The sequence below is a fragment of the Luteitalea sp. TBR-22 genome (assembly GCF_016865485.1).
Lineage (GTDB): Bacteria > Acidobacteriota > Vicinamibacteria > Vicinamibacterales > Vicinamibacteraceae > Luteitalea.
The window spans coordinates 461374-519044 of the sequence record NZ_AP024452.1 but is presented as its reverse complement, the minus strand read 5'-3'; the positions used below and the strand labels follow the sequence as shown (position 1 = coordinate 519044).

The window sequence follows — 57671 nt, the reverse complement described above, 5'->3', positions numbered from 1 at the left end:
GGCGAACGTACCGATACCGACCTGCAGCAGGCTGACCTGTCGCATCGAGTCCTCCGTGATGGATGTGGCAGAGGAGACGAGGCGCGAGCGCGAGCGTTCGGGTTATTACGCGATCAGGAAGGGCGCAGGGACGGCGCGGCGCACGCGCGTGACGAGCGAGAGGCGAGGTGACCGCCGCGAGGGGCGCGACGGCCGAGTCTCGGGGAAGCCCTTCGACTCCCGACTCCCGATTCCCGACTCCCGATTCCCGGCTCAGAAGATCCGATACACCAGGCCAGCGCCGATCGTCACGGCGTTGGCGTTCTCGGTGATGCGGCGCCCCGAGGCGCCAGACCTGAAGGTGATCTCGGGCTGGCACCAGGCGTAGGCGACGTTGCCGCGGATGGCGAACTTCTCGTTGAAGTCGTGCCACAGGCTCCCCTGCAGGCGCCAGGCGAACGAGATGTTGGCGTCGCCGGTGATGGCGCCGGAACCGAGGGCGAGGTCGGGCTTGATCTCGTCGGCGACCTTGAAGCTGTTGAAGGACGGGCCAGCGGCCAGCGCGACGTCGTAGCTGAGCGGGTGCTGGACCCACGTACGCCGCACGCCCACCAGGACGGGCCGTACCGTCAGCCGGCCCATCGGGGTCGTCGGTCGGGCGAGGGCCACGGCGTCGACGTCGGCCCGGAACCAGCCGAACAGCGGGGAGATCGCCCAGCCGCTCTTGGAGGGGGCGCGGAACAGGAAGCGGTACGGGAACGGGTTGGACACGTGGCCGGCGGTGGTGAAGACCTTCTCCCACCCGGCGCCGACCGCCAGCCCGGTCCAGAACCGCTGTCGCTCGACACGCGTGATCTTGTTCGCCTCCGGCGGTGGCGGGGGGGCCGGCGCGGGGTCCTGGGCCCGGGCCGGCACCGACCACAGGCTCGCAGCCATGCACGCGGCCGCGAGCAGGCGACGACTCACGAGGCCGGCTCCGCCTGTCGCGCCGGCACGACCACGCTCACCAGCAGCCCGACGACGACCACGCCGACGGCGCCGATGACGTTGTGCCACAGGAAGGAGATCTCCGGGCGCGTGAAGGCCACCGTCGCGACCAGCGACATGCCGCCGATGAGCCCCACGAAGGCGCCGGTGCCCGACGCGCGGCGCGTCAGCATGGCGAGCATGAAGACGCCGAGGATTGACCCGTAGAAGAACGAGCCGAAGCGGTTCACCACCTCGATGAGCGACCCCAGGTTGGTTGCAAACAGCGCCACGACGCAGGCGAAGATCCCCCAGAAACCGGTGGCGATGCGCGAGACGTGCAGGTAGTGCGCGTCGGGCGCCTCCGGCCTCACGAGCCGGCGATAGAAGTCGATGACGGTGGTCGTGGCGAGCGCGTTGAGCTCGGAGGCGATGCTCGACATCGCGGCGGCCATGATGGCGGCGAGGATGATGCCGATCAGGCCGATCGGCAGGTGCGTGGTGACGAAGGTCGGGAAGACGTAGTTCACGTCGCGATAGGCCTTGTCTCCGGTCACCTCCTGCACCAGCGCCGTGGCTTCCTTGCGGACGGCCTTGAGGTCGGCATCGGCGGCGAGAAAGGTCGATTCCGCGGCGGCGCGCGCGACCGGCTCCTCGACTCTGGCCAGGATGGTCGCCGCCTCGCGGCGCGCCGCGAAGGCCGTGTCGAACCGCTGCTCGGCGGCGGCGTACGCGCCAGCCTGTGGGCTGGCCTTCACCTTTGCCTCGTGCACCGGGTTGAACAGCATCGGCGGCTGGTTGAACAGGTAGAACACGAACACCAGCACGCCGATCATCAGCACGAGCACCTGAAGCGGAATCTTCCAGTAGGCACTCATGTAGAGCGAGGAGGTCGCCTCCTGCTCCGACTTCGCGGTGAGGTAGCGCTGCACCTGGCTCTGGTCACACCCGAAGTACGACAGCATCAGGAACAGGCCACCGATGAGGCCCGACCAGAACGTGTAGGTCTCGTTGAGCGTGAACCGGAAATCGAACGCCTGCATCCGGCCGGTGGCGCCGGCCACGGTGAGCGCGTCGCCGAGGCTCACGTCCGCAGGCAGGCCGACGACCAGCGCAATCGCGACGGCGACGAGGCCGAACACGATGATGTACATCTGCTTGACGTCGGTCCACGTCACCGCCTGCACACCGCCGAGCATGGTGTAGATCGCCGTCGGGATGCCGATCAGCAGCACCGTGAGCGTCAGGTTCCAGCCCATGATGATCGACAGGATCACCGCGGGCGCCGAGATGATCGTGCCGCACGAGAGGCCGCGCGAGACCAGGAACAGCGCGCTCGTCAGCGTCCGCGTCTTGATGTCGAACCGGCGCTCCAGGTACTCGTAGGCCGTGTACACCTTCGCCCGATGGAAGAAGGGCACGGCCGTGACCGAGAGGATCACCATCGCCAGCGGCAGGCCGAAGTAGAACTGCACGAAGCGCAGCCCGTCGGCGTAGCCCTGCCCGGTGGTGCCGACCATCGTGATGGCGCTGAGCTGCGTCGCCATCACCGAGAGGCCGACCGCCCACCAGGGGTTGCTGCGGTTGCCGAGGAAGTAGCCCTCGATCTCCTTGCTGCCTCGCGTGTGCTCGACGCCGGTCCAGATGATCCACGCCAGGTAGGCGCCGATGATGATCCAGTCGATGGGGTGCATGGCTAGCGGGTGAAGGCCTGCTGCAACGCGAACAGCGCGAGCAGGGTCACGATCTCGACGACGATCACCGAGATCGCCGACGTCGCCGTCTTCTGGTGTCGGGACTCGCTCGAGGTCACAGGGCCTCCACGGCCTCGCGCAACCCGCGCGACGCCTCCAGCAGCGCATTCCGCGTGCGTGTCGTCCAGGCGCGATCGGCGGACAGGCTCGCGGCCTCGGCCGCCAGGGCCTCGGTCGTCCGCTCCGGCGACGGCCCGCCGAGGGTGCGACGCACCTCGACGAAGTGCCGCGCGCTCAACACGTGCTGCAGCTCCTCCTCGGTGTACGGCAGGGTCCTGCCGAGCACGGCGGTGGTCGCGGCGTCGAGCACCGCCACGAGCGGCGCCTCGGGCTGCTGCCGGCGACCGGCGACGAAGTGCGCCGCCACCTCGTGGCTCACCCGGAACGGCAGCGCGTGCGTGCGCGCCAGCGTGTCGGCCAGCTCGGTCACCGTCGTGCCGCCCTCGGCAGCGCGCGAGGCCATCTTCGCCACGTCGAAGGTGGCCTGCGACATCGCGCCGGCCACCAGCCGGATCGCCCGGATCCCGTCACGGAAGGCCGTCGCCACGAGCGGCTGCAGGTCGTCCTCGGTGTCGACGATGTCGCCGAAGGGCGTGTTGTGCACGGTCACCGCGACCGCTTGCGCCTGGGCGAACGCCTTGCTGCCGAGCGCCCGCGCGTGCTCGAGCGCCACCGGGTTGCGCTTCTGCGGCATGATGCTGCTGCACTGCACGTAGCCGTCCGAGAGCCGCAGGTAGCCGAATTCGGCGGTGCACCAGAGCATCAGGTCCTGCACGAACCGGCCGGTGCCCACCAGCAGCACCGACAGCGCGCTCGTCGCCTCGAGCAGGTAGTCCACCGTCGCGATGCTGCCGTAGGTGTTGCCGGTCGGGCCGGAGAAGCCGAGCAGCGCCGAGGTCCGTTCGCGGTCGATCGGGAAGCCCGTGCCGGTGATCGCGCAGGCGCCGAGCGGGTTGCGGTTGACGCTCGCGTACGCCGCGCGCAGGCGCTGGTGGTCGCGCCCGAGCTGCTCGACCACCGCGAGCAGGTAGTGGGCGACGGTGCTCGGCTGCGCCGGCTGCGTGTGGGTGTGCGCGGCATACACGGTGTGCACGTGCCGCCCGGCCAGCTCGATCAGCGACGCCCGCAGCTCCTCCACCGCCACCGCGGCCTCGAGCACCGCCTGTCGGAGCCGCATCCGGTACATCGTCATGTCGATGTCGTTGCGGCTGCGGGCGGTGTGCAGGCGCCCCGCGATCTCGTGTCCGCATGCGTCGACGAGGATCTGCTCGAGGTAGAAGAACAGGTCCTCGTAGGTGCCGTCGAAGGTGACGGTCCGGACGTGGTCCTCGTCGATGCGATCGAGGCCGGCGCGTATCAGGCGCGCGGCGTCGCGGGCGACGATGCCCTGCTCGGTGAGCATCACGAGGTGGGCGTAGTCGATGGCCCGGAGCTGGACGAGGAAGAGGCGCTTGGCGTCCTCGAAGATGTCATTCAGGACGAGGTCGACGTACTCGGGAGCGAACGAGGGCATTTTGCGAAAAGTATTTCACGCCTCCCCGGAGGGGGCGAGCTCGGTGTGTGTCAGGGCGCGCCGCGCCACCGCGGCGACGCGGAGCGCCACCAGGAGCGCCGCGACCAGCCCCGTCGCGAGCAGGACGTACTGGCCTGGCGTGCGGGGCGGGCGGGCGCCCGCGGCGACGGCGGCCACGTCGCCGATGACGTGGCCGTAGTACACGTACAGGAACGTCCCCGGCAGCGTGCCCGGCGAGGCCAGTACCATGTCGCGCCAGCGAATCCGGGTCAGTCCCAGGAGGTAGTTCAGCACGGTGAACGGGATGAGCGGCGTCAGTCGGAGCAAGAACACCATCCGCGTGCCCTCTGCGGCGACGGCGCGATCCACGGCCGCAAACCGGGGATGGCTCGAGGCCCACGCCTCGACCCACGGACGTGCGACTTGGCGGGCCACCAGGAAGGCCAGCGTCGATCCCGCGGTCGAGGCGCAGAACACCACCGGCACGCCGGGCCAGAGGCCGAACAGCGCCCCGGCGGTCAGCGTGAGCAGCGAACCCGGCACGGCGAACGGCACGGCCAGCGCGTAGATCAGGCCATACGCGACCGGGGCGAGCCAGCCGAGGCTGCGCACCCACTCCAGCAGCGACACCACGTGATGCAGCTGGCTGCGCACGAGCAGCACGACGACGGCGAGCGTGGCCAGCCCCAGGGCGGCGCGTGCGGCGAGCCGGGTCGTCACCGTCGCCACGCGAGCCAGCGGTCGAAGAGGCCGCGTACGGTGGGCGTGAGGCGGCCGCGGTTGTGGAGATCGCCAATCTTCCGGAAGGCCTCGGCGCGCGTCGGGTAGGGGTGGACGATGGCGGCCAGCTGCGACAGCGTGGTGCGCGTCGCCACCAGCACGGCGACCTCGCCGATCAGGTCGCCGGCGCCCCGCCCGACGACAGTGCCGCCGACCACGCGGCCGTCGCGCGCGTGGAGTCGGACGCCGCCCTGCCGCTCGTCGTCGGTGCGGGCGCGATCGACGTCGGTCCAGGCCACCTCATGCGTGACGAGGCCCGGCCCGGACGTCTCGCCGACGTGCGCGACCTCGGGGTCCGTGTACGTGCAGCGGGGGATGGCGCTCGTGTCGATGCCCTTGCGCCCGAGGAACAGCGCGTTCTGGATGACGGCCCGCGCACTCGCGTCGGCGGCGTGGGTGAACGCCTGCGGGAGGCACACGTCGCCGGCGGCATAGATGGCCGGGTTGGACGTGCGCAGGTGCGCGTCGACGGTGATGCCGCGGTCGGTCCAGGCGACGCCCGCCGCCTCGAGGCCGAGGCCCTCGACGTTGGGCTGCCGGCCCGCGGCCACCAGCACCGCATCGACGTCGACCACCGCCGCGCCGGCATCGCCGTGCACGTGGACCCGATGCGCCCCGTCGGGGGCGGCACCGGCGTCGATGCGGAGGATGCGACTGCGCGTGTACACGGCGACGCCGTCGGCCAGCAGCGCCGCATGCACCGTCGCGGCCGCGTCGGCCGACTCGCGCGCCAGCAGCGTGGGGTTGGACTGCACCAGCGTCACCTGCGTGCCCAGGCGCTGGAAGGCCTGCCCCAACTCGCAGCCGATCGGCCCGCCGCCGATCACGAGCAATCGCCTCGGCTGCGCCTCGATCTCGAAGATCGTCTCGTTGGTGTGGGGCCGCGCGTCGGCCAGTCCCGGGACGTCGGGCATCTTCGGTCGCGCGCCCGTCGCGATGACGCCGCGCGCCAGGCGGAGCGCTGCCCCACCGACCTCCACGGTGTCGCGTCCCGTGAATCGCGCGTCGCCGAGGAACACGTCGACACCCAGCCCGGCAAAGCGCGCCACCGAGTCGTGCGGGCTGATCGACTGCCGCACCGCGCGCACCCGGGCCATCACCGCCGCGAAATCGACGCGATCGATCGTCGCGTGGACGCCGAAGCGGGCCGCCTCGCGCACCGCGTGGGCGGCGTGCGCGGCGCGGATGAACGCCTTGGAGGGCACGCAGCCGACGTTCAGGCAGTCGCCGCCGAGCGCCCGGCGCTCGACCAGCGCCACCTTCGCCCCGAGCCCGGCCGCGCCCGCGGCGCACACCAGTCCCGCCGTGCCGCCGCCGATGACGACGAGGTTGTACCTCGCCGCCGGCACCGGGTTGCGGTGCGTCGGCGGGAAGACCTGCGCGGCAAGCTGTGGGTCGGGGCTGAACATGGGAGGGATCTGCAATTTCAGAGTTTCAGAATTTCAGAATTGGAGCGCCTCCAAGGCGGGATCACCGCCTCGGTGTTGCGACGTGTGGCGAGACCTGGGCAATTCCTGAAATTCCTGAAATTCTGAAACTGCTCCGCCTACCCGTGCAGATACAGCAGCCCCACCGCCAGCACCCCGAGCGCCCAGTGTCCTGCCGCAAGATCGCGGGCGCGGCCGGCGACGACGAATGCCACCACGTGCGCGACGAGCCCCCACAGCAGCCCCTGCGTGATCGACAGCGTCAGGGGAATCAGCACCAGCGTCAGGAATGCCGGCACCATCTCCTCGAGGACCCCGAACGGCAGCGTGCGGCAGGTGCGGAACATCAGGACGCCCACCACGATCAGCACCGGCGCGGTCGCGTACGACGGCACGGCGGCCGCCAGGGGCGCGAGCAACAGCGCTGGCAGGAAACACAGCCCTGCCACGACGGCTGTGAGGCCGGTCCGTCCACCGGCGTTGATGCCTGCCGCACTTTCGACGTAGGCCGTGCCGGAGGAGGTCCCCAGCAGGCCGGCGCCGAGCGTCGCCCAGGCGTCGACGATCAGGCCCTGCCGCAGCCGGATGGGTCGGCCCTCATCGTCGGTGAACCCCGTCGCCTCGGCCACGCCGATGAACGTGCTCAGCGAGTCGAACAGGTCGGTGAACAGCACCGCCACGATCGACGGCCACAACGCCGGCGCGAGCGCGCCCCACAGGTCGAGTTGCAGCGTGACCGACGTAAGGTCAGGCTGACTGAACCATGAGGCGGGCGGCGTCACCAGGCCGAAGCCCCATGCCAGGGCGGTCACCGTGACCATGCAGGCCAGGAAGGCCACCGCATAGCCCCGCACCATCAGCGCCACCGCGATCATCAGGCCGACCACCGCGAGCAGCACCTGCGGCGTCATCGGGCCCGGCCGCACGATCGTCGCCGCGTCGGCGACGATGATCCCGGCGCCCTTGAGCCCGACCAGCGTGATCAGCAGGCCGATGCCGCAGGCCATCGCCGTGCGGAGCGAGGGCGGGATCGTCGTCGCCAGGCGTTCCCGCAGCGGCGTCAGCGAGATCGCCAGGAACAGCACGCCGGCCCAGAACACCATGCCGAGGGCGGTCGGCCAGGGCACCTTCTGGCCGACCACCAGCGTGTAGGCGAAGAACGCGTTGAGGCCCATGCCCGGCGCCACCGCGAAGGGCAGCCGCGCGTACACGCCCATCAGGATCGTGAGCGCGGCGCAGAGCAGCACCGTCGCCGTCAACACGCCGTCGAAGGGCATCCCCGTGCCATCACTCAGGATGGCCGGATTGACGACGATGATGTAGGCGGTGGCGAGGAAGGTGGTGAGCCCCGCGACGATCTCGGTGCGGACCGCCGCGGGGGCCGGCTCCGTCACTTGTCGGCCACCTGCGCGAGGAACGGCTCCAGCGTCGCCATCACGCGCGGCCAGCGGTACCACGTCTCGACGTACGCGCGTCCCTGCGCGCCGAGGCGCACGGCGAGGTCCTCGTCGGTGGCCAGCAGCGACAGCCCCTCGACGAACTCGTTGGCGTGGTGGTAGTAGAGGCCGCCGTTGGCGCGCAGCGTCTGGCCCTTCAGGACCTTGCAGCCGCCGTTCACGAGCGCCGGGACGCCGTGGTTCCACGCCTCGAGCAGCACGAGGCTCAGGCTCTCGTACGGCGACGGCATGATGAGCGTGCGGGCGCTGCCGAGCAGCGTCTCGCGCAGGTGCTCGGGCACGAAGCCGAGCGGACGAATCTGCGGATGGCTCGGCACCTCCATGAACTCGGGCCCGGCGAGGACCAGCGGCAGCGAGGGCCTCCCCTGCTCGACGTAATGGAGGTAGTGCCGGAACAGCGTGTCGCAGCCCTTGTTCTTCTCGAGGCGACCGAGGTAGAGCGCGTACGGGAAGCTCACGCCCATGTTCTCGAGCTCACCGCGCAACTCGGGGTGCGGCAGTTCCGCAGGGGCGAGCCCCGACCCGACCACGCACGAGGGCGGCAACGGCCCCCGGGCGCGACTGGCGACGAGATCCCGCTCCTCCTCGGTGAGGAACACGATGCCGGCCGGCTGCGTGAAGTAGTCGGCGAGCACGTCGAGCCAGATCGTCGGGTCCTCCTCGGCCGTCGGCACGAGGATGGCCCGGTCCCGCACGAGCGGCAGCCCGAAGTAGCTCGGATAGTAGCGGTACGACCAGAAGAGCACGAGGTCGTACGTCGTGCCCTCGACGCGCAGGTGCTCGAGGAGCCCCGGGACGGTGGGCCCGTTCTCCTCGAACCAGGCGTGCTGCTGCTCGGTGGTCGATCGGCGCCCGAACACCTCGTGACTGAGGTCGGCGAACCGGTGCAGGTGCCGCTGGTGCGAGACGGGGAACCTGCGGATGGCGACGCGCCCCAGCCGGCTGTCGCCGGGCGGGTACGCGTTGCGCCACGTGAGGTAATCCTTCGCGCAGCTGGTGAGGACGGTGACCTCGTGGTGCTCGGCAAGGCGCTCGGCGACGGCGCGGCAGTGCGCCTCGGCGCCGCCCGTGACGTCGGCACCGTAGCGCTGGACCACGCAGGCGAGCTTCACGAGCGCCCCTCCGCGTCGGTCGGGGCGACGCGCTGGCGCTCGAGGGCCTCGACACGCGCGGCCAGCCGCGCATGCTCGATCGCCAGTTGCTGCAGGCACGCCATGAGCACGAAGTTGAGGCGCTCCTGGCGCGCGAAGTTCTCGCGGCTGTAGTCGTACAGCCAGCGCGTGACGGGGAGCACCAGCTTCTGCTTGAGCCACACGATCGCGCCGCCGGCGACCGGCCGGTGGCTCGACAGCCGCAGCGACGGATTCACCCGCCAGTCGTCCTCGTCGTCGAGCAGTTCCGGCAACAGCAGGAGGGGGCGGTCGCACTGCTGCAGTGCGCGCTCCAGCAGCTGCTCGGCGGCGAGGAAGACCGCTTCGTCCTCGAACTCGCGCACGCCGCTGCGGACCAGGCGCGCCCGGACCTCGGCGCGCACACGCGCCCGCACCTCGGCCATCAGGTCCTCTGTGGCGATCCAGGTCCGGTCCGAGGTGTCGGGGGTGGCTGGCGGGTGCGGCGGCGTGGTCACGGCAAATCCCTGTTGCGCGACAGTTTAGCCCGTTTCAGGGGCGGTGGCCCGGCAGCCGCGTTCGGCGTTCGGCGCGGCCGTCCCGTATCCTTGACGTTCGGCCGTCCCGTCCGGGGCCGCCTACCTGTCCCGCATGGAACTGCTCGCCGATCTCCTCAACTGGGTCCGCACGCTGCACAGCGACGAGGGCGTGCGCGCCCTGATCGCGTGGGGCGGGCTCGGCGTCCTGGTCGCCATCGTCTTTGCGGAGACCGGCCTGCTCGCCGGGTTCTTCCTGCCCGGCGACTCCCTGCTCGTGACCGCGGGCGTCGTCTGCTCGGGTGCGTTTCCCGGGCTGCCGCCGCTGAACATCTGGGTCACCAACCTGCTGCTCGTCGCGGCGGCGGTGATCGGCGACCAGGTCGGGTACGGCCTCGGGCTGAAGGCCGGTCGGGCCATCTACAACCGGCCCGATACCCGGTTCTTCAAGAAGAAGTACCTGTACGAGGCGCAGGAGTTGTACGCGACCAAGGGTGGCTCGTCGCTCATCGTCGCGCGCTTCGTGCCGGTGATGCGGACGTTCGTGCCGTTCATCGCGGGCGTCGCGCAGATGCCGTACCGCAGCTTCGTCGCTTACAACGTGGTGGGCGGCGTCCTGTGGGTGACCAGCCTGCTGTGGATCGGCTACTTCCTCGGCCTCAGCCCGCTCGCCAAGCAGGCGCACCACGTGATCCTGCTGGTCATCATCGTGTCGGTGCTCCCGCTCGGATGGGAGATCCTGAAGCGGTGGCGGCACGCCACGGGACGGGCGTGAGATCCCGGCTCAGGGCGGTGCGACGCCGTGATTCCAGCCCGGACGGCTCAATCCGCGGCTCGGGATGCTCTCTGGGCCCTGGGCGCTGAGCCTCGAGCCTGCTACCGCGCCCTGAGCCCCCAATGAACCAGCCGCCCACCGGTTCCACGGCCGCCCGGAAGCTCGCGCCGCTGGCGATCGTCTCGCTGCTGCTCCCCCCGCTTGGCGCGGTCCTGCTCATCGGGTACCTGTCGCGGCTCGGACCGTGGTTGCAGGAGCAGGGTCTCGAGGGCATCGCCATCTACGTCGCGGGCTTCGCGCTGCTCGGGGGCTTCGCGCTGCTGCCCACCTACGCACCCGCGCTGCTCGGGGGGTGGGCGTTCGGCGACCGCATCGGGATCCCGGCGGCCCTGGCCGGCTTCGTTCTCGCCTCGGCCATCAACTACGCCTGGGCGCACCGGTGGTCGGTGGTGCACGCAGCGCAACTCCTGCAGGAGCGCCCCCGCTGGCTGGCCGTCCGGAACGCGCTGGTGGGCCGTTCCTGGTGGAAGACCCTGCTGGTCGTGGCGCTCGTGCGCGTGCCGCCCAACTCGCCGTTCGCCCTCAGCAACGCCGCCATGGCCGCCGCGCGCGTGCCGATCGGCGCCTACCTGCTCGGCACGCTCCTCGGCCTGGCGCCACGCACGGCCGTCGCGGTGAAAGCCGGCTCCCACCTCTCCACCCTCGACTTCAGCCAGCGCGATGCGTTCGGGTCGGCGGCCATCGCCATCGGCCTGGCGATGGTCGTCCTCGGCATCCTGGGCTGGCTGGCACGCCGGGCCCTCGACACCGCGATCGGCAGCGAGCAAGGCGGCTCAGGGCTCTAGGCTCGGGGCTCAGAAACCATGGTGCCGGTTCGCTGGTATCCGCCGGAGCCGGGTGACACGGTGATGCTCTCGGCGCCTCGAGCCCGTCGCCTCGAGCCGTTCGGCGTTCGGTGTTCGGCGCTCTGGATTCCCGTGTACGATCGACGCGTTCCTCCGCGAAACCGACACCCGAGCCGACCGTGCCCTTCGACTGCCGCCATCAGTACGCTTACGGGCACGACGCCTGCGTGGCCGATTGCCCGACGCGGCACCCGACGAGCGGGTTCATCTACCAGCGGGTCAACACCCATGACGATGCCCCCATGGCCGAGGAGGGCACGGTGGAGGTCGCCATCCTCGACATGAACCACGGCTGGCCCAACCTCGGGCACGCTGCCGTGGTGCGCTCGCTGCGCCAGGTGGTGTGCGACCTGCGCGAGGCGCTCTCGGAGGCCGGCCTGCGTGTCCGCGTCTCGTCCTACGACGTCCGCAGGCACGGCGGCACGCCCGACGTGCACGACCGCGACGGCCTGCTCTGCATCGGGACGGGCGGCCCCGGTCACCTCGACCCGCGCCGCAACGACGGCTGCAGCGCCGGCAGCCAGGGCATCGTCGAGGATCCCGCCTGGGAGCCGCAGGTGTTCGGCCTGTTCGACCAGCTCCGCACCCATCCCGAGGGCGTGCTGCTCGGCATCTGCCACACCTTCGGCATCATGTGCCGCTGGCTCGGCGTCGCCGACGCGCACCTGCGCGGCCCGGAGAAGGGCGGCAAGAGCGCCGGCATCATGGAGAACGCGCTGACGCCGGCCGCACGCGAGCACCCGTGGTTCCGGTACCTGAGCACGCAGGCGGGCCCGTCGCAGCGCATCGCCGTGCTCGACAGCCGGCTGTACGACCTGCTGCCGGCAGGTCCACTACCTGCGCACATGCAGGCGATCGGTTACGAGACGATCGGCGTCGGCGGGCCGGTCGGGCCGGCGCTGACCATGCTGGAAGTCGCCCGCGACGTGGCCGACGGCATGCCGCGCATCCTCGGCGTCAACCACCATCCCGAGATCGTCAACCGCCCGCGGCAGCTGTCGCTGCTGCGCCGGCGGCACGCCGCGGGCAAGATCGACGACACCTGGTACGAGGAGCGGCGCCGGACGCTGATGGAGACGCTCGACGACCGCGCGGGCGAGCAACAGCTGGCACTCACCTCGAGCTTCTCCCTGCACGGCCCCCTTCGCTACCATCTGGGCCGACGCCTGCGGCGTGCCGCCGAGCGCCTCGGGCGGCCGTGGCCGCTGCACGAACGCACCACGCCGCTGGCGATGCTCGCCACCGGCGAAGTGCTGTCCCTCGACGAACTCGGAGCCGCGCTGTGATTCCGCAGCCGCCATTTGCCGCCACGCTGACACCGGAAGAGGAACTGCGCCGCTTCGAGGAACTGAAGCCGCGCCTGAACCAGGTCTGGGACGTGCTGATGCGCACGGCCGACCAGCCCGGCACCTCCGTCGTGGTGCCGTCGCTGACGCTCGATCAGGACGAACTGCGCAAGCTCGATGGCGCCACGTTCTACGAGGAACGCCTGCTGTTCCTCCTGATCCGCCTGCGCAACCCGCGCGCCCACGTCGTGTACGTGACGTCGCAGCCGGTGCACCCGCTGATCCTCGACTACTACCTGCACCTGCTCGCCGGCGTGCCGGCCAGCCATGCGCGGGCCCGCCTGACGATGCTGTGCACGTACGATGCGTCGCCGCGCGCGCTCACGCAGAAGATCCTCGAGCGGCCGCGCCTCATCGAGCGCATCAGGCAGGCGATCCCCGACCCGTCGCGGGCGTACCTCACGGTGTTCAACTCGACGCCGCTCGAGCGGAAGCTGTCGGTGCTGCTCGGCATCCCGCTCAACGGCCTCGACCCGACGCTCAACTACCTCGGCACCAAGTCGGGGAGCCGCAAGGTGTTCCGGGAGGCCGGTGTCGAACTGCCGGAGGGCTTCGAGGACCTGACCGGCGAGGCCGACGTCGAGGATGCGCTCGTCGAACTCGCCCACCGTCGGCCCGGCCTGCGCAAGGCCGTCGTGAAGTTGAACGAGAGCTTCTCGGGCGAGGGCAACGCGATCTTCCGGTTCCCGGAGCAGGCCGACGACCGCCTGGCGATCCGCAAGGCCTTGCGCAACCTCGAGTTCGCCGTGCCCTGGGAGACGCACCACAACTACTTCCAGAAGTTCACGCGGATGGGCGGCATCGTCGAGGAGTTCATCGACGCGGCCATCAAGGTGTCGCCGTCGGCGCAGCTGCGCACCAGCCCGACCGGCGAGGTGCTGCCCACCTCGACGCACGATCAGATCCTCGGCGGGCCGTCGGGCCAGGTGTACCAGGGGTGCAGCTTCCCGGCGCACGAGGACTACCGGATGGCGATCCAGTACCGGAGCGTCCTGGTCGGCCAGGCGCTGGCGCGGCAGGGCGTGGTGAGCCGGTTCGGCGTGGATTTCCTGGCGTATCGCGAGTCGGTGGACGAACCGTGGAAGCTGACGGCGCTGGAGATCAACCTGCGCGTGCTCGGCACGACCCACCCGTTCCTGGCGCTGCAGTTCCTCACGGGCGGCCAGCTGGATCCGGACACGGGCGAGTTCGTCTCGCTGAGCGGCCGCCCGAAGTTCTACATGGCCACCGACAACCTGCGTGCCGCCACCTACCGCGGCGTGCTCCCCGAGGACCTGATCGACATCGTCACCGACAACGGACTGCACTATTCGCACCGGACGGAGTCGGGCGTGCTGTTCCACCTGATCGGCGCGTTGTCGGAGTACGGCAAGCTCGGACTGACGGTGATCGCGAGCAGCCCGGAGGAAGTGCAGGATCTGTACGCGCGCACGCTGGACGTGCTGGCGCGCGAGACAGGAATAGGGCACGCGTAGTGAGCGGAAGGGAAGAAGAGTAGAAGGGTAGAAGGTAAGAAGGCAGGGCGGGAAGGAAGAAGGAAGGGCAAGGGAAGAAGGGGAAGAAGGGGAGAAGGGGTCAAGGGAGATCCCTGAGGCGCTTGATCGAGGCCGAGAGGATCGCGACGAGTTCGTGGGCTTCGTTCAGGAGCCAGCAGATGTCGCTGTCCCTGGCGCAGAGGCGGGATTGGTCGATCAGGCCGAGCCAGTAGGCTGCCTCTCGCGCCTCGCGCAGGGCGCCAGCCCTGAGCGCAATGAGATGGCGGCGGGTCATTGCAGAATCTGCTTCCGCGTTGTGCGCGCCGATCGCAGTTCCTGCACGCAGCGCCTGCTGCAACAACGAGTGCGGGATCACGCCGCGCTTGCGTTCGTCGGCCGTGAACATCAGCAAACGGCCCGAAAACACGGACGACCGCTGAACCAGATCCCTCCGACGCGTGTGCATGGCGTTCTGTCTTCACAGCACGCGCCGTGCCACTTCCCCCTGTGCAACCGGGGACATGGGTAACGAACCAGACCCTTTCACGGGTGCGTGGCCGCGACATGGCGCCCCTGCCAGGCCGGCGAAAGCGGAAAGCGGACGGGCCAGTCCCCGTCGGGCGTGTCAGCCAATCCCACGAGTTCGCCCCGGCGGGCTTCACGCCCGATGGCCAGGCCGCCGTGTGGTGACGGGCGCCTGCAGTTCTCCGCGCCGGTCACCTCGGGCAGCGAGCCACCTGATCTGGCCCGAGCGTTTGACGCAGCGGACCTGGTGCTGCGCGTTCGTACCAAGGGTCCTCGATGCGCGGGGGTAGGGGCAGGGCGAGGAGTGATAGCGCGTCGCGGGTGGCTGCATTTCGAGCGCCTCGTGCGGACACTCGTCGTTGAAGAGCCGCCGATGCGCATCGGAACGCCGCTGCCGTGCGCGTGGTGTGGGCGCAGGCGGTGTGCAGGTGTCCTGCTGCAAGGTCAGATGAATGCGCTCGTGGCGGCCGTTCTAGTGGGGCGCCCCGGGTGTGATCCGGTAAGGGGCGATGCCGAGCTTGCAGCGCGTGCCGTCCTGCGTGCGAGACCAGCCTTTGACGTCGATGCACCACACGTCGTTGGGCGTGGTGGCGTCCGCCAAGGGCTGCGTGAGCGGCACCGGGTAGCGCGTCCGGCGCTGCGGCGCGCTGAGACCGCGTCGCCGCAGCAGATCGCCGATGGTGCTCGCCGCGGGCCACGCCGTCGCCGGATCCCGCCGATGCAGCACGGCACGCAGCCTCTTGGGCCCTCAGGTCGGCTGCTGCTGGCGCAGCGCCTCGTCGCCGACTCGGGCTCCTACCGGCAGACCCACTTGTAGGCCGTCTTGCGACTGATGCCGTACCGGGCGGCCAACTCGGTCATCGTCCAGCCCTCGCGCAGCCAATCCGCGATGAACGCCACACGCTGATCCATGGGACAGGTCTCTTTCCAGGGCATCGCAGGACCGACCTCCTGCCTCCCTCGTACCTGTCACCCATGCATCCGGTCCACTCTGTTACCTATGTAACCGATTCAGCGCCCCGCCTTTCCCCTTCCCCCCTTGCTCCTTGCTCTTCCTTCTTCCTTCCCGCCCTGCCTTCTTACCTTCTACCCTTCTACTCTTCTTACCTTGCCCACACGTATTCCAGCGCCGTGGGCAGCGTCTGCGCCTTCACTGCCCTGTCGCAGTGCCCGGCGTTGCGCACGAACAGGAACTGGTACGGGTATCCCTTCGCGGCGAGCGCCTGCGCCATGCGCTCGTTGGCCTCGACCCAGTCGTGCATGTCGTCGCGCATGACGTTGGGGTTGTAGAGGTCGCGGTCGCCGACGTGCATCCAGATGCGCAGCGGCTTGCGCGGCGTGTTCGGGATCAGCGTCGTGTGGTAGCCCCACGCCCCCTGCGGCGTCTCCGGGTTCCACGGCCACTGCTGGTTGACGAAGGTGCCCGAGTAGCTCAGGACGCGGTGGTACAGGTCGGTGCGGTACCACGCCATCGAGAGCGCCGCGGCCGCGCCTGAACTGCAGCCCATCGTGGCGCGCTGATCGGGGTCCTTCGTGAGGCGCACGTCGAAGCGCTTCTCCACCTGCGGCAGCACGTCGTTCTCGATGAACTCCGCGTAGCGGCCGGAGAGCGTGTCGTACTCGCGTCCGCGCTGGCTGCCCTGCGCGTCGCCGCCGCCGTTGGCCACGGCGATGCCGATCATCACGGGGATGCGCTTCTGCGCGATCAGGTTCTCGAGCGTCGTGAAGAGCATCGGGTCGGGCCCGTCGGCCCCGACGATGAAGGGCGCCACCGTGCCGCGCACGTACTGCGCCGGCACGAAGACGGTGACCTTGCGCGTCCACGGCGCCGGGCGACTGGTGGGCACGTCGAGCTTCGCGGGGTTCGACGGGTCGGGTGTCCCGAACGTGCCGGGATCGCGGGCGATGCCGTCGGGGTAGACGGTGCTCTCGCCCGAGGTCAACGTGAACTCGTGCACCGTGCCCTTCGGCACGTCCTCGCGTGCCATCGTCTCCGGCGCAGGCGCGTGCGTCGGACCGACGATGAAGTTGCCGTCCTGGGTGGGCCGCGGCAACGTGCCGTCGGGCAGTTCGGTCGCCTGCACCAGGCGCAGCGCGGGTCGGGTGGGCGGCGTCGGGCGCGGCCGCGGCGCCTCGGTCGGCTGCGTCGCCGGCGGCACCTGGCCCTGCGCCCCGAGCAGCTTCCACCCGCTCATCAGCATCGCCACGACCGCGGCCGTGACAGCCATCGCCTGTCGCCTGTTCCCCACGTGCGTCCTCCCGCTTGCGCAAACCCTTCGCGTGGCGCAGAGTGTGCGCGGCCACCTCGGTCGGATGCAAGCCCTCGTCGGAGCCGGCATGACGCGACTCGCTCGGGCACTCCTCATCGTCCTCCTGTCGTTGCCGCTCGCCTCGTCGGCGCTCGCGCATCCCGCCGTGAGCGTCGTGATCGACAAGGGGGGCACGGTGTACTACAGCGACACCGAGCGCGTCTGGGCCATCGCCCCGGACGGCACCCGCCGTGTCGTCGTGCCTGACGTGCACACCCACGAGCTATGGCTCGACTCCGACGGCACGCTCTACGGCGAACACCTCTGGTACAACGGCGACGCCACCAATACCTGGGGGCATCGCGTGTGGAAGCGCACCCCAGCCGGGGTCATCAGCATCGTCATCCCCAACCGCGCCGGGTTCCTGCAGGACCACCGCGACTTCACGTTCGCGCGTGATGGGCGGCGGCACCTCTACTGGATTGAGGGATCACGACCGGCGCGCGTGATGACGCGCGCCGCCACCGACGCACGCCCGGAGGTACTGGCGTCCATGGCGTTCACCAACCAGTCGTGGCTCACGGTAGTGGCCGACGGCACCTGCTACGTGAGCGAAGGCGGAGTGGTGTGGCGTATCCGCCGCGGTGCGAGCGCCGAGCGGCTGCCGGCGGCGCTGAGCCGAAGTCGGGAGCGCCTCGCCGTGATGGGCATGGCCGTAGGGCCGGATGGCTCGCTGTACGTCGCGGCGTTCGAGGACGGCGCGGTGCGACGATTGTCGCTCGCCGGACAGGTGACGACCGTCGCCACCACCCCGCGCGACTGGAAGCCGACCGGAGTGGCGGTGGCACCGGACGGCGCCCTGTGGGTGCTGGAGGCCTCGTCGACCAACGCCCAACGCGTCAGGCGAGTGGCTGCCGACGGCTCGTCGCGCGTCTTCTGATCGACGGCTTCCGGATAGAATCGGGACCCATGTCGGTCGTCCCCGTCGTCCTGATCACTGGCGCCAGCCGTGGGCTCGGGCGCGGCATCGCCCTCGAGGCAGCGGCGCAGGGCTGCTCGGTGGCCATCAACTACGCGAGCAACGCAGCGGCCGCGCACGAGACCGCGGCGATGTGCGCCGCGGCGGCGGCGAGCCCGGAGCAGCGGTTCGTGCCCATCAAGGGCGACATCGGCAATCGCGACGACCGCGCCGGGCTGCTCGCGCACACGCTCGACACGTTCGGCCGGATCGATGCCCTCGTGAACAACGCCGGCATGGCGCCGCGGGTGCGCGCCGACCTCACCGAGACGAGCGAGGCATCGTTCGAGGAGCTGATCCGCGTCAACCTGCAGGGGCCGTTCTTCCTGACGCAGGCGGTGGCCAAGCACTGGCTCGCCAGGCCGTACGCGCCAGCCCTCGAGGGCGGCTTCAAGATCCTCTTCATCACGTCGATCTCGGCCGACACGGCCTCGATCAACCGCGGTGAGTACTGCGTCTCGAAGGCCGGCCTGGCGATGACGTCGCAGCTGTGGGCGGTGCGCCTCGCTGCCGAGGGCGTGCAGGTGCTCGAGTTGCGTCCCGGGATCATGGCCACCGACATGACCGCGGGCGTGAAGGACAAGTACGACGCGCTGCTAGCCGACGGGCTGGTCCCGCAGCGCCGCTGGGGCACCGCCGAGGACGTCGGCAGGGCCGTGCGAGCGGTGCTGGCCGGCGCCTTCCCGTTCACGACCGGCGACGTGATTCACCTCGACGGCGGCTTCCACGTGCGACGCCTGTAGGCGAAGCAGTCGGCCGGCTCGGAGAGCCGGCCGTACCCGCCGATTCCCGACTCCCGCCTCCCGACATGATCAGAATCGACAAACGCCTCACGCCCAAGTCCCTGCTCCCTGCCGTCGACCGGATGTTCGACCTGTCGGGCCGCAAGGTCGCGCTGATCGAGAAGTCGTGGAACCCTGCGCACGGCACGCCCGTGTTCACGGTGCGCGGCAGGTACACGTCGCGCGGCTGGACCGAGTGGACGCAGGGCTTCCAGTTCGGCTCGGCGATCCTCCAGTACGACGCGACGGGCGATCCGGCGATGCTGGAGATCGGCCGCAAGGCGACGGTCGACCTGATGGCCAGCCACGTGAGCCACGTGGGCGTGCACGACCACGGCTTCAACAACGTGTCGACGTACGGCAACCTCCTGCGCCTGGCGCGCGAGGGCCGCATCGAGGCGAGCGACTGGGAAGTGCGTTTCTACGAGCTTGCGCTCAAGGTGTCGGGCGCCGTGCAGGCGGCGCGCTGGACGGAGCTGCCGGAGGGCCTCGGCTACATCCACTCGTTCAACGGTCCGCACTCGCTCTTTGCCGACACGATGCGGTCGCTGCGCTCGCTGGCGGTCGGCCACCGGCTCGGGCACGTGCTGATGGGAGAGCGTGATCGGAAGATCTCGCTGCTCGGTCGCCTGATCCAGCACGCCGACACGAACGCGCGCTTCATCGTGTACTTCGGCAAGGGCCGCGACGCCTACGACGTCCGCGGCCGCGTGGTGCACGAGGCCATCTTCAACCTGAAGGACGGCTCGTATCGCTGCCCGTCCACGCAGCAGGGCTACTCGCCGTTCAGCACCTGGACGCGCGGCCTCGCGTGGGTGATCACCGGCTACGCCGAGGAGCTCGAGTTCCTCGAGACGCTTGCCCCGCAGGAGTTCGAGGCGCACGGCGGCAAGAAGGCCGTGCTGCGGCGCTACCTCGACGCGGCGCGCGCCACCGCCGACTTCTACCTCGCGCACACGCCGACCTGCGGCGTGCCGTACTGGGACACCGGCGCGCCAGGCCTCGCGCACCTCGACGACTACCTCGATCGTCCCGCCGATCCGTTCAACGACCACGAGCCGGTGGACAGTTCCGCCGCGGCCATCACCGCGCAGGGCCTGATCAGGCTCGGGCTGTATCTGGGTGCGGAGGACCGTCGGCCAGGGCCGACGGCCACGGCCTCGGAAGGCGAGCGATACCTGAAGGCTGGCCTGACGGTGGCGCGCACGCTGCTGGACGAGCCGTACCTTTCGACGTCACGGACGCACCAGGGCCTGCTGCTGCACGCCGTGTACCACCGACCGAACGGCTGGGACCACATCCCCAGGGGGCGCGCCATCCCGTGCGGCGAGTCGTGCATGTGGGGTGACTACCACCTCCGCGAACTCGGTCTGCTGATCCGCAGGATGGCCCTGAAGCAGCCGTATTACACGTTCTTCGCCTGACGGCCGACCTGAAGGTCGGCCGCTACGAGACCGACGTGGTGCGTCGCGTGGCGGTTGGCGCGCATGTCCGTAGGCGTCGACCTTCAGGTCGACGCGCGGTTCAGAGATAACTGAGCCACCAGTCGCGGCGGCGCGCCTTGACGCCGGCCACCCACGCGCAGAGCGGGTAGAGCGCCAGCACCACCAGCACCCAGATCAGGTACGTGCCCGGCAAGCCGACCCCGTATCCCTTGGGGAAGAACGCGAAGAAGGTGAGGAAGGCGCCGGGCACGAAACCCTGCGCCACGCCGAGGCCCATGGCCACGAGGTGGATCAGGTAGAGGTGCGCCATGTAGAACGCGAAGGGCGCGCGGCCGAAGGTCGCGAGCGGTCGCGCCAGCGCTGCGGGCAGGCGGCCGGCGACGGCGCAGAACATCGCCGCCGGCCCGAGCGTCATCAGCACGAACAACAGGCTCGGCGGGTACTTCGTCACGTTGAGGAAGTCGATGACGGTGCTCGCCACGCCCTGCACCCGCCACGGGTCCGGATCGCCGTACACGCCGGTCGCCCTGATCACCAGGAACGCCAGCGTCGCCGCCGCGCCCCAGGCCAGCAGGCGGCGGTCGCGCCGCGCCGCCACGTCGTCGAACACGCCCGACGAGCCGAAGCCGAGGAGCATCACGCCGAGCCACGGCAGCAGCGGGTAGACGTTGACGACGAGGAAGGGGCCGATCACGCGCGAGAGCTGGGCGTGCAGCCCGACCCACCACGGCGGCGTCAGGTCGAACATGCCGGTGGTCGCCGGCCACACCCCGTCGAGCAGGTTGTGGCCCAGCACGATGCCCAGCGCGAGCACCAGACATGTGCGACGCCCGAGCCACTGCAACGCGGCGAGGGCGACCATGCTGGCGCCGATCGCCCAGATCACGCCGAGGGCCACGAGCACCGCGCCGCCGAACTCCGCCACGCCGGTCGGTGCGAACGTCCACGCCAGCGACACGACGGTCGCCTCCATCACCACCAGCCAGAGCCCGCGCGCCAGCAGGAAGCGGCCGAGCGCGGCATGGGTGCGGCGCGTCGACATCAGGCCCGCACTGGCGCCGGCGAGGAAGACGAAGACGGGCGCACAGAAGTGCGTGACCCAGCGGGTGAGGAACAGGGGCAGGTCCGTCGAGGCGCTGGCGGCGGGGTCCTGGATGCCGCCGATCATCACGTAGTCGCGCACGTGATCCAGAGCCATGATGACGATGACCAGTCCCCTGAGGATGTCGATCGTCGGTATCCGGTAGTCGCGCGCGTCCGTGGACATGAACGAGCATGGTACGCCCGTCCCCGGCGCGTGGAGGGCGATACTCGGCCACCGCCGGCGTGCCAGGCCGCGTCAGGAACGTCGCGGTTGCCTGCACTGCCGGGCGTGGCCTCATGATGAGGCATGCAGTTGTCCGTTCCCGCCCTGCTGCGTCGGGCGGCCTCGCTCTTCCCCCACAAGCCGATCGTGTCCCGCGAGGCCGATGGCAGCATCGCGCAGACGACGTACGGCGCGTGCCTCGCGCAGTCGCGTCGCCTCGCGGCGGCCCTGCGCGCCCTGGGCGTGGGCCCGGGAGACCGCGTGGCGACGTTCTGCTGGAGCCACCAGCGTCACCTGCAGGCGTTCTACGCCGTCCCGGCGCTCGGCGCCATCCTGCACACGCTGAACGTCCGCCTGGCGGCAGACGAACTGGCATTTGCCATCACCGACGCCGACGACGCCGTGGTGATCGTCGATGCGGACCTCTGGCCGGCGTTCGAGCCGGTGCGGCCACGCATCGGCGACCGGCGCGTCGTGGTCATCGCCGACGGCGGCGACGTGCCTGCCGGCACGCTCGACCACGGAACACTGATCGCCGCCCATGCGCCGCACGACGATGACCCCGACATCGACGAGCAGGCGGGCGCCCTCCTGTGCCACACGTCGGGAACCACCGGCCGGCCCAAGGGCGTGCTGTCATCGCACCGTGCGCTGGTGCTGCACGCGATGGCGCAGGCGTTGCCGGACATGTTCGACCTGTCGGAGCGGTCGATCGTGCTCCCCGCGGCGCACATGTTCCACGCCAACGCATGGGGGCTGCCCTTCAGCTGCGCGCTCGTGGGCGCGTCGCAGGTATGGCCCGGGAGACGGCTGGACGCGGCCGGCCTGGTGGAGCTCTTCGCGTCCGAGCGGGTCACGCACACGGCCGGCGTGCCGACGATCGCCCACGACCTGCTGCACCACCTCGACGCGCATCCGGACCGGGACGTCTCCGCGCTGCGGGTGATGCTCGTGGGAGGCGCGGCGCTGCCAGAGGCGACGATCCGCGCCTTCGCCGAGCGTCACGGGGTGCGGCTGCTACATTCGTGGGGCATGACCGAGACGGGCCCGCTGGGGACGCTGTCGCGCCTGCCGAGCGAGCTGGCCGGCGCGCCGCCGGACGCGCAGTACGCGTGGCTGGCGACGCAGGGCCGACCGGCGCCGCTGGTGGAGATCCGCGCCCGGGCCGGCGACGGCGCCATGGTGCCGTGGGACGGGGCGACGCCGGGAGAGCTCGAAGTGCGCGGGCCCTGGATCGCGTCGGCGTACGTCGGAGCCGCGGCGGTGCACAGCCCGTCGTCCGCGGATGTCGCCTGGACGTCCGACGGCTGGCTGCGGACCGGCGACGTGGTGACGATCGGCCCCACGGGGCAGGTGTCGGTCACCGACCGCATGAAGGACCTCGTCAAGTCCGGCGGCGAGTGGATCAGCTCTGTGGCACTCGAGGCGTTGCTGCTCGAACACCCGGGCGTCGCCGAAGTCGCGGTGATCGCCACCCCGCACGAACGCTGGGGCGAGCGCCCGCTTGCCGTGGTCGTCCCGGTCCGGGACCGACCGGCGCCGACGCTGGCCGAGATTCGGGCCCATCTGGCCGGGCGCGTGCCCGCCTGGTGGGCGCCCGACGCCCTCGTCCTGATGGAACGCCTGCCCCGCACCGCGTCGCACAAGGTGCGCAAGGACCTGCTGCGTCAAGGGACGAGGGACACGCGACCAGTCACCAGGGAGTCAGGCGACGAGGGACAAGAGAAAGGCCAAGGGACAGGGGACCAGGCCGCTGAGTGAGCCTCCCGCGTGACTGGCGTCCTCGTCCCTTGTCCCTTGCGCGATAATGGCCTGTTCTCGCTGTGACCACCCTCGTCCGCCCCGAACAGCCCGAAGACGAACTGCAGTCGCTGCACGCGCGCGTGAAGGACCTCGAGGCCGCCGTCGACGCGCGGACCGCCGACCTCGACGCCTTCAAGCTCGAACTGGAGGCCTTCCGGATCCGCTACCGGAAGGAGGTCGGGCTGCTCCACGATCAGCTCGACGAACTGGAGATCGCCATCGCCGAGCTCGAACTCGGCGAGCTGTCGCGGAAGGTGGCAGAGGCCAGGGCCGCCGAGGACGCCGGCGAGGCGCCACCGGCCGACACCGGCCCGTCTCCCGTGATCGACGTGCCGCCGCGCTTCACGTCCGACGCGGTGCGCAAGCTGTTCCGCGAGGTCGCCAAGATCATCCATCCCGACCTCGCCCATGACGGGCACGCCCGCGACCACCGACACGCGCTGATGGTGCAGGCCAACCGCGCCTATCGCCTCGGCGACGAGGAGCAACTCCGGTGGATCCTGCAGATGTGGGAGCGGAGCCCAGAGGCCGTGCGCGGCAGTGATCCCGACGCGATGCGCCTGCGCATGCTGCGCCGCATGTCGCAGCTCGAGGAACACCTCGACCGGCTCGAGACGGAGCGTTCCGAGCTGCTCGCCTCGCCGATCGGGAGGCTGAAGGTGATGGTCGACGAGTCGGCGGCGAAGGGCAAGGACCTGATCGCGCAGATGGTGAAGCAGCTGCAGCGCGACATCATGGTGGCGACCAATCGTCTCGACGCGATGCGCCACTGAACAGGACGAGGAACGAGTACTCGAGTTACAAGGGAGCCAAGGGACAAGGGGCAGGAAAGGCAAGGGACGAGGGACAGGGGCGCAGCGGCCTCGTGCCTTGTCACTGAGCCTGCTCTCCCTTGTGCCTCGACTCCCTGGTCCCTTGCGTACGGGTCCCTTGTGACTCGTTCGCCTCGTCATCGTCCGTTCACCGGGCGATGCGATAGAGTCAGGGCGCATGTCACGCATCGTGGCGGGCGCGACCGCCGTGCAGGCCAGATGCCGCGCGTGGGCCTGGGTGCTGCCGGCCCTCGCGCTGGTGAGCGGCTGTGCCGTGAAGTCGTCGCCGGCACTGCCCGCGCCAGCCGACTCCCTGCATCAGCGCACGGGCGTCGCGATGCGTACGGCCGACGACACCGCGCCCGGGGTGCCCGTCGGCGTTGACCTGGCAGACGGGCTGACGGCAGACGAAGCGGTGGCACTGGCGCTCTGGAACAACGCGGCTTTCCAGGTCAGCGTCAGCGAACTCGGCTTCGCGCGGGCCGATCTGGTCGAAGCCGGCCTGCTCTCGAACCCTGTCCTCTCACTGCTCTTCCCCGCGGGCGTCAAGCAGTTCGAGGCGACGCTCCGCTGGCCCGTCGAGGTGCTGTGGGAGCGCCCTCGTCGTGTGGCGATGGCGCAACTGGCGCTCGACGTCGCTGGCCAGCGCCTCGTGCAGACCGGCCTCGACCTGACGGCGTCCGTGCGGATCGCCTACGCCGACGTGAGCCTGGCCACCGACCGCGCGGCGCTCGCACGAGAGGCCGCCGACTTGCTGACCCGGATCGACACCTTGACCCAATCGCGGCTGAAGGCCGGCGACATCAGCGAACTCGAGGCCAGGGCCGCGCGGGTGGATGCCACGCGCGGCCTGCAGGACGTCGAACGCGCCGACTGGGACGTCGTGCTCGCCTGGAACCGGCTGCGACTCCTCCTCGGCGTGCCCGACAGCACGGCCCCACTCGTCCTGGGGGCGCCTGCGGCCCGCGCGACGTGCAGCCCGACGAGCGACCTCCTGCGTGAGGCTCTGGTGGCGCGGCCAGACGTCCGGGCCGCGGAACTGGCGGTCGAGACGGCTGGCGCACGAATCGGCTGGGAGAAGTCACGGATCCTGGCGCTGACGGCCGTCCTCGACGCCAACGGCCAGGGCATCGACGGCTTCGAGATGGGCCCCGGCATCGATGCCAGCCTGCCGATCTTCAATCGCAACCAGGGTGGCCGGGCGCGGGCCGAGGCGGACCTGCAGCGGTCCTCGGCGGCCTACGTCGCGATCCAGCAGCAGGTGGGCTTCGAACTGCGGGAAGCCACCACCCAGTTCGACCAGGCGCATCAGTCTGCTGCGGCCTGGCAGGAGCGTATCGTCGCGCCCCTGCGGGACAACCTGGCTGACGCCGAGCGCTCGTTTGCCCAGGGCGAGATGTCGTACCTGTTCGTCCTGGAGAACAGTCGCCGCCTGACCGACGCGCGTGTCCGGGCGCGGGAGCTCGAGGCCGACCAAGCGCGTGCGCATGCACGCATCGAACGTGCGGTGGGCCGGTCGTGCGGCCGCCCGCCCGTGAAGGCGCCGCGTGGCCAGTGAACAGCGAAGGTGGGTGCCAGCCCTGGTTGGCCTGGTGGTGTCGGCAGCAGGCTGTGGCGGTCCCGACCCGGCGCCCTCGGCCAGGTCCGTACCGCCCGCCAAGGTCGCCAGCGGCGTCTCGGAGGCCTCGTTGACGACGGTCACGCTCACGCCGGAGGCGGCGTCGAGACTCGGCATCGAGACCGCGCGGGTCGAGGAGCGCGACATCACGCGCAGTCGCACACTCGGGGGCGACGTGATGCCCGCAGGCGGCGCCCAGACGACGATGACGGCGCCGATGGCGGGGACGCTGGAGGTGGTGGGGCCCCCCGCGGCGGTCGGCACGCTCGTCCGCCGGGGGACCACCGTCATGCGGATCGTGCCGCTGGCGCCCGCTGAGCGCGACGTGCGCGTCGAAGCGGAGCGCGCCGTCAGCGAGGCCGCGGGCCGCCAGACGATGGCTGCCCAGCGCAGTCAGCGCGCCACGCAATTGGCCGCGGATGGGTCGGGTAGCCGTCGTGCAGCCGAAGAGGCGCAGGCCGATCTCGTGGTGGCGAATGCGGCGCTGAAGGCGTCCCAGGATCGGCTCGCCCTCGCGGCTCGTGGTGTCAGTGCCACCGGAGGCCTGGCACTGGTCGCCCCGCACGACGGCGTGTTGCGGGCCGTGTACGCGCAGCCAGGCCAGGCCGTCGCGGCCACGGCACCGCTCTTCGACCTCGTGCGACTCGACACGGTGTGGGTTCGTGTTCCGCTCTACGCCGGCGACGTGGACACCGTGGATCGTCGCGCCGCCGCACTGATCGTGCCGCTCGGCGCTGACGCGTCCGCGCCCGGCGTCGCGGCACGGCCGGTGGCCGCCCCTCCTTCTGCCGATGCCACATCTGCCGCGATAGACATCTACTACACCGCCCCCAACCCCGATGGCGCGTTCCGTCCCGGCCAGCGGGTGGGTGTCCGCGTGCCACTCGGCCGCGCCGGCCGCGGCCGCGTCGTACCTCGGGCCGCCGTGCTGCACGATGCGCAGGGCGGGAGCTGGGTCTACGAGGCACGCGATGCGCACATGTACGTGCGACGCCGCGTCTCGGTCATCGACATGGTGGGCGCGTTCGCCGTCATCGACCAGGGGCCTGCGGTCGGGACGCGCGTGGTGACCGCGGGGGCTGCCGAGCTCTTCGGCACCGAGTTCGGGGTCGGCAAGTGAGCCTGGGCGCACGGTCGTGATGCGTGCCCTCGTGACCGCGGCGCTGCGGCTCCGGCTTCCGGTGCTCGCGCTGTCGGTCGTGCTGATCCTCGTCGGCCTCCGCACCACGCGGGACGCCCCCTTCGACGTGTTCCCGGAGTTCGCGCCGCCCCTGGTCGAGATCCAGACGGAGGCCCCCGGACTGTCGAGTGCAGACGTGGAGGCCCTCATCAGCGTCCCCCTCGAGGCGGCAATGAGCGGCGTGCCAGGGCTCCAGACGCTGCGGTCCAAGTCCGTCCTCGGCCTGTCGTCGGTCGTGCTCATCTTCGGCAATGGCGCCGACCGCCTGTCGGCGCGTCAACTCGTGCAGGAGCGCCTGACCCGCGTCATCCCGGCGCTGCCCGCGGCCGCCAGGCCCCCGGTGATCATGTCGCCGCTGTCGTCGCTGAGCCGTGTGATGAAGATCGGGGTCTCCTCGAAGACGCTGTCGCAGGTGGAGCTGACGACACTCGCGCGATGGACGATCCGGCCCAGGCTGATGGCCATCCCGGGGGTGGCCAACGTGGCGATCTGGGGCCAGCGCGACCGGCAGCTCCAGGTGCTGGTCGACCCCGATCGGCTCCGCGCCAGCGGGACCTCACTACAGGAAGTGATGACCGCCACGCGCGATGCGATGTCCGTGTCGGCGGGCGGTTTCCTCGAGACACCGAACCAGCGGCTCGCGGTCGCGCACGAGTCCCCGGTGCGCGACGCGGCCGACCTTGCCCGCATGGCGCTGTCGCCGCGCGCCTCGACGACGGGATCGCCCGGCACGTCGTTGCCGGTCCCAGCGGTTCGGCGGCTCGGTGACGTCGCCGACGTGGTCGAAGGCTTCCCACCGCCCATCGGGGATGGCGTCATCAACGACGGACCCGGCCTGCTGCTGATCGTGGAGAAGCAGCCGGATGGCAACACCTTGCAGGTCACCAGGGACGTGGATGCGGCCCTCGCGGCGCTGGCACCGGGACTGGCGGGCGTCGATGTGGATGCCAGCATCTTCCGGCCCGCCACGTTCATCGAGATGTCGATCGCCAATCTCAATCGCGCCCTGATGATCGGCTGCGTGCTGGTGGTCATCGTGCTCGTGGCGTTCCTCTGGGACTGGCGCACGGCCGTCATCAGCCTGACGGCCATTCCGCTGTCGCTGCTGGCCGCGGCGCTCGTCCTCCGCTACTGGGGCGGCACGCTCGACACGATGGTCATCGCCGGGCTGATCATCGCGCTCGGCGAGGTCGTGGACGACGCGATCATCGACGTCGAGAACATCGTCAGGCGCCTGCGCCTGAACCGCGCGCTGCCTGCCCCGCGCCCCGCCTTCGACGTCGTGCTCGATGCGTCGCTGGAAGTGCGCAGTGCCGTGGTGTACGGCAGCGTGATCGTCGTCATGGTCTTCCTGCCCGTGTTCCTGCTGGAGGGCCTGGCGGGGGCGTTCTTCCGCCCGCTGGCGCTGTCCTACGTCCTGGCGATCGCTGCATCGCTCCTGGTCGCGCTCGTGGTCACGCCGGCGCTGTCACTCCTGCTGCTGCCCGGTGACCGGCGTGAGCACGAGGCCCCCCTGGCGTCCTGGCTCAGGGTTCGCTATCGCCGGCTGCTGCCGCGCCTGGTCGCGGCCCCGCGGGCCGCGCTGGCCATCATCGTCGCCTCGCTCCTGGCGACCGCGGCCGCCTGGCCGCTGCTCGGCGAGGAGTTCCTGCCCCATTTCAAGGAATACGACTTCCTGATGCACTGGGTGGAGAAGCCCGGGACGTCGCTCGAGGCCATGACGCGCATCACGCTGCGCGCCAGCCGCGAACTGCGAGCCGTCCCCGGCGTCCGCAACTTCGGCGCACACATCGGTCGAGCGGAAGTGGCCGACGAGGTCGTCGGCATCAACTTCACCGAGCTCTGGATCAGCCTCGACCCGTCGGTCGACTACGAGAAGACCGTGGCCCGCATTCAGGCGGTGGTGGATGGCTACCCGGGGCTGCAACGCGACCTGCTCACCTACCTGCGCGAGCGCATCAAGGAAGTGCTGACCGGCGCCAGCGCCACCATCGTCGTGCGGATCTACGGTCCGGACCTGGAGGAACTGCAGCGCAAGGCCGCGGAGGTGGGCAAGGCCATCGGCGCCGTCGGGGGCGCCGCCGACGTGAAGGTGCAGGCGCTGACGCTCGTGCCCCAGGTCCAGATTGTGTACCAGCCTGAACGGGCGCAACTGGTGGGCCTCAGCTCGGCGTCCGTCCGCGACACGGTGGCGACACTGCTGCGAGGCACGAAGGTCGGCGAGGTGTACGACGCGCAGAAGATCTTCGACGTGGTGGTCTGGGGCACGCCCGCCATGCGCCAGGACATCTTCGCGCTGCGGCGGTTGCCGCTCGAACTGCCCAACGGGGGCTACGCCCCACTGGCGTCGGTTGCCGACGTCATGCTGGCGCCGACACCCAACGAGATCACGCGCGAAGGCGGGTCGCGGCGAATCGACGTCACGGCCAACGTGCGCGGGCGTGACCTCGGCTCGGTGGCGCGCGACATCGAAGCCGTGCTGGCGAGGATTCCCTTCGACGCGGGGTACCACCCGGAGGTGCTCGGCGAGTACAAGGCGCGTGCCGAATCGCAGCGGCGATTGCTCACGCTCGGTGCGCTCTCGCTGCTCGGCATCCTGCTCGTGCTCCACGTGGACTTCGGATCGGCGCGCATGGTGGGACTGGTCGCGCTCACCATCCCGTTCGCGCTCATCGGCGGCGTCGCAAGCGTGTTCCTGACCGGTGGCGTGCTGTCGCTCGGGTCACTCGTGGGCTTCGTGACCGTGCTGGGCATCGCGGCGCGCAACGGCATCATGCTGGTGAGCCACTACCGGCATCTCGAGACCGAGGAGGGGATGCCATTCGGTGCGGACCTGGCGGTCCGGGGCGCCGAGGAGCGGCTCGCGCCCATCCTGATGACCGCGCTCGTGACCGCCCTCGCGCTCGTGCCGATCGTCGCCGGCGGCGATCGGTCGGGCCACGAGATCGAGCATCCGATGGCGGTGGTCATCCTGGGTGGCCTCGTGACGTCGACGGCCCTCAACCTGTTCCTGCTGCCCGCGATCTACCTGAAGTACGCGCGACGTTCGTAGGCGGCGGTCCAGGCGCCGGGGCCGGTGCGGATGACGATGGCAACCGGTACGCGCGCGCCTGATACTGCACGTAGGCCGTCTGGAACGCCGCCTTCGCGTCGTCGGCGATACCGGCGAGCTCGGGGGTCGGCTTCGTCACGCGGACGAAGCCGTCGCTGTGGCGGTCAGGGCGCGTGTAGAGCGCCAGGCTCCGATGCAGGCCGAGCACTGCCAGGTTCGTGTCGGTGAGCAGGCCGATGCTGCGGTTGTGGTTCACGAACGCGCGACCGCCGTCGTCGGGCAGGCCGAGGACATCGAGCCCGAAGAACGGCGCATCGTAGGCGATGCCTGCCAGCGACAGGAGCGTGGGCGCGAGGTCCACCTGCGAGGCGAGCCGATCGATCACGACGCCGCGGTCGCCAGCGTCGGGCGTCAGGAACACGGCAGGAATGCGGTAACTGGTCACCGGGATCTCCTCGGCGCCGTAGACACGCGCCCCATGGTCGCCGACGATCAGCACGACCGTGCCGTCGAGCAGGCCGGCGGCCCTGGCCTGTGACAGGTAGCGACCGAGCGCCCAGTCCGCGTAGAGCACGGCGCCACGCCGCTTCGATGCGCCGGTCGCCGGCCAGGAGACGCGGCCCGCCGGGACGTCGAACGGCTTGTGGTTCGAGACGGTGAGCGCGGTGCCGAACCAGCGCCGGCCAGCGGCGCGTGCCGCCTTGTGGCGCGCGATCAGGGCGTCGAACACGACCTCGTCGGCGACGCCCCAGACCGTGCGGAAGGCATCGGCAGGGTAGTCGGGTTGCTCGACGAACTCCCGATAGCCATTCCCGGTCATGAACGACTTCACGTTGTCGAAAAGCCCGTAGCCTCCATAGAAGAACGTCGTGTCATAGCCGCGCGCCGCCAGGATGCGGGCCATCGACGCGACGTTCTCCGACCGGTCGCGCTTGACGATCGCGTCGCCCGGCAGCGGCAGGAACGAGCAGAGCACGCCCTCGAGTCCGCGCACGGTGCGGTTGCCGTTGGCGATCACGCCTGTCAGCGCGATCCCCTCACGGCTCCAGCGATCGAGTTCTGGGGTGACGGACTCGTCATTGTCCTGCCCGAAGCGCGCCGAGAACGACGACCCCAGGCTCTCCTCGAGGATCACGACGACGTCGAGCGGACCCGAGGCTCGATGACGCCGCGGCTCGAAGTGGCGCACGAGTCCGCGCGACGGGTCCGATTGCGCCACCAGGCGCCTCACCCTCGCAGACGCGTCGCCGGCCGGCAACAGGGCGTAGTAGGCCTCGTAGTCGAGGTGGGAGGTGATGGCGGCGCGCACCAGTTGCGCCCAGCCGTTCAGCGCCAGTTCGTTGGCCAGGCGCCCCGACGCGAACGCGTCCGGCACGATCGTCCAGGCGCCGGCGATCATCGCGGCGAGCCCGGCGGTGAGGACGCCCCCCGCGAGGCGATCGCGCCACCGCCAGTCGTCGAGGACCGCACGCGGCCAGGCGGCGGTCGCAACGGCCAGCGCCGCGCCGACCACCAGCGCGAGTCCCGCGAACGAGGGCACGTCGTAGCTCGCGAAGATGTTCCCGAACACCTCGTCGGGGTACATCAGGTAGTCGAGCGCCAGGTGGTTGTAGCGCGCGCTGTACTCCTCGAAGAAGAAGTACTGCACGCAGGATTCGAAGGCGAGCACGGCGCCGACACCGGCCACCAGCAGGTGCTGCACGCGCCCCGAACCGAGCCACCGCAGGCGGAACAGCGAGAGCACCAGCAGCCACGGCAGGGCCGCGGTGATCGCCACGAGCAGGTCTCCGGCCGTGCCCGCGGCAAGGATCCCGATCAGCCGGAGGCCTGCCACGGAGGTGTCGCCGAAGGTCGTCACGAGCGCCAGGCGCAGGGCACAGGACAACGCCAGCTGGATGGCCAGCACACGCCCGACGAGGCGTGCGCGCTGCCGGTACCGCGTGAGGAATGCCTGGCGGGGAGGGGACGTGACGGCCGTCAGCGACACGTCCGCAGCATAGGGAAGCGCAGATGAACCGCCGATGACGAGGCGGGCGGCTGTCATAGAGCGTTCATGGGTCGGCAGGCAGCCTTGACAGACTGCGGTGCCGTTCTTCCCGAGCTTCCACATGACCAGACTCGTCGTCGGACTCCTCGCGTCCCTACTGCTCGGCTCGCCAGCCATGGCGCAGGCGCCGCAAACGGCCCTCACGCCCGGTGCCTTCCAGCCGGCCGTCGCCAGCGCCGACGCGGCCCATGCCTCAGCCGCGCCGATGCCCTCGTTCGCGTCACTGTTCCGCGACCTACGCCAGGACGTGAAGCACCTGCCATCGGTCGAGACGGCGATCATCCTCGGCGTCGGTGGTGCGGCCAGCCTCGCGGCCCACCCCGAAGACACCGACCTGACGCGGCGGGCCTCCAGTGTCCCCGCCGTCGATACGGCCTTCGACGGCGGCGCGGCGCTGGGCAGCGGAATGGTGCAGGGAGGCGCGGCCCTGGCCACCTACATGATCGGCAGGGCGGCGCACGATCAGCGCCTGGCCATGGTCGGCGCCGACCTGGTCCGGGCACAACTCCTGACGGCCGCGATGACGCAGGGACTCAAGCTCGCGGTCGGCCGGACGCGCCCCGATGGCAGCAGTTACTCGTTTCCCTCGGGCCACTCGTCGGCGACCTTCGCCACGGCCACGGTCCTGCAACGCCATTACGGATGGAAGGCCGGTGTGCCGTCCTACGGGTTGGCGGCCTATGTCGCGGCGTCACGCCTGTCCGAGAACCGGCATTACCTCAGTGACGTGCTGTTCGGGGCGGCGCTCGGCGTCGTGTCGGGTCGTGCCGTCACGGTCGGGCACGGCGCGTCAACGTTCGCGCTGACGCCCATCGCCGTCCCGAAAGGCGCCGGTCTCGGGCTGACGCTGGTAGGCGCACAATAATGCGATGCGAGTGTTGCTGGTCGAGGACGAGCCGGCCGCGGCGCAGATGCTGGCCAAGGGACTCCGCGAGCATGCCTACGCCGTGGACGTGTCGGCCGATGGCGACGACGCCGCGTTCCGCCTCGCGACCACCGACTACGACGCCGTGATCCTCGACGTGATGCTGCCGCACCGATCGGGCCTGACGGTGGCCCGGGAGGCGCGCAGCGCCGGCCTCGCCGTGCCCATCCTGATGCTGACGGCGCGCGACGCCATCGAGTCGCGCATCGCCGGCCTCGACAGCGGGGCCGACGACTACCTCACCAAGCCGTTCGACTTCGGCGAGTTGCTGGCACGACTGCGCGCCCTGATCCGGCGAGGCGTGCGCGCGCCCCTTCCTGAGCTCCTGCGCGTGGGGCCGCTCGAGCTGAACACGCGCGCACGGCAGGTGACCCGCGAGGGGCAACTCCTCCCCCTCACCACCCGTGAATATGCGCTGCTCGAGTTCCTGGCCAGGCGGGTCGGGCAGGTGGTGGGTCGCGCCGAGATCGCCGAGCACGTCTGGGACGAGGGCTACGACCCGATGTCCAACGTCATCGACGTGTACATCCAGCGACTGCGCCGGAAGATCGACGCGCCGGCGCACGAGTCGCTGATCCGTACGCGGCGGGGCGAGGGCTACGCCCTGTCGGCCGATCGGTCATGAGCCTGCGCACGCGCCTGGGCGTCTGGGCGGGCCTGATCACCTTCGTGGCACTGGTCGCGGCCGGTGGTGCCGTGCTGTGGCTCCAGGGGCGACTCGGCCTGGGGCGCGTCGATGCCGAACTCACGGCCGCAGCGGGCACCGTCGCCGGCGTGCTGCAGAGCGAGTTGGCCGAGGGCCTGCCCGCCCCGCTGGCCGTCCGCGAGATGATGCGCGAGCTCGACCTGGCTCGGGAGGGCTTCGCGATCATCGCTGCCGATGACACGGTGCTCGGTGCCAAGCCTGCCGCGTCGCCACGGCTCTCCGACCAGGTCCTCCGCGCGCGGCGGGCCTCGCCGGCCACGATGGACGCGGGCCCGGGCCTGGGCAGTGTCCGTCTCCTGACGGTGCCGCCGCGGCTCGTCGGCGTCCCCGTGCGCATCGTCGTGTGGACGTCGCTGGCCGCCCTCGACGCCGAGCGGCGCCGGCTCGAACTGGCGATGCTGCTCGGCATTCCGCTGGCGGTGGTGTTCTCGGTGATCGGCGGCGTCGCGATCGCGGGCCGCACGCTGGGACCGCTCTCCGATCTCGCCATGCAGGCCGGCCGCATCGACGGCACCAATCTCTCGGCCCGCCTGCGCCTGCACGATCGCGAGGACGAACTGTCGGCCGTGGCCGCCTCCTTCAACGGCGTCCTCGACCGCCTGGCCAGCGCCGTGCAGCAGCAGCGCACGTTCATGGCCGAGGCGTCACACCAGTTGAGGACGCCGGTCTCGGTCATTCGAACGACGGCCCAGGTCACCCTGGACCAGCCGACACGGGCGGAGGCGGAGTATCGGGAGGGACTCGACGTGATCGCGCGCCAGGCCGATCGCCTGACACGCATGGTCGACGACATGTTCGTGCTCGCCCTCGCCGATGCCGCGGCACGGCCGCTCCAGGTGACCCACTTGTACCTCGACGAACTCGTGGGCGAGGTGGTGGACGACTGTGCCGTGCTGGCACGATCGCGCGGCGTGTCGCTCGTCTCGGAGTCCGACGGGGAGGCGCCGTGCAGCGGCGACGAGCACCTGCTCCGCCAGATGCTCACCAACCTCGTCGAGAACGCCCTGCGGCACACGCCGGCCGGCGGGCACGTCACCGTCGCCCTGCATCGTGACGGTCGGCTGTATCACGTGCGCGTGACCGACACCGGCCAAGGCGTTCCCGACGCCGACGCGCACCGGATCTTCGACCGGTTCGTCAGGCTAGCCCCGGCAGGCTCCGAGGGCGGTGGTGGTCTGGGCCTGCCGATTGCGCGCTGGATCGCCGACGCGCATGGCGGCTCGCTGGCCCTGGTCGGCACGGGCCCGCACGGCACGCAGTTCGTCGCGACGCTGCCGTGCACGCCGCCACTCCCTCCGGCCGACTGACGCAGTGGTCACCGGCACCGGAGCGTCGTGCGAAGCGCCTGTCCCTGTCACCGATGTCATGGTGCAGACGCCCGCAGGACAGGCGAACGCTCGTATGAAGGTCCATGCGCACCGTCCTGCTCAGGACCCTCGCCCTTCTCGGATCGCTCGTCGTCGCGGCGAGCGCCCTGGCCGCAGGCTCGACGCCCGGGCGCGCAGCCTGGGTCTCCGGCATGCTGGTGCGCGTCGATGCCGCAGGTCGACTGGTGGAGGTGCGGCAGGGGAACCGGGAGCTGCCCTTCACGTTGACGAGAGGCGCGCGCATCCTGCGCGGTGACCGCCCACTCAGCGTCGCGGACCTGCAGGCCGACGTCGGCGAGCACGTCCGCATCCGGTACACGGCCACGACAGGGACGCGCCTCGCCGATCGCGTCGAGGTGTTGGACCCGCACGCCGCGCCTCGCCCCTGAGGACCGGCACGACTCGCCTTACGCGCGTGACTCGAGCGGCAGGACGACTTCGGCGCGCGTGCCCTCCCCCACGGCCGACCGGAGCGACACCTGCCCGCCGTGGGCCTCGACGATGGCCTTGACGAGGGAGAGGCCGAGTCCGAGCCCGCGCGTCGAGCGGCTGCGCTCGCCGCGATAGAGCCGATCGAAGACGTGTGGCAGGTCCTCGGGCGGGATGCCGTCGCCGGTGTCGCGCACCGACACCACGACGTGGTCGCCCGCGCCCTGTGCCTGCACCTCCACCTGCCCCCCAGGCGGCGTGTACTTGACGGCGTTCTCGATCAGGTTGACCAACGCCTGCCGCAGGCGTGTCATGTCGCCCATCACCACCAGCGCTTCGTCGGCCTCGGCCGACAGCCGGAGCCCCTTGTCCTCCGCCTCGTCGCTGAACAGCGCGACGGCGTCGTCGATCAACCGACGCACCGGCACCGGCGCATGCGCGAGCCGCATGCTGCCGGTCTCGGCCTCGCTGATGTCCATCAGCGCGGTGAGGGTGGCCGACAGGCGGTCGGCTTCCTCCACGGCCGTCGCCAGCGCGTCGAGGGCCGCCCCGTCGTCGCCCTTGACGAGGGCCCGCTCGGCGATCGTCCGGAAGCGCGTGAGCGGCGTGCGGAGGTCGTGCGCGACGTTGTCGAGCGTGCCGCGCATGCCGCCGACCAAAGCGTCCATGCGCGCCAGCATCTGGTTGATGAGCACGCCGACGCGGTCGAGGGCATCGCGGCTGCCGGTCGTGGTGACGCGTGCATCGAGGCGTCCCGTCTCGAGGATTTCGCGGACCGTCGCCTCGAGCGCGCGGAGCGGCGCCAGACCCGTCGCGGTGATGAGCACGCCGCCCGCCAGGGCGATGAGCACGACGCCGAGTGCCAGTTCGAGCAGGCGCGAACGGAAGCGCGCCAGCAGCGCGTCGCGGCCGGCGGAGCTGCGGCCGATCTGCACGGCCACGCCATCGGGGAGCAGCAGCGTACCGACCTCGAGCACGCTGGGACCGGGGGCGCCAGCCACGACGCTCCACGGCCGTCGCCGGGCCAACGCGTCGTCGAAGCCGTCAAGGGGCAGGGTCGCGAGATCGGGGGAGCGGGCCAGGTACAGCAGGTCGCCACCGGGGGTCATGGCCCGCACCAGGAGGCGTTCGTGCCGGCCGTCGGCGGTGTCGGCTTCCATCAGTACCTGCAGGCCCTCGGGGCCGGCGCGCCGGTACTCGGCAGCGTAGCGCGACAGCAGATCCTCGAGCACGCCGTGGTCCTCGTCGGCGAGCGTGCGCGCGACCAGCACGTACGACAGTCCGAGGAGCGCCGCCGCGCTCACCAGGAAGAGGCCGAAGTACCAGAGGCCGAGCCTGAGCGCGAGTGCGTGCCGGAGGCGATCACTCCACCTTGAGGACATAGCCGATGCCGCGCACGTTGTGGAGCAGGCGAGTGGGAAACGGCTTGTCGATCTTGTCGCGCAGGCGATAGACGAGCACGTCGACGGCGTTGGTGCCCGTGTCGAAGCTGTAGTCCCAGACGTGCGAGACGATCATCGCCTTGGACACGACCTTGCCCGGGTGTCGCATCAGGCACTCGAGGAGCGCGTACTCGCGCGGCCTCAGGTCGATGGGCACGCCGGCGCGTTCGACGCGCCGTGTGAGTCGGTCGACCCGCAGATCGCCGAGGCGCAACTCCGACGCCTCGGCCGGTGCCTGCCCGCGCCGCGTGATCACCTGCAGTCGCGCCAGCAGCTCCGCGAAGGCGAAGGGCTTGGTGAGGTAGTCGTCGCCACCGCCCTGCAGGCCCTTGACGCGATCGTCGACGCTATGGCGGGCGCTCAGGAAGAGGACCGGCGTGCCGACGCCGGCACGACGCAGCGCGCCGACGAGGCTGAGTCCGTCGAGCCGCGGCAGCATGACGTCGACGATGGCCGCGTCGTAGGACTGGGCAGTGGCCAACTCCAGACCATCCACGCCATTGGCGGCGTGATCCACCACGTAGCCTTCCTGCCGGAGTCCGGCGACGAGGAACTCGGCAATGCTCCGATCGTCCTCCACCACGAGCACGCGCACGTCGCCATGCTCTGCCCATGACTGGCGGAGGTCAAGACGTCGGCGTCATCGATGTCGGTGTCGCACCGGCACCGGCCCCTGTCCACGATGTGCCGCATCCGTGCTGGCGTGCTCATGCACTGAGCGCAAGGGACAAGGGACGAGTACGCAAGTCACAAGGGAGGCGAGGGACAAGGGACAGGGCGGGGAGGGACAAGGGGCGCGAGGCCACATCTGGTCCCTTGCCGTACGGCGGCGGGCCCGGCCCCTCGTTCAACAGCGGAGGGACGCTTACACTTGAGCATCATGCGGTGCATCGGGACACCCTTCGTCATGGCCGCGGCAGTGCTCATCGCCGCGGCCGCCCACGCCCAGACCCCAACGCCAGCGCCGCAGGCCCAGCCCGCGCCACCCGAGGGTCAGGTGACGTCGCCACCCGCGCCCCCGACGCAGGCGCCGCACAAGCCAGGACAGGAGATCGCGGGCAAGAAGGCAGATGGGGCCGGCATCGACGTCGGCCCCGCGAAGCTGCGGTTCGGCGGCTACGTGGGCGTCACCGGCATCTACCGGTCGACCAACAGCGGCGGCGCCCCCGGCACCAGCTTCGCGACGATCCCCTACGAGGACACGCTGGCCGGCAACGTGTCGGAGACGCGGCTGACCGCCCAGTCGTCGCGCCTGTCGGTCCGCATCGACGCGCCGTTCCCCGAGGCGCGCTTCCGCAACATCTCGGGCTACTTCGAGATGGACTTCAACGGCGCCACCTCGGGGACCATCGCGGTCACCAGCAACAGCGCCGGGTTCCGCCTGCGCCAGGCCTTTGCCGACATCCAGTACGGCGACACGTTCTCGATGGCTGCCGGACAGGCGTTCACGCTGATGACGCCCGCGAAGGCGGGGCTGAGCGTCTGGCCATCCGATTACGAGATGTCGCAGGCGGTCGACACCAACTACCTGGCCGGGATGGTCTGGGAGCGCGTGCCGCAACTGCGATTCACGTGGCACCCCTCGCCGACCTTCGACTGGGCCGTGTCCATCGAGAACCCCGAGCAGCAGATCGGCAGCGATCTCGTGACGCTGCCCGGGTGCTGTGCCAGCGACATCGAGGCGCAGTACAACACCGGCAGCGAGGCCCTGTCGGTGCCCAACCTGATGCCCGACATCTCGACGCGCGTGGCGCTCAATCCGTCGAAGGCCCTGCACGTCGACGTCGGCGGCGTCTGGCGCGTGTTCCGTCACACGCTGGCGCCCTACGACGAGGTGCAGCGGGCCTCGGGCGGTGGCCTCAGCGTCAACGGGCGCGTCAACCCCACCGCCTCGACGCGCATCATCGCGCAGGCCGCGTACGGCCCGGGCCTCGGGCGCTACGTCGGCGGAATGGCCCCTGACGTCGCGTTCCGCAGCGACGGTTCGATCCGGCCGATTCCGGTGACCTCGTGGGTCGGCGGCATCGAGCAGACGGTGTCACCCCGGATCTCGCTGGCCGGCTACTACTCGGGGATGCAGATCGACGACACCCATTTCGTCGACGCCGATGGCTCACCCATCGGATTCGGGTACCCCGGCTCGTCCAACGACGTCAATCGCCGCGTTCGCGAACTGACCGGCACTCTCTGGTATCTCGCGGTCCGGACGGAGAACCGCGGGTCGGCGCAGGTGGGCGTGCAGACGTCGTGGCTGCAGCGGGAGCCGTGGTTCGTGGGCAGCGGTCCCGCCTCGGCCGACGCGCTGCTCGTGTTCGTGCAGGTGCGCTACAACCTGCCCTGAGCGCGGCCGCCGTCAGGCGACGTGCCGCGCCTCGAACGCGTGAATCGCGGCATCGAGGTTGAAGAACATGCGCTCCCGCCCGAGCCGCTCGCCGAGCGCGCTGCGCCGGACCACCTCGAGCACCTCCGGGTTGAGGCCGGCCAGCCAGAGGCTCGTGCCTTCGCTCCGCAGCCGCTCCTCGGCGTCGATCAACATGCGGAGCGCGGTGTACTCGATGTCGATGATCGCGCGGCAATCGAGCAACAGCACGCGAGGCCGCTGCCGATCGAGCATCGGCCGAATCCGGTCGGCGACGCGTTCGGCGTTGGCGAAGAAGAGCCGGCCTTCCGGCCGGAGGATCAGCAGGCCCGGCCACGTCTCGTCGTCGGGATGCTCCGGGCTCAACGTGCGGAAGGCGCTCGTCCCGCGCTTGCGGCCCAGGACGTGGACCGGTGGGTTGTAGGCCTGCTGGGCCAGCGACACCAGCGACACCACCACCGCCACCAGGATGCCCCTGAGCGTGCCGAGCAGCATGACACCGGCGCACGCGATGGCCGCCCAGTAGAACTCGGTGCGGCGCACCCGCCCTATCGCGGCGAACTCCGCGGGCTTGATCAGCTCCAGCGAATAGAACACGACCACGGCGGCGAGCGCCGCCTGCGGCATGAGCGCGATCACCGGCCCGAGCAGCAGGAGTGTCGCCAACGCCGCTGCGGCGGTGACCAGTCCGGCGACCTGCGTGCGCGCGCCGGCCAACCGGTTGACGGCCGTCTGCGAGGTGCCCCCGCCCGAGGGCATCGCACCGAACAGCCCGCCAGCGACGTTGGCCACGCCGAGCGCGAACAGTTCCTGGTTCGGCTCGGGCCGCCCCTCCCCCGGCGCCCCGAATGCGCGTGCCGCGGCAATGCTCTCGGTGAAGCTCATGAGCGCAATGCCGGCCGCTGCCGGCCACATCGACCAGGCCAGGGCGAACTGCGGCGGGAGCAGCGTCGGCAGCCCGCCGGAGACCGCGCCGACCGTGGCCACCCCCATCTGCTCGAGGCCGAGCAGGCCCGACACGGCAATCGCGATGCCTATGGCCACCAGCGCGGCGGGAGCACGCGGCGCGACGTGCTCGAGCACGACGAGCACGAGCAACAGCCCCAGCGCCAGGAGCAGCGTGGGCAGCGACGTCTCGGGCAGTTGCCCGGCGAGCGCGACGAGGTCGCGGAAGAACCCGGTCTTCGCGAAGTGGACCCCGAGCAGCTTCGGCAGCTGGTCGACGACGATCACCAGGCCGATCCCCGACTTGAAGCCCGTGAGGACCGGGTCGGAGATGAAGTTGGCGACGAACCCGAGGCGGAGCAGGGCGGCCAGGCCGAGCAGCAGGCCCACCAGCACCGAGAGCGTGGCCGCCGCGGCGATCATCGCCGCATCGCCGCCGGGCGCGGCGCGCCCGAGTTCGGCCGCCGTCAGGATCGCGATCGTCGTGGTGGTACTGACGCTGAGCGGGCGGGACGCCCCGAGCAGGGCGTACACGACCATCGGCACGATGGCGGTGTAGAGGCCGACCTGCAGCGGCAGCTGCGCGATCGTCGCGTAGGCCATCGCCTTGGGCACGACCACGGCGGCCGCGGTGAGGCCGGCCATGAGGTCCGGACGGACCCACTCTCGGCGGTACCGGGGCAGCCACGCGAGGCTCGGGACGAGGGTGGTCACGTCCATGGTGAGGCCAGCATACGCCCACCTCGACCGTTCGGCGGCAGGGACCTCGAGTCGTGCCTCCTCGCTGCCCCAGACTACCCGCGTTCGTGTCGCACGACGGTGAACCGTTCGTCCTCGGAAGGCGGCTGGAAGTACGCGGTGATCGCGTCGAACTCCTCGTCGGTCGTCCACGGCGTGCCTGGCGGGAGGTCGCGGCTGCGGTGCCGCAACTGCCGCTTGCACAGGTCGTCCGACGCGACGATCAGGTGCAACTCGTGGGCGACGCCGGCGCGCTCGAACAGCTCGCGGAACCATGCACGCTGCTCGACGGTGTTGCCGGGGAAATCGAGTACCACCGTGCTGCCCCGGGCAAGGAGGTCGCACACGTGCGGCCCGAGCGCCGCACGCAATCGCGCCGAGCACCGCAGGTAGTCGGCAACGCTGCGGATCTCGCCGGGAAAGAGGTGCCCGAGCCACTCGTCCTGCACGAGCAGCACGGCGCCTTCGCGCGCCGCCAGCTCGCGCGCCAGGGTCGACTTGCCGGCGGCCATCTTGCCGCACAGGAAGATCAGTCGGGCCTGGTCGGTCATCTGGCGGGCTCCTGGTCGCTGCCGGCCTTCGCGCGCGACCTGAGCACGGTCCCGGGCCGCGCGTGCGTGTGCTCGCCGCGGTCGAGCACCACGGTGCCGTTGACGACCACGTAGGCGATGCCCTCGGCGTACTGTCGCGGCTGCTCGTAGGTGGCGCGATCGACGATGCGCGCCGCGTCGAAGATCGTCACGTCGGCCCGCATGCCGGGGCGCAGCAGCCCGCGATCGAACTGGCGCACCTTGGCGGCGTTGGCCGAGGTCATCTTGCGCACGGCGTCCTCGAGGGTCAGCACCCGGGCCTCACGGACATAGCGGCCGAGCACGCGTGGGAAGGTGCCGTAGAACCGCGGATGCGGGTGCGTCGGGCCCACCGTCCCGTCGGTGTTCACGGCGCTGCCATCGGACCCGATCGACACGAAGGGCTGCGCCAGCGCGTGGCGCATGTCCTCCTCGCTGTGGTGGAAGTAGACCGTCGGTACCGAACCGTCGTTCTCGACGAGCAGCTCGAACAGCACGTCGAGGGGCGGCTTGCCGAGCGCGGTGATCACCTCGTTCATGCGCATGCCGGCGAACCGCTGGTAGCGCGGGTTGCTGAGCGTGACCAGCAGCATGCCGTCCCAGTCGCCAGTGGCCGTGTAGTGGTTGTACCAGTCGCCGGTCGGGGCCGTGCCGAGGATCTCGGCCTCCAGCCTCGGCCGGAGCGCGGGGTTCTTCAGGCGCGCAATCAGCGCGGCAGTGCCGCCCTCGTGCGCCCAGGGCGGGACGATGCTGGCAAGGTTGTTCTGGCCGGCGCGGTAGGGGTAGACGTTGGCCTCGACGAGCTGTCCGCGGACCCGCGCCCCCGAGATCAGGGCGATCAGCTCCGGCATCCGTCCCCACATCGTGTGCTCGGCGATCTTGAGGTGGATGATGTCGACGGGCAGGCGCGCCCGCCGGCCGATCTCGATGGCCTCCTCCACCGACGCGAACACGCCCTTGCCTTCCGTGCGCATGTGCGTCGAGTAGATGCCGCCGTGTTGCCCGGCCACCTCCGCGAGCGCGACCAGCGTGTCGGTGTCAATCCAGACGCCGGGTGGCCCGCTGAGCGAGCTCGCCAGGCCGAGCGCGCCGTCGGCCATCGCCTCGCCGACCAGGCGCCGCATCGTCTCGAGCTCCCTGGCCTCCGGCGGGCCGGCCCTGGGCCCGCGCACCTCGGTCCACACCTGGCCCGATCCGACGTAGGAGCCGACGTTGACGCTCAGGCCTCGCCGCTGGAGCTCGCCGAAGTAGTCACGGAACCGCGGCCATCGCGCCGATGGCGCTGCCGATCCGCCCTCGCCCAGGATCAGCGACGTGACGCCCTGTCGCACCATGCTCTGCGCGTCGGGATCGTCGAGCAGCGTGGTGTCGGAGTGGTTGTGGACGTCGATGAAGCCGGGCGACACGACCAGCCCGGTGGCGTCGATCACGCGGCCGGCCACGCCGGCGACCCGCCCGAGGGCCGCGATGCGGCCGTCGCGGATGCCGAGGTCGGCGTCGAAGGCCGGATTGCCCGTGCCGTCGACGACCCGGCCGCCGCGGATGACCAGGTCGAACGTCTCGCCCTGCCCGCGCACGGCGGCCACGGCCGCCACCGCGACCATCACCACTGCCAGCACGACTCGCACCACGTTCCTCCCGCGAGGCCCCGCCCACCCGACTGTCAGGATTGTCATGCTCCGGTCAGCGGCGTGACAGGCGCCCCCTCGTATCTTCCTGTCAGAACGCTGAGCGCCGCGCCAGCGTCACCGATGTTCCCGATGCGCGGCAGGAGTCACTTCCATGCGTCGTTCCCTGCTCGCCACCGCGTTCGGCCTCCTGGCCATCGCCGCCACCGCCTCTGCCACCCCGGTCCGCACGCAATACACACTCGTGCACGGGCAAGGGAAGGCGGCGGCTCATGCCACCAGCAACGCCACCGGCAAGACCAAGAAGGAGAAGACCAAGCCGGCCACCGCGAAGGATGGCGCGGCACAAGTCACCAAACCCGCGACCAAGCCGACCACGCACTGACCGGAGTCCACGACCGCCCCCGGGAATGCCGGCGCGTCCCTCCCGCACCGGCATCTCGGGTGTTGGGCGGGTCGGGACTCAGTACTTCTCGGGGACGTACCGGTACGGGTACTCCGGATCGCGGTAGTCGCCAGGCTTCTGGCGCTTGGGCAGCGTGATCTTCTCGCGCTTGGCGCGCTTGTAGGGCACGTGGGCCAGGATGTGGGCGATGACGTTCAGGCGCGCCCGCTTCTTGTCGTCGGAGCGCACCACGTGCCATGGGGCGAACTCGGTGTCGGTGGCGGTGAACATCTCGTCGCGGGCCCGCGAGTAGTCGTACCAGCGGCTGTACGACTTGAGGTCCATCGGCGACAGCTTCCACGTCTTCCGCCCATCGTCGATGCGCGACTTCAGGCGGCGCGTCTGCTCCTCGGGGCTGACCTCGAGCCAGAACTTGAGCAGGATGATGCCGGAGTCGATCATCGCCTTCTCGACCAGCGGCACGGCGGCGAGGAACTTGCGCGACACCTCCTCGCTGCAGAAGCCCATCACGCGCTCGACGCCGGCGCGGTTGTACCAGCTGCGGTCGAAGATCACGACCTCGCCCGCCGCCGGGAAGTGGCGGATGTAGCGCTGCACGTACATCTGGCTCTTCTCGCGATCGGTCGGCGCCGGCAGCGCCACCACGCGGAAGACGCGCGGGCTGACGCGCTCGGTGAGCGCCTTGATGGTCCCGCCCTTGCCGGCGCCGTCGCGTCCCTCGAACACGATGCACACCTTGAGTCCGTGGGCCTTGACCCATTCCTGCAGGTGCACGAGCTCCTCGTGGAGCTTGGCGAGCGCCTTGTCGTACGCCTTGCGCTTCAGGGGCCCTGGCTCCTCCTCCGCCGACGACTGCTGCGAGACGGCGGCGGCGGCGAGCCGCTCGGCCTCCTTGCGGGCCTTCCGGTCAGACTTCTTCTGGCGGGCCTCGTGCCTGGCCGCCTTGTCCTTCTTGCCCTTCCGTGGCTCGCCCGGCTCGACGGTTTCGAGCACCTCCGCCTTCGGCTTCTTCATCGTGACCCGTCCTGTGATGGCGCCGCGGCATCGGCAGACACGCCGAGCTGCAGACTTGGAACGACTTGAACGTCACTCATCGGTAGCGCCAGCATACCCCTCCGGCGAGCCGGCGGGTGCGCGGTCGTGCGTCCTGCGGGCCGATCGGCAACCGTCCGGACGGGCCTGCCGTGGCCTCACCTGCCCGCGGCGGCCTCCGCCTCGAGCCACTGACGGAGCGGCGCGAAGTAGTCGAGGATCGCCGTGGCATCCATCTGCTTCTCTCCGGTGAGCGCCTCGAGCGCCTCGGGCCAGGGCCTGCTCGCGCCCATCGCCAGCATCTTCTGAAGGCGCGCGCCGACCTCCGTGTTGCCGTACACCGAGCAGGTGTGCAGCGGCCCGGTGTGGCCCGCCGCCCTGCACATCGCCCGGTGCATCTGGAACTGCAGGATGTGCGCGAGGAAGTAGCGCGTGTAGGGCGTGTTGGCCGGCACGTGGTACTTCGCCCCCGGATCGAAGGCGTCGGCCGGTCGCGGCCCGGGCGCCGCCACGCCCTGGTACTGCTCGCGCAGCTGCCACCAGGCCGCGTTGTACTGCGCCGGCGCGATCTCGCCGCTGAACACCTTCCAGCGCCACTGATCGACGAGCAGCCCGAACGGCAGGAACGCCACCTTGTCGAGCGCCATCCGCAGCAGGAACTCCACGTCGTCCTGCGTCCTGGGCACGGTCGGCAGCAGGCCGACCTTCACCAGGTACGACGGCGTGATCGACAGCGCCACCGCGTCGCCGATCGCCTCGTGGAAGCCGTCGTTGGCGCCGGTGCGATAGAGGAACGGCTGGGTGTTGTAGGCGCGCTGGTAGAAGTTGTGCCCGAGCTCGTGGTGGACCGTGACGAAGTCCTCGGCGTTGATCTCGATGCACATCTTGATGCGCAGGTCGTCGACGTTGTCGACGTCCCAGGCGCTGGCGTGGCACACCACGTCGCGGTCGCGCGGACGGGTGAAGAGGGAACGCGTCCAGAAGGTCTGCGGCAGCGGCGCGAAGCCGAGCGAGGTGAAGAAGCCTTCACCGTAGCGCACCATGCCGAGCGCGTCGGTCTTCTTCGCCTGGAGGGCGCCGGCAAGGTCGTAGCCGGGCGCGCGCCCCTTCGGCCCGACCAGGTCGTAGACGTTGCCCCACTGCTGCGCCCACATGTTGCCGAGCAGGTGGGCGGGGATCGGCTTGTCCGGCGCGACGACGTCCTGGCCGTACTGCTGGCCGAGGCGACGCCGGACGTGCGCGTGCAACTGGTCGTAGAGCGGCTTGACCTGCAGCCAGAGGCGATCGACCTCCTTGGCGAAGTCGTCGGGCGGCATGTCGTAGCCGGCGCGCCAGAACGCGCCGAGGTCGGCGAACCCGAGCTCCTTGGCGCCCTGATTGCCCAGTTGCGCGAAGCGCTCGTAGGGCTGCTTGAGCGGCGGCGCAATGGCGTGCCAGCCCTCCCACGCCTCACGAAGCGCCTTCGGGTCGCGGCTGGTGGCCATCAACCGGCTCAGATCGTCGAGCGTCTGGCAGTCCTTCCCCGCCGGACAGTACTTGCCGCGCCCGTAACCGGCTTCCATGCCGGCGACGATGCGCGTGAGTTCCTTCTGGAGTTCGGGATCGGAGGGGGCGGGCAGGGGGCTGGCGGCGAGCTTGAGCAGCAGGAGCTGCCGCGCGACGTCGGCGTTCCCGCCGGCATCGGCCGGGTAGCTGGCCGCGTCCTTGGCCAGGCGCATCGAGGTGGCCACGTACTCCGTGTTGGCGGCGGCCGACAGCTGCTCGGTGTCCTCGGTGATGAAGTTGGCCGCCACCCACTGCGCGCGCGCGAGGGCGTTGGCGCGCTCCAGCAGCGTGGCGTTGGCCTGCTTGACGAACGCGGCCGGATCGGCAGGCGGGTTGGTGGCGGTGGTACCTGGCGCCGACACGCGTGAGCAGGCGACCGCGAGGCCCAGGCCGGCGAGGGCGGCGGACGAGACGGCAAGAAGACGGGTGCGCACGTCTCGTTGTACGCCTGACGCGGCGGGGGAACAAGGGACGAGGGACAAGGGGAGGAGTCACAAGGGTGGCAAGGGGCGAGGGACAAGGTCGTCGAGTGACGGGGGACAAGGACCGAACTCCCGGTCAGTGCCGCGTCACCACCTTCCTGGTCCGTCGTGTCTCGCGTGCTCGTCCCCTGTCCCTGCCCTGCCTTGCCCCTGTTCCCTCGCACCCCTGGTGACTTGCGTACTCGTCCCTTGTCGCTTGCACCCTACGGGCCAAACAACACCCCCGGCGCGAGCAGGCCCTGCGGGTCGAGCGCGCGCTTGACGCGGCGCATCTGCTCGATGCCCTCGTCGCCATACAGCTGACGCAGGAGCGCCTGCTTCACCGGGTGCCGGCCGACGCCGTGCTCGGCCAGCGGACAGCCGCCGAGGCGTGCCACCTCGACACCGAACTCGAGGATCGCCGCCTTGCCGGCCTCGACGTCCTCGTAGCTGCGCGGCAGCACGTTGGGGTGGACGTTGCCGTCCGAGACGTGCCCCCACGTCGCCACGTCGAGGCCACGACGCGCGAAGCCGGCGCGGTAGACGTCCATCATCTCGCCGAACTTCTCGAAGGGGACGACCATGTCGGCAGCCGTCTTGGCGATCCGCCCGTCGATGTCGCGCTTGGCGCGGCCGACGCGGGCGTTCACGCCAGCGGGCACGGCCTCGCGCACGCCGAGGAGCTGCTCGGCCCGCTTGCGGTCGCCCGGCAGGGCCAGTTCCGTGTCGTCGAGCACGCCGTGCGCGTCGAGCACGCGGCAGAAGCGCGCCAGCGGCGTATCGGGACCGTCCTGGTCGAGCGCCGTGCTGATCTGCTCGTACGCGTCGTCCTGGGTCAGCGGCGGCAGCTCGAGCTGGATGAGCAGCAGCAGCCCCGCCGACGCCGGCCAGCTGACCTCGTACTTCCTGTCGGCGCCGTCCTCGCGCAGGATCTGCAGCGACCGGCCATCCATGTGCTCGATGGCGGCGACGTCGATCCCGGCCGGATCCTGCGTCCGCCACGTCTCATGCGACTGCCGCCGCAGGTCGCCCACCAGCGCCAGGGCACGGGGCTCGTCCACGCAGGGCACCAGCGCGTAGCAGAGTCCGGCGCGGGCCGGCTGCAGGCGCAGCGTCGCAGCGGCGATGACCCCGAGCGTGCCCTCGGCGCCGATGAACAGGTCCACCACGTCCATGCTGGGCGCGGCGTGGTAGCCCGCGGACCGCTTCACCACGTCGGGCATCACGTAGGTCGGCACGGGCACCTCGCGGCGCCCGCCCGGGCCGTCGATGACGAACACGCCGGACGCGTCGAGCACGTGCTGGCCGCGGCGGATGTCGATCACGTCGCCGGCCGCCAGCACCACGGTGAGTCCTTCTACCCACTGTCGCGTCGTGCCGTACTTGTAGGTGGCGGCGCCGGCCGCGTTGGTGGCGATGATGCCGCCGACCGTCGCGCCGAGGTAGGTCGGCACGGGCGGGAAGTCGAGGCCGTTGCGCGCCAGGTCCTCCAGCAGGGTGGCCAGGGGCACGCCCGCGCCCACCCGCACCTCGCGCCCCGTCGGCGGCTCGATCGTCGTCAGCCGTGTCGTCGACAGGACGATGGCGCCGGTGGGCGTGGCGCCGCCGGTGAGCGACGACTGCGCGCCGACGGTGAGCACCGGGCGCCCTTCGGCGAGCACCGCGGCGATGTCGGCCTCGGTGCGGGGCCGCGCGACGGCATCGGCGGTGCCGCCGGGATAGTGCGCGGCGTCCTCGAGGTGGGCGGCGATGGCCTCCGGGCTGCGGTCGAACAGGTCGGTGGAGAGGGCGCCCATCGGGGCGCGGGCAACGATCGGCACCTGCCTAGTGTAGCGAGGCCGCCGGTGGTGGTCGGTGCCGGTGGGCGCGACAGTGGCAGTGGCGGGCGGATCTGACACCACGGGGCGCCGCAGGGCCGATCGGCGTGCGCAAAAAAAATCACCGCTCGGGCGTTCGGTTCGCGCGTCGCGAACGTTATGTGATTCAGAAGGGTCGCCCAGTGGACGGCACCCTGGGATCAGGCGCGCGGTGAGCGGAAGGGAGGGAGGGCCCGACCGCTGGCCTGCGTACCTGATCCCGGGGTGACCGACCGCTGGGACCTCTTCGATCCCCACGCCCGGCGTCCTGCCACAGTAACCCCTGAACGTGAGTAATTCTACCCTGACGTGCGCGCAGGTTTGGCGTACGCTGCCGTGGTAGACTGCCGCGTTTTTCCGGGGAGCACACAGACATGAAGATCGGGTTGCTGGTCGGTCGCGAGTACAGCTTTCCTCCGGCGTTCATCGACAAGGTGAATCAGCTCGGGCAGCCCCACGGCATCACCGCGGAGTACGTGACGCTCAGTGGCACGCCGATGGACGAGCCGCAGCGTTACAAGGTGATCGTCGACCGCATCTCGCACGAGGTGGAGTACTACCGCGGCTTCCTCAAGCTGGCGGTGCTCAACGGCACCTACGTGATCAACAACCCCTTCTGGTGGACGGCCGACGACAAGTTCTTCAACTACTCGTTGATGGCCCGCCTGGGGGTGGCGATCCCACGCACCGTGCTGCTCCCGCAGAAGGCGTACCCGCAGGACGTCGACATCCAGCCCGCGTCGTTGCGCAACATGGGGTATCCGCTCGACTGGGACGGCCTGCTCGACTACACGGGCCGCCCGGCCATCCTGAAGCCCTTCTCGGGCGGTGGCTGGAAGCACGTGTACAAGGTGCACACGCGCGAGGAGCTGCTCGCGGCCTACGACGGCACCGCGCCGTACTGCATGACGCTGCAGCAGTTCGTCCACTTCGACAAGTACGTGCGCTGCTTCACGTTCGGCAAGCACGACATCGTGCCGGTGGTCTACGACCCGCACGCCCGCCAGTACCTGATCCAGCACGACTACCTCTCGGCCGAGGTCGGCGCGCGCGTCGTCAGGGACGCGCAGACGATCAACGAGGCGCTCGGCTACGAGATGAACACCATCGAGTTCGGCATCCAGGACGACGTACCGTACGCGATCGACTTCCTGAACCCGGCGCCCGACTTCGAGCGCGATCGGATCACGCCGTTCTACTTCGAGATGGTCGTCGACAAGATGGCCCGCCTCTGCATCGATCGCGCGCTCAACGGGCACCAGAGCAACATGTTCCCGAAGTGGGAGCAGATGCTCGGCCTCGGCGCCGCGTCGGGGTTCGTGGGCAGCCCGGTACCCTGAGCGGGCAATTTGAAATTGGAAATTCGAAATTGATCGGCGGCCGGCCTGTCGGCCTTGCCGCGTGCAACAGCCCGAGGGGCGACGGCGAAGCCGCGCCCCCGCAAATTTCAAATTTCAAATTTCAAATTTCGAATTGCATGAATCCGATCGACACCTGGATGTCCCTCCTCGGCGAGGGCGGCGAGCTCACCGAGGCGTACTGGGTCGCGCACGCGCAGCGGATGCGCGACGCGCGGCTCGTATTCGGCGGGCGCCTGAGCTGCCCCTTCCTGCGGCCGCTCTTCATGACGGTCGAGGACGAGGCGCGCCAGCGCGCCGCCTGTGAGGTGATTGCGCGGGTCGGCGAGCGGATCATCCGCGAGGCGACGGAGGACGAGGCGCTGCTGGCCGACTTCGGGCTGTCGGATGCCGAGCGCGCGCTCGTCGCGATCGACCCCGGCTACCAGTACGCGAGCACTGCCAGTCGGCTCGATTCCTTCCTGCTGCCCGACTCGTTGATGTTCGCCGAGTACAACGCCGAGTCGCCGGCCGGCTTCGGCTACACCGAGGTGCTGGCGTCGGTGTTCGCCGAACTGCCGATCATGGCGCGCTTCCGCGAAGCCTTCGACGCGGAGCCGTACCACATGATGGACGCGATGCTCGAGGCGCTGCTGGCGAGCTACCGCGACTGGGGCGGCACCGCGACGCCTCCGACGATCGTAATCACGGACTTCCGCGACGTGCCGACGTGGAGCGAGTTCGAGATCCTGGCGGAGCGCTTCACGGCGCGCGGCGTGCCGACGGTGGTCGCCGATCCGCGCGACCTCGAGATCGTCGGCGGGCGGCTCGTGGCGCACGGGCGGGCGATCGACCTCGTGTACCGGCGGGCCCTGATCAACGATCTCGTGGCGCGCCCCGACGACACGCGCGTGCTGGTGCAGGCCTACCGCGAGCGGCTGGCGTGCGTGGCCAACACGCTGCGCTGCAAGATCCCGCACAAGAAGTCGTTCTTCGCGGTCCTGACCGACGAGGCCCACGCCGGTCGCTTCACTCCCGAGGAGCAGGCCGTCATCCTGGCCCATGTGCCGTGGACGCGCGTCGTCGCCGAGCGGCGCACGCGGACGAGCGGCGGCGAGGACGTCGACCTGGTGGCGTTCGCGCGTGACCACCGCGAGCGGCTGGTGATCAAGCCGACCGACGACTTCGGCGGGCACGGCGTCATGCTGGGGTGGGAGGCCGACGCATCGGCGTGGGAGGCGGCGCTGCAGCACGCGCTGGCGCAGCCGGCCGGCACCTGGATCGTGCAGGAGCGGATCCCGATTCGTCGCGAGCCGTTCCCGATGGTGGAAACCGACCCGTACCGCGTGACGACGCGCGACATGCTGGTGGACTGCGCGCCCTACATCTTCCGGGGCAAGGTGAGCGGCTTCCTCACGCGTCTCAGTTCGTCGGGCCTGGCCAACGTCACGAGCGGCGGCGGGCAGGTGCCGGCGTTCAGGGTCGCTCCGCGCCCCTGAACGCAATTTGAAATTTGAAATTTGAAATTGATCGGCGGCCGGCCCCCCGGCCTTGCCGCTTGACACATCCCGTGGGGCGCCGGCGAAGCCGCGCCCCACGAGAATTTCGAATTTCAAATTTCGAATTACAGGAGTCTGCCCACGTACTCCCACATCATGTGGTGCCAGTAGGGCCAGTCGTGGCCGCCCTGCGGTCCCCAGTCGTCGAGGTGGTGCGGGATGTTGCGGTTGCGCAACACCTCGGCGAAGCGGTAGGTCTCCTCCGGTCGCTCCCACGGGCCGTTGCCGGTGGCCAGGTGGACGTGCGACGAGGCGATGTGCTGGTAGAACCAGGGGTCGGTGATCGACGAGAGATAGTCGATCGGGTTGTTGAAGTAGAAGTTGTCGTCGTACAGGCCGTCCATGAAGCGCCGCATGTCGTAGACGCCCGACATGGCGAAGCACCACTTGAAGGTGTCGGGGTGCTTGAAGGCGCTGTTGGCGGCGTGGTAGGCGCCGAGCGAGGCGCCCATGACGGCAATGGCGGGCAGTCCGCGGCAGTGGTCGTGGATGAACGGCACGACCTCCCAGCGGATGTACTCGTCGTACTGCTTCTGCATCCAGCTGCGGTGGAACGGGTGCGCGCCCTTGTCGTAGAAGGACTGCGCCGAGGCCGACCGCACGCAGAACACCTTGATGCGCCCGGCGTTGATGTACGGGGTGAGGGTGCTGATCATGCGCTGCCCCTCCATCTCCCACTCGTCGCCGCCGCTCGTCGGGAAGGCGAGCAGCGGCGTGCCGAAGTGGCCGTACACGGTGAGCCCCATGTCGAACCCGAGGCGGGGCGAGAACCACTGGTGATACTGGCGTTCCATCGCCCGGTATGAGACCCCGGAAGCGGGGTCACTGTCCAGCGAGCAGGCCGGGCTCCGAGGGAGGCGCGGACGGCTACGTCACCGTGGGCTTGGCAGACGACCTCGATTGACGCCTGCCAACGAGCCACCCGATCAGCGCGCCGACCGCGAGTGCTGCCACGCCTGCGAACACCTTGGCCCACCACGGGAAAGACGTCGTGACGTCGCCATCGCGCTCGACGGCGATTCTGGGATCGAAGAGGCCATCACCCACCTCTTGCCCGGCCACGGCGAGGACGTCGATGCTGTACGACCCGCTGTAGTCGGGGCCGGTCGAACCCTCCTCCTTCGGATAGTTCTTCGTCGTGCACAGGACCATGGCCATTCGGTTGGGGTCGAGCGACTTCGTGTAGCCCTGTGCGGTCTGTGCCTGCTTGCACGACTCGTCGTCGGTGAACTCGATCGCGTCAGGGCCGGTAGCACTCACCACGACTTGCGCGTCCACGGCCTGGTTGCACCTGTTGTGCACCTTGATCTGGAACAGATGCGCGTTGCCGTCTGCGCCCTCGCACAGATGGGCGTCGTCCTTCTTCGTGGTGATCGCGCAGCCAAGGTCCTGCCCGGAGGTGCTCCTCAGCACCTTGTCGCCTGGCCCGGCGTCCGACGACTTGATGACGTCCAGTTTGTAGACCCGTCGCGCGGTGCATTTCCCCTCCACCTCACCAGCGTCGAGGATGGTCCATAGCGCGCAACACAGTGCGAATACGATTGGTCGTTTCATCGCTGAGGTCCTCACAGGCGCTTGCAGAGACGCGCACTTCGTTGACCGACGGCCTGACGCCTTCACGCGCCAGACACGCTCCCTCACTTGCCCGCGCTTGCGGCACCGGCGACGAACTGGCGAACCGGCCTGGGCGCCGCCTCTTCGACATCACGTTCAAGAACGCCCGACAACGAGACGCCCGCTGCCGCGATGGCTCGCAGGTCGACAAGCGCCTGCGGAACGACGCCGCAGATCAGGCGCGCGTTCACGACATCGATGAGTCCATCGACCGACGGCGACGGTGCTGACTCGATACGCGTACTGGGCACGTTGGACAGCTCACAGTTGCCGGCGCGCGCCCAGGCGTAGGCAGCAAGGCTCTGGGCGGTCTGGTCCTGCGGGTTCACGCGCAGCTCCGCCTCGGCGAGCTCCGCGGCCCGCTGGTACCCCTCGCGCGCCTCCCTGGCGCGGCCTTGCGCGCGCAGCGCGTCGGACAGGTTCCGCTGCATGAGCGGGTCCTGCGGCGCAATCTCCACGGCCTTGCGGTAGGCGCGCTCCGCCGCCTTCAGGTCGCCCAGTCCGTACTGGTACGTGCCGAGGTTGGTGTACGCCGGCGCCGACGGCTGGATGGCGAGCGCGCGCTCGTACTCGCGCACGGCCTCGGCGTCCCTATTCTGCTTCTGGAGCGCCGCCCCGAGCAGCTGGTGGGCAAACGGGTTGTCCGGCTGCAAGGCGACGCACTCGCGATACTCCTGCTCCGCCTCGGCGTAGCGGCCGGCGTCGTACAACACCGTGCCGAGCGCCCGGTAGTTCTGCCAGCTCGGATGCAGGGCGATGACCTCACGCAGGGTCCGCACCCCGTCGTCCATCGCGCCGCTGGCGGCCTGCAACTGCCCCAGCAGCCGCATCGCCCGATCGTGGGTCGGGGCCACCTTGAGGATCTGCTGAAGTTCGCTGATCGCGTCGGCACGCTGCCCCGTCGCCTGCAGCGTCGTCGCGTGCGCGAGGCGCGCTTCCACCAGTCCCGGATCGAGCCGCATCGCCTTGCCGGCGGCAGCCTGCGCCTGCACGAGCAGCGCGGCGTCACGGCGCGCGCGGTACTGCAGCACCAGCACGCGCGACAGCTCCGCATGCGCCGCCGCGAACTCGGGTTCCCGCTCCACCGCCCGCTCCAGCAGCTCGCGCGCGAGCTGGAAGGCCTCGGGCTTGTCGGGACGCTCGAGGTACTGGCGCGCCTGCGAGTACTCGCCGAGGGCGCGCGCCGAGGGCTCGTACACCGGTCCACCTGGCGGCCGTGCCGGCTCGTTCAACCAGGCGCGCACCTGCGACGCGAGGCGCCCGGTGATGGCACCGAGCGCTGAGGACGGGCCCTCTTCCGTGAACGTCTGCACCACGCCGCCGCCGGCCGCCCGGCGCACCGCCACACTCACGCGCACGCCGGTCGCCGTCGGTGCGACCGACGGCACGAACACGTACGTCAGCCCTTCGAAGCGCAGGTCCTTGACCAGCGTGTCGACGTCGTCCTTGAAGGCCGGGACGTCCGCGGTGACCAGGCGAGCCCGGGTCAACGTGCCGAGCGACCGCCGCAGGAAGTCGGCGGCGGCGGCCGAAATCGTACTGGCCGACGCGTCGTCGACCCGCGGCACCACCGCGACGACGATGGGCTTGCCCCCGCCCAGGGACGCAGGCCGCAGCGCCGAGCCATCGCCGGTGACCGCGAGTCCGCCACTGATGCAGCCACTCAGGACCAGCACCGCGGATGCGGCGCGGGTGCGCCACCCGGCGGCCGCGTCGGGGGCTGCCACGGTCGGCAACATCGCGAGGAAGGCGGCGCCGTCGCGCGGGCGCCGGTCGGCTTCCGTGACGCACGCCGCCTGCGACGCGCGACGCAGCGCCTGCGCCAAGGGGGGCGGCAGCGGCGCGCCTGCCTTCGCGCACTCGTCGACCACCTCGTCGACGAGCACGCCGAGGCTGTACACGTCGGACGCCGGCACGGGGCGGGCGCCCTGCTTGACCTCCGGCGCGGCATACCGCGGCGTGAACGCCGGCGCCACCGTCGTGTCGCCGACGCGTGTCGTGGAGGCGGTGCGCTGCATCTGCGCGATGCCGAAGTCCACCACCTTGGCGCGGTCGTCGGGCGTGACCAGCACGTTGCCCGGCTTGAGATCGCAGTGGATGACGCCGCGCGTATGGGCGTAGGCCACGGCCTCGACCACCTGACGCAGCACCCCGATCACGGTGCGGGCGGCGCGAGGCAGTTCCAGCCAGTCGACCAGCGTCTCGCCCTCCACGTACTCCATGACCAGCGCGGGGGGCGACGAGTCGATCACGTCGTGCACGCGCGCGACGTGCGGATGGTTGAGCGCGGCCAGGGCGCGCGCCTCGCGCACCAGGCGCCGGCGGGCCTCGGCGTCGGGCAACCAGAGGTTCGACAGGCGCTTGATGGCAACCGGGCAGTCGAGCGTCAGGTCGTGCGCCAGGTCCACCGTGCCCATGCCGCCACGTCCGAGCGGGCGCTCGATACGGTAGCGCCCCGCCAGGATCTCCTCGGCCTGGGTCGGAGGCACGCCCGGCGTGGCGGGTGGCACGACCACCCCGGTGTCGACATCCAGGAACGGCTGGAGCCGGGCGACGCGATCAGCCGGCAGCGACTGCAGGCGCGCCTCGCGCTCGCCGGGCGACAGGGTGCCGAGTTCGGCGAGCAGCTCCTTGATGTCGCCCCATGCCTCGGGCGTGAGCGAGTCGTCGGCGCTCACCGGCGAGCTCCTCGTGAGCCGTTCCAGCGCAAGCGTCCGCGTATCGAGGTGGATGGCGACTTGACGCCGTCCCCCGATTCGGAGGCCTCCGTGCGTAACGACTCGATCACGTCCGCCATCGTCATCGCCCTGTCCGCGCTGCTCGCCGCAGCCGAGACGTTCGCCATCGCCACGACCCCGACCGCGCCCGGCGCGCTGACCACGCGCCGCACGGTGGCCACTTTCGACGGGCGCCTCGAGGCCGGCGCCACCGCGTACCACCCGGTGCTCCTCGAGCGCGGCCGCGAGTACCGCGTGCGGGTCGAGGCGGTGGCCCCGGGCGCCGACGTCGACCTGCAGCTCTTCTCTCCGGCCGGCCGCGAGATCGACCGCGCGATCGGCCACGGCATCCGCCCGAGCGTGGCGACGGTGCCGTCGGGCAACGGCCGGTACCAGGTGGACGTGACGATGGCGCGGTGCCCCGTGCAGCCGTGCGCGTACCGCCTGGTCGTGCTCGCCCGATAACCGCATCCCGAGGCGGGTGCCGGGCGCACCCGCCGCCGGCGCGCGTGGTCGCAGCACGCCGGGCCGGGCACGGGCTGCCGCCCTATTGGGCCGACCGCCGCGTCAGGTGCACCGCCAGGAACCGACGCGCGCTGTCCCAGTCGCGCTTCACCGTGGCCGGCGACGTGTCGGTCGCCGCCGCGACCTCCTCCACCGTCATGCCGGCGAAATACCGCAGTTCCACCACCCGCGCCTGCCGGGCGTCGAGCCGGGCGAGCGCCTCGAGCGCCTCGTGCAGCCACAGCACGTCGAGGTCCTGCGACGCGCCGTCCGCCGGCAGCCCGGAGATCGTGACGCGCTCGGCGCCGCCGCCACGCTTGTCGGCGACGTGCGCCCTGGCGTGGTCCACCAGCACCCGCCGCATCGCCTGCGCGGCGATCGCGAAGAAGTGGCCCCGCGACTGCCACCGCACGTGTTGCTGATCGACCAGCCGCAGGTACGCCTCGTGCACCAGCGCCGTCGGCTCGAGCGTATGGCCCTCGCGCTCGCGGCGCATGTACGAGCGCGCAAGCCGACGCAGTTCCGCATGCACCGCGGGCATGAGGGCATCGAGTGCCGCGGCGTCCCCGCCACTCCAGCGCTGGAGCAGCCACGTGAAGCCGGACGACGACCCGGACGCCCCCGGCGAACCTGGGGTATCGGCCATCACCTATCCATTGGGAGGGATTCAAGTTATGGACGAGATGCCGGGCCGCTGTCAAGGCGTGAGCCGTTCCGGTCACCGCCGCCGCGTGAGCAGGCAGGGAGGATCACATGCCACGCGCGACCATCGTCCTCGTCACCGTCTTCGTCCTCGCCGCCTGCACGCCCTGCCAGGGCGCCATGGCCACGGCGGCGGCCCTCGGAGCAGAGGTTCCGGCGCACCTGGTCGCCGCCCTCGTCGCCTGGGTCCGCGACACGGCCCTCCCCGTCGTGGCGTCCGTCGTGCTGACGTTGGCCTGGCTCGGACTCGCTGTCGCCAGCCTGGCCACCCGCCGCAGGCCCAGGGCGCGGGTGCTGGCTCGCTGATCGGTCGGGTTGACCGGCCGCTGACCGGGGCGCTACGCTGCCCCTCCGGGCGTTGGGCCCGGTCACCATGGCCGATCACGGATTGACTGACGATCAGTACGAGGTGCTCGGGGAAGCCGGGGAGTGCTCCGTCTACCGCTGCGAGCACGGCTGCCTGCACCTGCAGATCGGCGACCTCAACCTGCGCATCGAGGACGACCGTTTCGCCGACCTCGCCGAGGCAGTCGCCGCGGCCGCCCAGGCCGACCCGGCCCTCCTCCGCTGGGCCGCCAGCGCCGCCAAGGGCCCTGCGCACTAGGTTGCGCCACCGGCAGTTCAGGACGGTCCGGGTGCCGGCCGGCCGCCCTCACTGAACACTCACGCCCCGCTGTTCGTCCCACGCTCCATGCTCTTCGTCCCGGATCGCTTGTGGCCGGGCCGACGAGCGGGATAGGACGAGGCATGGCTCGGCTCAGTCGCGTGGGGCGTCCGTGGGACGCAGGGGAGGTCCTGTCGTCCGGGCGGGCCGGCGCCGGTGACAGCCAGCCGGGACCGGGCGGTTCGGCCGATGCCGACGGCGCCGAGGGCGGCCCGACGTCGTTTGCCACCATGGGCGAGTTGCGGTCGGCCGTGGTGGAGACGCTGCGTCGGCCGCACGCGAGCCACACCGATGCCATCGAACGGCG

Annotated in this window: 51 protein-coding genes (2 of these 51 only partly in view); 24 read left to right on the top strand and 27 right to left on the bottom strand. The window is 70.5% G+C overall.

Annotation, left to right across the window (positions count from 1 at the left end):
• From TBR22_RS02195 to TBR22_RS02155, 9 genes are all read right to left on the bottom strand, one after another.
• Positions 1 to 45, bottom strand: partial view of a S9 family peptidase gene (locus tag TBR22_RS02195; protein WP_239491318.1) — the beginning only. 1590 nt of this gene lie to the left of the window's left edge; 45 of the gene's 1635 nt are visible here — the first part of the coding sequence; the start codon lies at positions 43 to 45; the stop codon falls past the left edge of the window.
• Positions 46 to 252: 207 nt separating this feature from the next.
• Positions 253 to 945: a hypothetical protein gene (locus TBR22_RS02190; RefSeq protein ID WP_239491317.1), complete on the bottom strand. Its 693-nt coding sequence runs from the start codon at positions 943 to 945 to the stop codon at positions 253 to 255.
• A complete protein-coding gene (locus TBR22_RS02185) occupies positions 942 to 2639 on the bottom strand; it encodes a sodium:solute symporter (protein WP_239491316.1) in 1698 nt (565 codons plus the stop codon). The genes TBR22_RS02190 and TBR22_RS02185 overlap by 4 nt, the downstream gene beginning before the upstream one ends.
• Before the next feature lie 115 nt (positions 2640 to 2754).
• Positions 2755 to 4212, bottom strand: a complete 1458-nt coding sequence (gene argH / locus TBR22_RS02180; RefSeq protein WP_239491315.1) for an argininosuccinate lyase — start codon at positions 4210 to 4212, stop codon at positions 2755 to 2757.
• Between the two features lie 15 nt (positions 4213 to 4227).
• Entirely contained in the window at positions 4228 to 4941 is a 714-nt protein-coding gene (locus TBR22_RS02175) for a TVP38/TMEM64 family protein (RefSeq protein WP_239491314.1), read from the bottom strand.
• The gene (locus TBR22_RS02170) at positions 4929 to 6401 is read right to left on the bottom strand and encodes an FAD-dependent oxidoreductase (protein WP_239491313.1); all 1473 of its coding nucleotides are present in this window, start codon (positions 6399 to 6401) and stop codon (positions 4929 to 4931) included. The genes TBR22_RS02175 and TBR22_RS02170 overlap by 13 nt, the downstream gene beginning before the upstream one ends.
• A 137-nt stretch (positions 6402 to 6538) precedes the next feature.
• Entirely contained in the window at positions 6539 to 7813 is a 1275-nt protein-coding gene (locus TBR22_RS02165; protein WP_239491312.1) for an NCS2 family permease, read from the bottom strand.
• Complete coding sequence (locus TBR22_RS02160) at positions 7810 to 8988, bottom strand: glycosyltransferase family 4 protein (RefSeq protein ID WP_239491311.1); 1179 nt, start codon at positions 8986 to 8988, stop codon at positions 7810 to 7812. Before TBR22_RS02160 ends, TBR22_RS02165 begins: the two co-directional genes overlap by 4 nt.
• Entirely contained in the window at positions 8985 to 9503 is a 519-nt protein-coding gene (locus TBR22_RS02155; RefSeq protein ID WP_239491310.1) for a hypothetical protein, read from the bottom strand. The genes TBR22_RS02160 and TBR22_RS02155 overlap by 4 nt, the downstream gene beginning before the upstream one ends.
• 133 nt (positions 9504 to 9636) lie before the next feature.
• Here TBR22_RS02155 and TBR22_RS02150 point away from each other — a divergent pair, with 133 nt between their 5' ends.
• The 4 genes from TBR22_RS02150 (at position 9637) to TBR22_RS02135 (ending at position 14022) form a co-directional block, all read left to right on the top strand.
• Entirely contained in the window at positions 9637 to 10296 is a 660-nt protein-coding gene (locus TBR22_RS02150; protein WP_239491309.1) for a VTT domain-containing protein, read from the top strand.
• Positions 10297 to 10418: 122 nt separating this feature from the next.
• Complete coding sequence (locus tag TBR22_RS02145; protein WP_239491308.1) at positions 10419 to 11141, top strand: TVP38/TMEM64 family protein; 723 nt, start codon at positions 10419 to 10421, stop codon at positions 11139 to 11141.
• Between the two features lie 179 nt (positions 11142 to 11320).
• Positions 11321 to 12487, top strand: coding sequence for a hypothetical protein (locus tag TBR22_RS02140; protein ID WP_239491307.1), 1167 nt, complete (start codon positions 11321 to 11323; stop codon positions 12485 to 12487).
• On the top strand, positions 12484 to 14022 hold the full coding sequence (locus tag TBR22_RS02135; protein ID WP_239491306.1) for a peptide ligase PGM1-related protein: 1539 nt from the start codon (positions 12484 to 12486) through the stop codon (positions 14020 to 14022). Before TBR22_RS02140 ends, TBR22_RS02135 begins: the two co-directional genes overlap by 4 nt.
• A 100-nt stretch (positions 14023 to 14122) precedes the next feature.
• Here TBR22_RS02135 and TBR22_RS02130 read toward each other — a convergent pair whose 3' ends face one another.
• From TBR22_RS02130 to TBR22_RS02115, 4 genes are all read right to left on the bottom strand, one after another.
• Positions 14123 to 14488, bottom strand: a complete 366-nt coding sequence (locus TBR22_RS02130; protein ID WP_239491305.1) for a four helix bundle protein — start codon at positions 14486 to 14488, stop codon at positions 14123 to 14125.
• A 531-nt stretch (positions 14489 to 15019) separates the two neighbouring features.
• On the bottom strand, positions 15020 to 15274 hold the full coding sequence (locus TBR22_RS02125) for a hypothetical protein (RefSeq protein WP_239491304.1): 255 nt from the start codon (positions 15272 to 15274) through the stop codon (positions 15020 to 15022).
• A 68-nt stretch (positions 15275 to 15342) separates the two neighbouring features.
• Positions 15343 to 15459, bottom strand: coding sequence for a helix-turn-helix domain-containing protein (locus TBR22_RS02120; protein ID WP_239491303.1), 117 nt, complete (start codon positions 15457 to 15459; stop codon positions 15343 to 15345).
• Positions 15460 to 15650: 191 nt separating this feature from the next.
• A complete protein-coding gene (locus tag TBR22_RS02115) occupies positions 15651 to 16775 on the bottom strand; it encodes an esterase family protein (RefSeq protein WP_239491302.1) in 1125 nt (374 codons plus the stop codon).
• Positions 16776 to 16884: 109 nt separating this feature from the next.
• Between TBR22_RS02115 and TBR22_RS02110 the strand changes: the two genes are divergently transcribed.
• The 3 genes from TBR22_RS02110 to TBR22_RS02100 all read left to right on the top strand — a co-directional run bounded on the left by TBR22_RS02110 (position 16885) and on the right by TBR22_RS02100 (position 20020).
• On the top strand, positions 16885 to 17736 hold the full coding sequence (locus TBR22_RS02110) for a hypothetical protein (RefSeq protein WP_239491301.1): 852 nt from the start codon (positions 16885 to 16887) through the stop codon (positions 17734 to 17736).
• Positions 17737 to 17765: 29 nt separating this feature from the next.
• Positions 17766 to 18557, top strand: coding sequence for a 3-ketoacyl-ACP reductase (locus TBR22_RS02105; protein WP_239491300.1), 792 nt, complete (start codon positions 17766 to 17768; stop codon positions 18555 to 18557).
• A 65-nt stretch (positions 18558 to 18622) separates the two neighbouring features.
• Positions 18623 to 20020: a glycoside hydrolase family 88 protein gene (locus TBR22_RS02100; protein WP_239491299.1), complete on the top strand. Its 1398-nt coding sequence runs from the start codon at positions 18623 to 18625 to the stop codon at positions 20018 to 20020.
• Between the two features lie 100 nt (positions 20021 to 20120).
• Here TBR22_RS02100 and TBR22_RS02095 read toward each other — a convergent pair whose 3' ends face one another.
• Complete coding sequence (locus TBR22_RS02095) at positions 20121 to 21308, bottom strand: DUF1624 domain-containing protein (protein ID WP_239491298.1); 1188 nt, start codon at positions 21306 to 21308, stop codon at positions 20121 to 20123.
• 123 nt (positions 21309 to 21431) lie between these two features.
• Between TBR22_RS02095 and TBR22_RS02090 the strand changes: the two genes are divergently transcribed.
• The 5 genes from TBR22_RS02090 (at position 21432) to TBR22_RS02070 (ending at position 29812) form a co-directional block, all read left to right on the top strand.
• A complete protein-coding gene (locus TBR22_RS02090; RefSeq protein WP_239491297.1) occupies positions 21432 to 23108 on the top strand; it encodes a long-chain-fatty-acid--CoA ligase in 1677 nt (558 codons plus the stop codon).
• Positions 23109 to 23170: 62 nt separating this feature from the next.
• Positions 23171 to 23923: a hypothetical protein gene (locus tag TBR22_RS02085; RefSeq protein WP_239491296.1), complete on the top strand. Its 753-nt coding sequence runs from the start codon at positions 23171 to 23173 to the stop codon at positions 23921 to 23923.
• Between the two features lie 217 nt (positions 23924 to 24140).
• The gene (locus tag TBR22_RS02080; RefSeq protein ID WP_239491295.1) at positions 24141 to 25520 is read left to right on the top strand and encodes a TolC family protein; all 1380 of its coding nucleotides are present in this window, start codon (positions 24141 to 24143) and stop codon (positions 25518 to 25520) included.
• Between the two features lie 13 nt (positions 25521 to 25533).
• Positions 25534 to 26700 carry an efflux RND transporter periplasmic adaptor subunit gene (locus TBR22_RS02075; protein ID WP_239491294.1) on the top strand — a complete coding sequence of 389 codons (1167 nt, stop codon included), beginning with the start codon at positions 25534 to 25536 and terminating at the stop codon, positions 26698 to 26700.
• A gap of 19 nt (positions 26701 to 26719) precedes the next feature.
• Positions 26720 to 29812, top strand: coding sequence for an efflux RND transporter permease subunit (locus TBR22_RS02070; protein ID WP_239491293.1), 3093 nt, complete (start codon positions 26720 to 26722; stop codon positions 29810 to 29812).
• On the opposite strand, the gene TBR22_RS02065 is transcribed toward TBR22_RS02070, so the two are convergent.
• The gene (locus tag TBR22_RS02065; RefSeq protein WP_239491292.1) at positions 29760 to 31799 is read right to left on the bottom strand and encodes an LTA synthase family protein; all 2040 of its coding nucleotides are present in this window, start codon (positions 31797 to 31799) and stop codon (positions 29760 to 29762) included. The two genes, TBR22_RS02070 and TBR22_RS02065, sit on opposite strands and share 53 nt — an antisense overlap.
• A 121-nt stretch (positions 31800 to 31920) precedes the next feature.
• Between TBR22_RS02065 and TBR22_RS02060 the strand changes: the two genes are divergently transcribed.
• The 4 genes from TBR22_RS02060 to TBR22_RS02045 all read left to right on the top strand — a co-directional run bounded on the left by TBR22_RS02060 (position 31921) and on the right by TBR22_RS02045 (position 35246).
• Positions 31921 to 32724, top strand: coding sequence for a phosphatase PAP2 family protein (locus TBR22_RS02060; RefSeq protein ID WP_239491291.1), 804 nt, complete (start codon positions 31921 to 31923; stop codon positions 32722 to 32724).
• 4 nt (positions 32725 to 32728) lie between these two features.
• The gene (locus TBR22_RS02055; RefSeq protein WP_239491290.1) at positions 32729 to 33409 is read left to right on the top strand and encodes a response regulator transcription factor; all 681 of its coding nucleotides are present in this window, start codon (positions 32729 to 32731) and stop codon (positions 33407 to 33409) included.
• Positions 33406 to 34797, top strand: a complete 1392-nt coding sequence (locus TBR22_RS02050) for an ATP-binding protein (RefSeq protein ID WP_239491289.1) — start codon at positions 33406 to 33408, stop codon at positions 34795 to 34797. The genes TBR22_RS02055 and TBR22_RS02050 overlap by 4 nt, the downstream gene beginning before the upstream one ends.
• A gap of 104 nt (positions 34798 to 34901) precedes the next feature.
• A complete protein-coding gene (locus TBR22_RS02045) occupies positions 34902 to 35246 on the top strand; it encodes a hypothetical protein (RefSeq protein ID WP_239491288.1) in 345 nt (114 codons plus the stop codon).
• 18 nt (positions 35247 to 35264) lie between these two features.
• Here TBR22_RS02045 and TBR22_RS02040 read toward each other — a convergent pair whose 3' ends face one another.
• Positions 35265 to 36668, bottom strand: coding sequence for a cell wall metabolism sensor histidine kinase WalK (locus TBR22_RS02040; protein WP_239491287.1), 1404 nt, complete (start codon positions 36666 to 36668; stop codon positions 35265 to 35267).
• On the bottom strand, positions 36649 to 37323 hold the full coding sequence (locus TBR22_RS02035) for a response regulator transcription factor (protein ID WP_239491286.1): 675 nt from the start codon (positions 37321 to 37323) through the stop codon (positions 36649 to 36651). Before TBR22_RS02035 ends, TBR22_RS02040 begins: the two co-directional genes overlap by 20 nt.
• A 285-nt stretch (positions 37324 to 37608) precedes the next feature.
• Here TBR22_RS02035 and TBR22_RS02030 point away from each other — a divergent pair, with 285 nt between their 5' ends.
• Entirely contained in the window at positions 37609 to 39069 is a 1461-nt protein-coding gene (locus TBR22_RS02030) for a hypothetical protein (RefSeq protein ID WP_239491285.1), read from the top strand.
• 12 nt (positions 39070 to 39081) lie between these two features.
• Here TBR22_RS02030 and TBR22_RS02025 read toward each other — a convergent pair whose 3' ends face one another.
• The 3 genes from TBR22_RS02025 to TBR22_RS02015 all read right to left on the bottom strand — a co-directional run bounded on the left by TBR22_RS02025 (position 39082) and on the right by TBR22_RS02015 (position 42967).
• On the bottom strand, positions 39082 to 40752 hold the full coding sequence (locus tag TBR22_RS02025; RefSeq protein ID WP_239491284.1) for a SulP family inorganic anion transporter: 1671 nt from the start codon (positions 40750 to 40752) through the stop codon (positions 39082 to 39084).
• 74 nt (positions 40753 to 40826) lie between these two features.
• On the bottom strand, positions 40827 to 41321 hold the full coding sequence (locus tag TBR22_RS02020; protein WP_239491283.1) for an ATP-binding protein: 495 nt from the start codon (positions 41319 to 41321) through the stop codon (positions 40827 to 40829).
• Positions 41318 to 42967 carry an amidohydrolase family protein gene (locus TBR22_RS02015; protein WP_239491282.1) on the bottom strand — a complete coding sequence of 550 codons (1650 nt, stop codon included), beginning with the start codon at positions 42965 to 42967 and terminating at the stop codon, positions 41318 to 41320. Before TBR22_RS02015 ends, TBR22_RS02020 begins: the two co-directional genes overlap by 4 nt.
• 154 nt (positions 42968 to 43121) lie before the next feature.
• Between TBR22_RS02015 and TBR22_RS02010 the strand changes: the two genes are divergently transcribed.
• Positions 43122 to 43352: a hypothetical protein gene (locus TBR22_RS02010; protein WP_239491281.1), complete on the top strand. Its 231-nt coding sequence runs from the start codon at positions 43122 to 43124 to the stop codon at positions 43350 to 43352.
• Positions 43353 to 43430: 78 nt separating this feature from the next.
• Here the strand turns inward: TBR22_RS02010 and ppk2 are convergent, their stop codons facing one another.
• From ppk2 to TBR22_RS01995, 3 genes are all read right to left on the bottom strand, one after another.
• Positions 43431 to 44387, bottom strand: coding sequence for a polyphosphate kinase 2 (ppk2, locus tag TBR22_RS02005; RefSeq protein WP_239491280.1), 957 nt, complete (start codon positions 44385 to 44387; stop codon positions 43431 to 43433).
• Between the two features lie 176 nt (positions 44388 to 44563).
• Positions 44564 to 46384, bottom strand: a complete 1821-nt coding sequence (locus TBR22_RS02000) for a M2 family metallopeptidase (RefSeq protein ID WP_239491279.1) — start codon at positions 46382 to 46384, stop codon at positions 44564 to 44566.
• 251 nt (positions 46385 to 46635) lie between these two features.
• Positions 46636 to 48231 (bottom strand): FAD-binding oxidoreductase, encoded by a 1596-nt coding sequence (locus TBR22_RS01995; protein WP_239491278.1) that lies wholly within the window; start codon positions 48229 to 48231, stop codon positions 46636 to 46638.
• A gap of 410 nt (positions 48232 to 48641) precedes the next feature.
• On the opposite strand from TBR22_RS01995, the gene TBR22_RS01990 reads away from it, so the two are divergent.
• Positions 48642 to 49607, top strand: coding sequence for a RimK family alpha-L-glutamate ligase (locus TBR22_RS01990; RefSeq protein WP_239491277.1), 966 nt, complete (start codon positions 48642 to 48644; stop codon positions 49605 to 49607).
• 137 nt (positions 49608 to 49744) lie between these two features.
• Positions 49745 to 51103, top strand: coding sequence for a circularly permuted type 2 ATP-grasp protein (locus TBR22_RS01985; protein ID WP_239491276.1), 1359 nt, complete (start codon positions 49745 to 49747; stop codon positions 51101 to 51103).
• A 125-nt stretch (positions 51104 to 51228) separates the two neighbouring features.
• Here TBR22_RS01985 and TBR22_RS01980 read toward each other — a convergent pair whose 3' ends face one another.
• From TBR22_RS01980 to TBR22_RS01970, 3 genes are all read right to left on the bottom strand, one after another.
• The gene (locus TBR22_RS01980; RefSeq protein WP_239491275.1) at positions 51229 to 51957 is read right to left on the bottom strand and encodes an esterase family protein; all 729 of its coding nucleotides are present in this window, start codon (positions 51955 to 51957) and stop codon (positions 51229 to 51231) included.
• A 73-nt stretch (positions 51958 to 52030) separates the two neighbouring features.
• Complete coding sequence (locus tag TBR22_RS01975) at positions 52031 to 52732, bottom strand: hypothetical protein (RefSeq protein WP_239491274.1); 702 nt, start codon at positions 52730 to 52732, stop codon at positions 52031 to 52033.
• A 68-nt stretch (positions 52733 to 52800) separates the two neighbouring features.
• Positions 52801 to 55455, bottom strand: coding sequence for a serine/threonine-protein kinase (locus tag TBR22_RS01970; RefSeq protein WP_239491273.1), 2655 nt, complete (start codon positions 55453 to 55455; stop codon positions 52801 to 52803).
• A 90-nt stretch (positions 55456 to 55545) separates the two neighbouring features.
• On the opposite strand from TBR22_RS01970, the gene TBR22_RS01965 reads away from it, so the two are divergent.
• Positions 55546 to 55959: a hypothetical protein gene (locus tag TBR22_RS01965; RefSeq protein ID WP_239491272.1), complete on the top strand. Its 414-nt coding sequence runs from the start codon at positions 55546 to 55548 to the stop codon at positions 55957 to 55959.
• 82 nt (positions 55960 to 56041) lie between these two features.
• On the opposite strand, the gene TBR22_RS01960 is transcribed toward TBR22_RS01965, so the two are convergent.
• Complete coding sequence (locus TBR22_RS01960) at positions 56042 to 56644, bottom strand: sigma-70 family RNA polymerase sigma factor (protein WP_239491271.1); 603 nt, start codon at positions 56642 to 56644, stop codon at positions 56042 to 56044.
• A gap of 107 nt (positions 56645 to 56751) precedes the next feature.
• Here TBR22_RS01960 and TBR22_RS01955 point away from each other — a divergent pair, with 107 nt between their 5' ends.
• From TBR22_RS01955 to TBR22_RS01945, 3 genes are all read left to right on the top strand, one after another.
• Positions 56752 to 57006, top strand: a complete 255-nt coding sequence (locus tag TBR22_RS01955) for a hypothetical protein (RefSeq protein WP_239491270.1) — start codon at positions 56752 to 56754, stop codon at positions 57004 to 57006.
• Between the two features lie 82 nt (positions 57007 to 57088).
• Positions 57089 to 57304 carry a hypothetical protein gene (locus TBR22_RS01950; RefSeq protein ID WP_239491269.1) on the top strand — a complete coding sequence of 72 codons (216 nt, stop codon included), beginning with the start codon at positions 57089 to 57091 and terminating at the stop codon, positions 57302 to 57304.
• A 143-nt stretch (positions 57305 to 57447) separates the two neighbouring features.
• On the top strand, positions 57448 to 57671 hold the beginning of the coding sequence (locus TBR22_RS01945) for a sensor histidine kinase (RefSeq protein WP_239491268.1). 1084 nt of this gene lie beyond the right edge of the window; only the first 224 of its 1308 coding nucleotides appear in the window; its start codon is at positions 57448 to 57450; its stop codon lies off the right edge, out of view.

Coding starts and splice junctions, on each gene's coding strand:
- TBR22_RS02185 (WP_239491316.1), bottom strand. CDS start 2,639: ATGCACCCCATCGACTGGATCATCATCGGCGCCTACCTGGCGTGGATC.
- argH (WP_239491315.1), bottom strand. CDS start 4,212: ATGCCCTCGTTCGCTCCCGAGTACGTCGACCTCGTCCTGAATGACATC.
- TBR22_RS02170 (WP_239491313.1), bottom strand. CDS start 6,401: ATGTTCAGCCCCGACCCACAGCTTGCCGCGCAGGTCTTCCCGCCGACG.
- TBR22_RS02150 (WP_239491309.1), top strand. CDS start 9,637: ATGGAACTGCTCGCCGATCTCCTCAACTGGGTCCGCACGCTGCACAGC.
- TBR22_RS02145 (WP_239491308.1), top strand. CDS start 10,419: ATGAACCAGCCGCCCACCGGTTCCACGGCCGCCCGGAAGCTCGCGCCG.
- TBR22_RS02130 (WP_239491305.1), bottom strand. CDS start 14,488: ATGCACACGCGTCGGAGGGATCTGGTTCAGCGGTCGTCCGTGTTTTCG.
- TBR22_RS02120 (WP_239491303.1), bottom strand. CDS start 15,459: ATGGATCAGCGTGTGGCGTTCATCGCGGATTGGCTGCGCGAGGGCTGG.
- TBR22_RS02115 (WP_239491302.1), bottom strand. CDS start 16,775: ATGGCTGTCACGGCCGCGGTCGTGGCGATGCTGATGAGCGGGTGGAAG.
- TBR22_RS02110 (WP_239491301.1), top strand. CDS start 16,885: ATGACGCGACTCGCTCGGGCACTCCTCATCGTCCTCCTGTCGTTGCCG.
- TBR22_RS02105 (WP_239491300.1), top strand. CDS start 17,766: ATGTCGGTCGTCCCCGTCGTCCTGATCACTGGCGCCAGCCGTGGGCTC.
- TBR22_RS02100 (WP_239491299.1), top strand. CDS start 18,623: ATGATCAGAATCGACAAACGCCTCACGCCCAAGTCCCTGCTCCCTGCC.
- TBR22_RS02095 (WP_239491298.1), bottom strand. CDS start 21,308: ATGTCCACGGACGCGCGCGACTACCGGATACCGACGATCGACATCCTC.
- TBR22_RS02090 (WP_239491297.1), top strand. CDS start 21,432: ATGCAGTTGTCCGTTCCCGCCCTGCTGCGTCGGGCGGCCTCGCTCTTC.
- TBR22_RS02080 (WP_239491295.1), top strand. CDS start 24,141: ATGTCACGCATCGTGGCGGGCGCGACCGCCGTGCAGGCCAGATGCCGC.
- TBR22_RS02070 (WP_239491293.1), top strand. CDS start 26,720: ATGCGTGCCCTCGTGACCGCGGCGCTGCGGCTCCGGCTTCCGGTGCTC.
- TBR22_RS02060 (WP_239491291.1), top strand. CDS start 31,921: ATGACCAGACTCGTCGTCGGACTCCTCGCGTCCCTACTGCTCGGCTCG.
- TBR22_RS02055 (WP_239491290.1), top strand. CDS start 32,729: ATGCGAGTGTTGCTGGTCGAGGACGAGCCGGCCGCGGCGCAGATGCTG.
- TBR22_RS02050 (WP_239491289.1), top strand. CDS start 33,406: ATGAGCCTGCGCACGCGCCTGGGCGTCTGGGCGGGCCTGATCACCTTC.
- TBR22_RS02045 (WP_239491288.1), top strand. CDS start 34,902: ATGCGCACCGTCCTGCTCAGGACCCTCGCCCTTCTCGGATCGCTCGTC.
- TBR22_RS02040 (WP_239491287.1), bottom strand. CDS start 36,668: ATGTCCTCAAGGTGGAGTGATCGCCTCCGGCACGCACTCGCGCTCAGG.
- TBR22_RS02030 (WP_239491285.1), top strand. CDS start 37,609: ATGCGGTGCATCGGGACACCCTTCGTCATGGCCGCGGCAGTGCTCATC.
- TBR22_RS02025 (WP_239491284.1), bottom strand. CDS start 40,752: ATGGACGTGACCACCCTCGTCCCGAGCCTCGCGTGGCTGCCCCGGTAC.
- TBR22_RS02020 (WP_239491283.1), bottom strand. CDS start 41,321: ATGACCGACCAGGCCCGACTGATCTTCCTGTGCGGCAAGATGGCCGCC.
- TBR22_RS02010 (WP_239491281.1), top strand. CDS start 43,122: ATGCGTCGTTCCCTGCTCGCCACCGCGTTCGGCCTCCTGGCCATCGCC.
- ppk2 (WP_239491280.1), bottom strand. CDS start 44,387: ATGAAGAAGCCGAAGGCGGAGGTGCTCGAAACCGTCGAGCCGGGCGAG.
- TBR22_RS01990 (WP_239491277.1), top strand. CDS start 48,642: ATGAAGATCGGGTTGCTGGTCGGTCGCGAGTACAGCTTTCCTCCGGCG.
- TBR22_RS01985 (WP_239491276.1), top strand. CDS start 49,745: ATGAATCCGATCGACACCTGGATGTCCCTCCTCGGCGAGGGCGGCGAG.
- TBR22_RS01980 (WP_239491275.1), bottom strand. CDS start 51,957: ATGGAACGCCAGTATCACCAGTGGTTCTCGCCCCGCCTCGGGTTCGAC.
- TBR22_RS01960 (WP_239491271.1), bottom strand. CDS start 56,644: ATGGCCGATACCCCAGGTTCGCCGGGGGCGTCCGGGTCGTCGTCCGGC.
- TBR22_RS01955 (WP_239491270.1), top strand. CDS start 56,752: ATGCCACGCGCGACCATCGTCCTCGTCACCGTCTTCGTCCTCGCCGCC.